The organism is Thermobacillus sp. ZCTH02-B1, from assembly GCF_002159085.1.
Taxonomy (GTDB): Bacteria; Bacillota; Bacilli; order Paenibacillales; family Paenibacillaceae; genus Thermobacillus.
This window is the reverse complement of sequence record NZ_LZRU01000038.1, coordinates 1-49734: the sequence shown is the minus strand read 5'-3', so window position 1 is coordinate 49734 and position 49734 is coordinate 1. Positions and strand designations below refer to the sequence as shown.

At 63.8% G+C, this 49734-nt stretch carries 48 protein-coding genes and 1 pseudogene; 27 read left to right on the top strand and 22 right to left on the bottom strand.

The window, feature by feature from the left end:
• Positions 1–515 precede the first annotated feature (515 nt).
• The 3 genes from A9Z00_RS14540 to A9Z00_RS14530 all read left to right on the top strand — a co-directional run bounded on the left by A9Z00_RS14540 (position 516) and on the right by A9Z00_RS14530 (position 2218).
• Positions 516–1085 (top strand): DUF4256 domain-containing protein, encoded by a 570-nt coding sequence (locus A9Z00_RS14540; protein ID WP_296978981.1) that lies wholly within the window; start codon positions 516–518, stop codon positions 1083–1085.
• Positions 1086–1196: 111 nt separating this feature from the next.
• Positions 1197–1898 (top strand): AzlC family ABC transporter permease, encoded by a 702-nt coding sequence (locus tag A9Z00_RS14535; protein ID WP_296978980.1) that lies wholly within the window; start codon positions 1197–1199, stop codon positions 1896–1898.
• The gene (locus A9Z00_RS14530) at positions 1895–2218 is read left to right on the top strand and encodes an AzlD domain-containing protein (protein WP_296978979.1); all 324 of its coding nucleotides are present in this window, start codon (positions 1895–1897) and stop codon (positions 2216–2218) included. Before A9Z00_RS14535 ends, A9Z00_RS14530 begins: the two co-directional genes overlap by 4 nt.
• A gap of 255 nt (positions 2219–2473) precedes the next feature.
• Here A9Z00_RS14530 and A9Z00_RS14525 read toward each other — a convergent pair whose 3' ends face one another.
• The 5 genes from A9Z00_RS14525 to A9Z00_RS14505 all read right to left on the bottom strand — a co-directional run bounded on the left by A9Z00_RS14525 (position 2474) and on the right by A9Z00_RS14505 (position 7283).
• Positions 2474–3256: an alpha/beta fold hydrolase gene (locus tag A9Z00_RS14525; protein WP_296978978.1), complete on the bottom strand. Its 783-nt coding sequence runs from the start codon at positions 3254–3256 to the stop codon at positions 2474–2476.
• Positions 3257–3533: 277 nt separating this feature from the next.
• Positions 3534–4442: a MetQ/NlpA family ABC transporter substrate-binding protein gene (locus tag A9Z00_RS14520; RefSeq protein WP_296978976.1), complete on the bottom strand. Its 909-nt coding sequence runs from the start codon at positions 4440–4442 to the stop codon at positions 3534–3536.
• Between the two features lie 36 nt (positions 4443–4478).
• Positions 4479–5141: a methionine ABC transporter permease gene (locus A9Z00_RS14515; RefSeq protein WP_296978975.1), complete on the bottom strand. Its 663-nt coding sequence runs from the start codon at positions 5139–5141 to the stop codon at positions 4479–4481.
• A complete protein-coding gene (locus tag A9Z00_RS14510) occupies positions 5131–6147 on the bottom strand; it encodes a methionine ABC transporter ATP-binding protein (RefSeq protein WP_483316327.1) in 1017 nt (338 codons plus the stop codon). The genes A9Z00_RS14515 and A9Z00_RS14510 overlap by 11 nt, the downstream gene beginning before the upstream one ends.
• Positions 6148–6374: 227 nt before the next feature.
• On the bottom strand, positions 6375–7283 hold the full coding sequence (locus A9Z00_RS14505) for an aldo/keto reductase (RefSeq protein ID WP_296978972.1): 909 nt from the start codon (positions 7281–7283) through the stop codon (positions 6375–6377).
• 280 nt (positions 7284–7563) lie between these two features.
• Between A9Z00_RS14505 and A9Z00_RS14500 the strand changes: the two genes are divergently transcribed.
• The 5 genes from A9Z00_RS14500 to A9Z00_RS14480 all read left to right on the top strand — a co-directional run bounded on the left by A9Z00_RS14500 (position 7564) and on the right by A9Z00_RS14480 (position 11202).
• On the top strand, positions 7564–7776 hold the full coding sequence (locus tag A9Z00_RS14500; RefSeq protein WP_296978970.1) for a hypothetical protein: 213 nt from the start codon (positions 7564–7566) through the stop codon (positions 7774–7776).
• Positions 7773–7904 carry a DUF5694 domain-containing protein gene (locus A9Z00_RS14495; protein WP_296978969.1) on the top strand — a complete coding sequence of 44 codons (132 nt, stop codon included), beginning with the start codon at positions 7773–7775 and terminating at the stop codon, positions 7902–7904. Before A9Z00_RS14500 ends, A9Z00_RS14495 begins: the two co-directional genes overlap by 4 nt.
• A gap of 37 nt (positions 7905–7941) precedes the next feature.
• Positions 7942–8319: a DUF5694 domain-containing protein gene (locus A9Z00_RS14490; protein ID WP_367189631.1), complete on the top strand. Its 378-nt coding sequence runs from the start codon at positions 7942–7944 to the stop codon at positions 8317–8319.
• A gap of 95 nt (positions 8320–8414) precedes the next feature.
• Positions 8415–9107: a response regulator transcription factor gene (locus A9Z00_RS14485; protein ID WP_296978968.1), complete on the top strand. Its 693-nt coding sequence runs from the start codon at positions 8415–8417 to the stop codon at positions 9105–9107.
• On the top strand, positions 9085–11202 hold the full coding sequence (locus A9Z00_RS14480; protein ID WP_296978967.1) for a sensor histidine kinase: 2118 nt from the start codon (positions 9085–9087) through the stop codon (positions 11200–11202). Before A9Z00_RS14485 ends, A9Z00_RS14480 begins: the two co-directional genes overlap by 23 nt.
• Positions 11203–11462: 260 nt before the next feature.
• Here A9Z00_RS14480 and A9Z00_RS14475 read toward each other — a convergent pair whose 3' ends face one another.
• Complete coding sequence (locus A9Z00_RS14475; RefSeq protein WP_296978965.1) at positions 11463–12443, bottom strand: glycoside hydrolase family 43 protein; 981 nt, start codon at positions 12441–12443, stop codon at positions 11463–11465.
• 553 nt (positions 12444–12996) lie between these two features.
• On the opposite strand from A9Z00_RS14475, the gene A9Z00_RS14470 reads away from it, so the two are divergent.
• Positions 12997–15534: a PEP/pyruvate-binding domain-containing protein gene (locus tag A9Z00_RS14470; RefSeq protein WP_296978987.1), complete on the top strand. Its 2538-nt coding sequence runs from the start codon at positions 12997–12999 to the stop codon at positions 15532–15534.
• 20 nt (positions 15535–15554) lie between these two features.
• On the opposite strand, the gene A9Z00_RS14465 is transcribed toward A9Z00_RS14470, so the two are convergent.
• Both A9Z00_RS14465 and A9Z00_RS14460 read right to left on the bottom strand, forming a co-directional pair.
• Positions 15555–16646 (bottom strand): acyltransferase family protein, encoded by a 1092-nt coding sequence (locus tag A9Z00_RS14465; protein WP_296978964.1) that lies wholly within the window; start codon positions 16644–16646, stop codon positions 15555–15557.
• Positions 16647–16766: 120 nt separating this feature from the next.
• Positions 16767–17174: a (deoxy)nucleoside triphosphate pyrophosphohydrolase gene (locus tag A9Z00_RS14460; RefSeq protein WP_296978962.1), complete on the bottom strand. Its 408-nt coding sequence runs from the start codon at positions 17172–17174 to the stop codon at positions 16767–16769.
• A 138-nt stretch (positions 17175–17312) separates the two neighbouring features.
• On the opposite strand from A9Z00_RS14460, the gene A9Z00_RS14455 reads away from it, so the two are divergent.
• A complete protein-coding gene (locus A9Z00_RS14455; RefSeq protein ID WP_296978960.1) occupies positions 17313–17468 on the top strand; it encodes a hypothetical protein in 156 nt (51 codons plus the stop codon).
• A gap of 40 nt (positions 17469–17508) precedes the next feature.
• Here the strand turns inward: A9Z00_RS14455 and A9Z00_RS14450 are convergent, their stop codons facing one another.
• Complete coding sequence (locus A9Z00_RS14450) at positions 17509–19215, bottom strand: NAD(P)H-hydrate dehydratase (protein ID WP_296978959.1); 1707 nt, start codon at positions 19213–19215, stop codon at positions 17509–17511.
• Between the two features lie 530 nt (positions 19216–19745).
• On the bottom strand, positions 19746–20462 hold the full coding sequence (locus tag A9Z00_RS14445; protein WP_296978957.1) for a type II toxin-antitoxin system prevent-host-death family antitoxin: 717 nt from the start codon (positions 20460–20462) through the stop codon (positions 19746–19748).
• 320 nt (positions 20463–20782) lie between these two features.
• Here A9Z00_RS14445 and htpG point away from each other — a divergent pair, with 320 nt between their 5' ends.
• The 5 genes and pseudogenes from htpG (at position 20783) to A9Z00_RS14420 (ending at position 26812) form a co-directional block, all read left to right on the top strand.
• A complete protein-coding gene (htpG, locus tag A9Z00_RS14440) occupies positions 20783–22666 on the top strand; it encodes a molecular chaperone HtpG (protein WP_296978956.1) in 1884 nt (627 codons plus the stop codon).
• Positions 22667–22926: 260 nt separating this feature from the next.
• The gene (locus A9Z00_RS14435) at positions 22927–23892 is read left to right on the top strand and encodes a glycoside hydrolase family 113 (RefSeq protein ID WP_296978955.1); all 966 of its coding nucleotides are present in this window, start codon (positions 22927–22929) and stop codon (positions 23890–23892) included.
• Positions 23893–24125: 233 nt separating this feature from the next.
• Positions 24126–25253, top strand: coding sequence for an MFS transporter (locus A9Z00_RS14430; protein WP_296978954.1), 1128 nt, complete (start codon positions 24126–24128; stop codon positions 25251–25253).
• 46 nt (positions 25254–25299) lie between these two features.
• Positions 25300–26457: pseudogene (locus tag A9Z00_RS14425) on the top strand (N-acetylmuramoyl-L-alanine amidase family protein); the annotation flags it as partial.
• Complete coding sequence (locus A9Z00_RS14420) at positions 26420–26812, top strand: N-acetylmuramoyl-L-alanine amidase family protein (protein ID WP_296978953.1); 393 nt, start codon at positions 26420–26422, stop codon at positions 26810–26812. The pseudogene A9Z00_RS14425 and the gene A9Z00_RS14420, both read left to right, overlap by 38 nt.
• Positions 26813–27127: 315 nt before the next feature.
• Here A9Z00_RS14420 and A9Z00_RS14415 read toward each other — a convergent pair whose 3' ends face one another.
• Complete coding sequence (locus A9Z00_RS14415) at positions 27128–29560, bottom strand: beta-propeller domain-containing protein (protein WP_296978952.1); 2433 nt, start codon at positions 29558–29560, stop codon at positions 27128–27130.
• Between the two features lie 520 nt (positions 29561–30080).
• Between A9Z00_RS14415 and A9Z00_RS14410 the strand changes: the two genes are divergently transcribed.
• Positions 30081–30650 carry a ribonuclease H-like YkuK family protein gene (locus A9Z00_RS14410; protein ID WP_296978951.1) on the top strand — a complete coding sequence of 190 codons (570 nt, stop codon included), beginning with the start codon at positions 30081–30083 and terminating at the stop codon, positions 30648–30650.
• Positions 30651–30719: 69 nt separating this feature from the next.
• On the opposite strand, the gene A9Z00_RS14405 is transcribed toward A9Z00_RS14410, so the two are convergent.
• From A9Z00_RS14405 to A9Z00_RS14395, 3 genes are all read right to left on the bottom strand, one after another.
• A complete protein-coding gene (locus A9Z00_RS14405) occupies positions 30720–31019 on the bottom strand; it encodes a hypothetical protein (RefSeq protein ID WP_296978950.1) in 300 nt (99 codons plus the stop codon).
• 237 nt (positions 31020–31256) lie between these two features.
• A complete protein-coding gene (locus A9Z00_RS14400) occupies positions 31257–31727 on the bottom strand; it encodes a bactofilin family protein (RefSeq protein ID WP_296978986.1) in 471 nt (156 codons plus the stop codon).
• Positions 31727–32743 (bottom strand): M23 family metallopeptidase, encoded by a 1017-nt coding sequence (locus A9Z00_RS14395; protein WP_296978948.1) that lies wholly within the window; start codon positions 32741–32743, stop codon positions 31727–31729. Before A9Z00_RS14395 ends, A9Z00_RS14400 begins: the two co-directional genes overlap by 1 nt.
• A 177-nt stretch (positions 32744–32920) precedes the next feature.
• Here A9Z00_RS14395 and A9Z00_RS14390 point away from each other — a divergent pair, with 177 nt between their 5' ends.
• Together A9Z00_RS14390 and A9Z00_RS14385 are read left to right on the top strand one after the other, a co-directional pair.
• Positions 32921–33817 (top strand): aldo/keto reductase, encoded by an 897-nt coding sequence (locus A9Z00_RS14390; RefSeq protein ID WP_296978947.1) that lies wholly within the window; start codon positions 32921–32923, stop codon positions 33815–33817.
• Positions 33818–34436: 619 nt separating this feature from the next.
• Positions 34437–35306 carry a LysM peptidoglycan-binding domain-containing protein gene (locus A9Z00_RS14385; protein WP_296978945.1) on the top strand — a complete coding sequence of 290 codons (870 nt, stop codon included), beginning with the start codon at positions 34437–34439 and terminating at the stop codon, positions 35304–35306.
• A 95-nt stretch (positions 35307–35401) separates the two neighbouring features.
• Here A9Z00_RS14385 and A9Z00_RS14380 read toward each other — a convergent pair whose 3' ends face one another.
• A complete protein-coding gene (locus A9Z00_RS14380) occupies positions 35402–36658 on the bottom strand; it encodes a methyl-accepting chemotaxis protein (RefSeq protein ID WP_296978943.1) in 1257 nt (418 codons plus the stop codon).
• A 220-nt stretch (positions 36659–36878) separates the two neighbouring features.
• Here A9Z00_RS14380 and A9Z00_RS14375 point away from each other — a divergent pair, with 220 nt between their 5' ends.
• A complete protein-coding gene (locus A9Z00_RS14375) occupies positions 36879–37283 on the top strand; it encodes an O-methyltransferase (RefSeq protein ID WP_296978942.1) in 405 nt (134 codons plus the stop codon).
• Between the two features lie 105 nt (positions 37284–37388).
• Here the strand turns inward: A9Z00_RS14375 and A9Z00_RS14370 are convergent, their stop codons facing one another.
• Positions 37389–37613 (bottom strand): alpha/beta-type small acid-soluble spore protein, encoded by a 225-nt coding sequence (locus A9Z00_RS14370; RefSeq protein ID WP_296978940.1) that lies wholly within the window; start codon positions 37611–37613, stop codon positions 37389–37391.
• A gap of 79 nt (positions 37614–37692) precedes the next feature.
• Entirely contained in the window at positions 37693–38103 is a 411-nt protein-coding gene (locus A9Z00_RS14365; RefSeq protein ID WP_296978939.1) for a hypothetical protein, read from the bottom strand.
• Positions 38104–38546: 443 nt separating this feature from the next.
• Between A9Z00_RS14365 and trpS the strand changes: the two genes are divergently transcribed.
• Positions 38547–39533: a tryptophan--tRNA ligase gene (gene trpS / locus A9Z00_RS14360; RefSeq protein ID WP_296978937.1), complete on the top strand. Its 987-nt coding sequence runs from the start codon at positions 38547–38549 to the stop codon at positions 39531–39533.
• Positions 39534–39587: 54 nt separating this feature from the next.
• Here the strand turns inward: trpS and A9Z00_RS14355 are convergent, their stop codons facing one another.
• Positions 39588–39761 (bottom strand): DUF5325 family protein, encoded by a 174-nt coding sequence (locus tag A9Z00_RS14355; protein ID WP_296978935.1) that lies wholly within the window; start codon positions 39759–39761, stop codon positions 39588–39590.
• 124 nt (positions 39762–39885) lie between these two features.
• On the opposite strand from A9Z00_RS14355, the gene A9Z00_RS14350 reads away from it, so the two are divergent.
• Positions 39886–40110, top strand: a complete 225-nt coding sequence (locus A9Z00_RS14350; RefSeq protein WP_296978934.1) for an alpha/beta-type small acid-soluble spore protein — start codon at positions 39886–39888, stop codon at positions 40108–40110.
• Between the two features lie 148 nt (positions 40111–40258).
• Positions 40259–40528: a hypothetical protein gene (locus A9Z00_RS14345; protein ID WP_296978933.1), complete on the top strand. Its 270-nt coding sequence runs from the start codon at positions 40259–40261 to the stop codon at positions 40526–40528.
• Here the strand turns inward: A9Z00_RS14345 and gerQ are convergent.
• Positions 40516–41040 carry a spore coat protein GerQ gene (gerQ, locus tag A9Z00_RS14340; protein ID WP_296978931.1) on the bottom strand — a complete coding sequence of 175 codons (525 nt, stop codon included), beginning with the start codon at positions 41038–41040 and terminating at the stop codon, positions 40516–40518. The two genes, A9Z00_RS14345 and gerQ, sit on opposite strands and share 13 nt — an antisense overlap.
• Positions 41041–41067: 27 nt before the next feature.
• Positions 41068–41493, bottom strand: a complete 426-nt coding sequence (locus A9Z00_RS14335) for a cell wall hydrolase (RefSeq protein ID WP_296978984.1) — start codon at positions 41491–41493, stop codon at positions 41068–41070.
• 249 nt (positions 41494–41742) lie between these two features.
• Between A9Z00_RS14335 and cyoE the strand changes: the two genes are divergently transcribed.
• The 3 genes from cyoE (at position 41743) to A9Z00_RS14320 (ending at position 44265) form a co-directional block, all read left to right on the top strand.
• Complete coding sequence (cyoE, locus tag A9Z00_RS14330) at positions 41743–42615, top strand: heme o synthase (protein WP_296978929.1); 873 nt, start codon at positions 41743–41745, stop codon at positions 42613–42615.
• A gap of 24 nt (positions 42616–42639) precedes the next feature.
• Positions 42640–43254: an SCO family protein gene (locus A9Z00_RS14325; protein WP_296978927.1), complete on the top strand. Its 615-nt coding sequence runs from the start codon at positions 42640–42642 to the stop codon at positions 43252–43254.
• A gap of 87 nt (positions 43255–43341) precedes the next feature.
• Entirely contained in the window at positions 43342–44265 is a 924-nt protein-coding gene (locus tag A9Z00_RS14320) for an AEC family transporter (protein WP_296978925.1), read from the top strand.
• Between the two features lie 78 nt (positions 44266–44343).
• On the opposite strand, the gene A9Z00_RS14315 is transcribed toward A9Z00_RS14320, so the two are convergent.
• Together A9Z00_RS14315 and A9Z00_RS14310 are read right to left on the bottom strand one after the other, a co-directional pair.
• Entirely contained in the window at positions 44344–44715 is a 372-nt protein-coding gene (locus A9Z00_RS14315; protein WP_296978922.1) for a ribonuclease M5, read from the bottom strand.
• A 69-nt stretch (positions 44716–44784) separates the two neighbouring features.
• Entirely contained in the window at positions 44785–46080 is a 1296-nt protein-coding gene (locus tag A9Z00_RS14310) for an MFS transporter (RefSeq protein WP_296978983.1), read from the bottom strand.
• A gap of 392 nt (positions 46081–46472) precedes the next feature.
• Here A9Z00_RS14310 and A9Z00_RS14305 point away from each other — a divergent pair, with 392 nt between their 5' ends.
• A complete protein-coding gene (locus A9Z00_RS14305; protein WP_296978919.1) occupies positions 46473–46946 on the top strand; it encodes a hypothetical protein in 474 nt (157 codons plus the stop codon).
• Positions 46947–47282: 336 nt separating this feature from the next.
• Positions 47283–49734 (top strand): peptidoglycan D,D-transpeptidase FtsI family protein (locus tag A9Z00_RS14300; protein ID WP_296978916.1); only part of this gene is annotated, 2452 nt, incomplete at its 3' end.

Sequence of the window (49734 nt, the reverse complement as noted above, 5' to 3'; positions counted from 1 at the left end):
GGACGTTATACGACCGACCAAAGGATACGTTAACGGGATGATCCGGTTGCTTAGGGGGCCGTGGCAGAGTAGCACAACGGGCATGGCATTGAAAGGGCTTAGAGGATACTAATACCAGAAAAATGAATCGCCAATCCCATAAGGAAGAAGATCAAAAGCGCTTACAAGGGAAAGGTTCTTTTCAAGTTCGCATCCAGAATCCAAAAAAGGTGCCCACACTAGCTTGACTCAGACCGGCCAGTCCGTTGCCTTGACGTTCCGGGGCAGTCGGGACATAATGAGACATAATGAATGGACAGGGTGCGGAACCGGACATGCCGGACCGCGGAGCCGGGCGAACGCCGCGCGTCGACTTTGCGGCCGGATTGCCGCGGAGGCCCGGCGGAGAAGAGCCGGGGTCGGTCCGCGTCCGTCCTGAAAGCAGCATGCATTCGCTTGTGGGACGACCGACATCCGGTTCAGGGAATCGGCGTCCCGTTTTCGCATCTTCAAAGGGGCGGAAAGGAGATCCGACGATGACCGAATCCGAAAGGAGACTTGCGCCCGAAGAGCGGGAAGCGCTGATCGCGGCGCTGAAGGAACGGTTCGTGAAGCATCCGGAGCGACACGAGGGCATTGCATGGGAAGAAGTGGCGGTTCGGCTGGACGCCGCGGATCCCGCGAAGCTCTGGTCGCTTCGCGAGATGGAACGGACGGGCGGCGAGCCGGATGTCGTCGGACGGGACCCGGAGACCGGAGAGATCCTGTTCGTCGACTGTTCGCCCGAGAGCCCGAAGGGACGGCGCAGCGTCTGCTATGACCCGGAGGCGCTCGAGTCGCGCAAGGCGCACAAGCCGGCGGACAGCGCGGTCGGCATGGCCGAGGCCATGGGCATCGAGCTGCTGACGGAGGAACAGTATCGGGAGCTGCAGCGGCTCGGAGCGTTCGACCGGAAGACATCGAGCTGGATCCGGACGCCGGAGAAGATCCGAAGGCTTGGCGGCGCGCTGTTCTGCGACCGCCGATACGACACGGTGTTCGTCTACCATAACGGCGCAGAATCCTACTACGCTTCGCGGGGATTCCGGGGCATGCTCCGGATTTAGGCGGTTTGTCAATCGCATCGGGGCGAAGACGGGGGCGTTCGCGGCTCCCTTTTTCGCGTGCCGCTGAAACGGGGCGCAGCAAGATTCACGGACAGATGGGGGGAAAACGTCATGGGCAACCGTACGGCGGAAACGCTTACGTTCCGGCAGGGGGTCGTCGACTGCGTGCCGACGCTGCTGGGCTATCTGACGATTGGATTCGCGGCCGGCGTGATCGAGGCGACGGCGGGCATGAGCCTGCTGGAGATCGGGCTGTTGTCGCTGTTTCTGTACGCGGGGTCGGCGCAGTTCATCACGGCGGGCATGATGATGGCGGGCGCGCCGGTTTTGTCCGTCGTGGGGACCGTGTTCATCGTCAACCTCCGGCATCTGCTGATGAGCGCGGCGCTTGCGCCGAAGTTCAAGGGATATTCGCCGCTGAAGAATTTCCTGATCGGCGCGCAGTTGACCGACGAGACGTTCGGAGTGGCCGCGGGAAGGCTGACCGGCGGCGAGCGCGGCGCGGACCGGTGGATGTTCGGGCTGAACGTGACGGCGCAGGCGAACTGGATCGTCGCGAACCTGCTCGGCGCGCTGCTCGGCGGGTGGATCGCCGATCCGGAGCGGTTCGGGCTGCACTATGCGCTGCCGGCCATGTTCATCGGGCTCGCGGCGATCATCGTCATGCAGAACAGACAATACGGGCGCGACCTGCTCGTGATCGGATGCGCCGCCGGCGGGTTCGCGCTTGCCTTCCTCTGGCTGCCCGGGCATCTCGCCGTCATGGCCGCGGCGGTGCTGGCCGCGATCGCGGGGGCGGTGACCGAGCGATGAGCATAAGCCGCGAGTTTCTGTGGATCCTGATCGGCTCGGCGATCGTGACGCTGATTCCGCGGACGCTTCCGCTCGTGCTGATCAGCCGGATGAGGCTGCCGGATCCGGTGATGAAATTTCTGAAGCACGTGCCGCTGGCCGTCATGACGGCGCTCGTGGCGCAATCGGTGCTGACGGACGGCGAGGCCTGGCGTTCGCCCGCCGATCCGGATTGGCTCGCGTTCTTCCCGACGCTGGCCGTCGCGCTGCTCACCCGCAGCCTGCTGCTGACGGTGCTCGCCGGCGTCGGCTTCGCGGCGCTGCTGGGGTGGCTGATGTAGTTCGGTGCGGGTGTCCGGCGGGCTGCGGCCGTTCCACGGATTCGGGTTGAACCAGCCAGCGGCCGCGGTCGAAAGCGCAACGTCCTGCAACATTGGCACATCGGGGCGCAGACCGCGGAGGTTCCGGATCCGCATTGTTGCTGCAAAAATGCAGCCCGTTGGGCCGGCTTTGGCCCGGGCTGCCCCCATGTAGTCCAAATTTGCATGATGCAGGATGCAGGGCTAATGGCGCGGGCGCTTGCGGCAGACACACCGTCATCCCGCGAATTCCGCGATCAGCCGGTTGAATTCCTCCCGCTCTTCCCAGAACAGACCGTGGCCGCTGTAGTGGAACGGCACGAGCCGGGACTGCGGAATGCGGGCGTGCTGCTCCAGCGCCTGCGTGAATGGCACCACCCGGTCGTGGACGCCGTGCGTGATCAGCGTCGGAACGCGGATTGCGGCAAGATCGGCATACAGATTCGTGTCCCGCAGCAGGCGGATCATCGCCGCGGTGGACCAGCCGGCCGCCTGCAGCCCGAGTCCGATGAACCACTCCCTGAACGGTTCGGTCGCGTAGCGGAAGAAGAAACTGTCCGCCACATGCCGCATCAGGTTCGGCCTGTCGCCGGCGTTCACCGCCAGAAACCGTTCCGCCGTCTCCGGCGTGAAAGCGGTCGGCGCCGCCGCGGCGATCAGCACGAGCTTCGATACGCCATGTCCCCCGTGCCGGGACATGTAGCGGATCGAGATGGCGCCGCCCGCGGAATGGCCGGCCAGGACGACGTTCCGGAGCTGCTTCCGGTCGAACACCGCGCGGATGTCGTCCGCCAGCCGGTCAAAATCGTATCCGTGATACGGTTTGTCCGAGTTGCCGAAGCCGCGCCAGTCGATGCCGATGACGCGGAACCCCCGGGCGGGCAGCTCGTCGAACTGATATTCGAACTGCCTGTGGTTCAGCGGCCAGCCGTGGATGAACACGATCGTCTTCGAGCCTGACGGATTCAGATCCTCGACGTACAACCGGACGCCCGGCTCCACTTCGATATATTCTCCCAATCTCCATTCCCCCCGGCAAAGAACAGACTTCCTCCACTTCCACCATACTCGTCGCAAGCGGGGAAAATGTCCGCCGAACGAAGCGCAAGCGGGGAAAATATCCGAACGAGGCGCGAGCGGGGAACATGTCCGCCGGACGGGGGAAAGGGTCCGCCGCATGCGGGGGCCGCATCCGCGCGGACGGGACGGCCGGCGGGCGCGCCGGACAACGAAAAGCCCCGGACGTCCGGAGTGTGATCTTCCGGAATGTCCGGGGCTTGTCCGCGGCTCGCGCCTGTCAGAACGCGGGCACGACCGCGCCTTCGTAGTTCTCCTCGATGAACTGTTTCACTTCGGGCGAGTTGAGCGCGTCCGCCAGTTTCCGGATCGCCTCGTCATTTTGGTTGTCCGGACGCGCGACCAGAATGTTGACGTACGGCGAATCGCTGTCCTCGATGAACAACGCGTCCCGGGTCGGCACCAGACCGGCCTCGAGGGCGTAGTTGGTGTTGATGACGGCGATGTCGACGTCCGGCAGCACGCGGGGAAGCGTGGCCGCTTCCAGCTCGACGATTTCGAGGTTCTTCGGATTGTCCGCGATGTCCTGAACGGTCGCCAGAATGCCGACGCCTTCCTTCAGCGTGATCAGGTTGTGCTTCGCGAGCAGCGCCAGCGCCCGTCCGCCGTTGGTCGCGTCGTTCGGGATGGCGATCTTCGCGCCGTCCTTCAGTTGGTCGATGGAATCGATCTTTTTGGAGTAGGCGCCCATCGGTTCGATGTGCACCCCCGTAACCTTCACGAGGTCATAGCCCTTCTCCGCGTTGAACTCCTCGAGATAGGGCACATGCTGGAAGAAGTTCGCGTCCAGCTGCTTTTCGTAGAGCTGCACGTTCGGCTGCACGTAGTCGTTGAACACGACGATCTCCAGATTGACGCCTTCCGCCGCCAGCTTGTCCTTCACGAATTCCAGAATGGTCGCGTGCGGTTCGGGGGTGGCGCCCACCTTGATCGTCACCGGCTCGGCGGCCGGTTCTCCGGCGGCGCTGTCCTCCGATGCGGACGAATCGCCGGCATCCCCGATGCTGCCGGCATTCGCGCCGGCGTTTGCCGCGTCATTGTCTCCGGCATTGCCTCCGGAATTGTTGCCGCAGGCGGACAGCAGCACCAATGCGAAAACCATCAACAAAAGACCCAAGGTTTTCTTCATCTTCTCTCCACTCCTGTCCTTCTTGTGAATTGTTATCTATTGGTTCCTGGACAGCCGTCTGACCAGCCGGTCGCCGAACGACTGCAGCAGCTGCACCAGGATGACCAGCAACAGGACGGTGACCGCCATGACATCGGGCCGGAACCGCTGATAGCCGTAGCGGATCGCCAGATCTCCGAGCCCGCCGCCGCCGACGACGCCGGACATGGCCGTGTAGGAGACCAGGTTGACGGCGGTGACCGTGATGCCCGCGATCAGGCCGGTCCGCGCTTCCCGGAGCAACACGCGCCGGATGATGGTCAGGCGCGGCGTTCCCATCGCCTCGGCGGCTTCGATCACCCCGCGGTCCACTTCCCGGAGCGCGATCTCGGTCAGTCTGGCGAAGAACGGAGCGGCCGCGATGACCAGCGGAGGGATGGCCCCCTTGACGCCGATCGAGGTGCCGACCAGCCAGCGGGTGAGCGGCATGACGTAGATCAGCATGATGATGAACGGCACCGACCGGGTGACGTTGACGATCAGCGACAGCAGCCGGTGCACCCAAATCTGCTGCCAGAACTGCCCGGGGGAGGTCAGGAAGACCAGCACCCCGACCACGAGTCCGATCGGCACGGACAGCGCGAGCGAGGCGCCGAGCATGATGAGCGTCTCGCGCGTCGCCTGCCAGATGAGCGGCCACGGAATATTTTCATATCCCATCGACGGATTCCACCTCCCAGCCCATGTCCCGGAGCCGTCCGATCACGGCGGATGTCTCGCCGGGAGGTCCGTCGAAACGGATCGTCAACCTTCCGTAGGGCACGTCGCGGATGCGGGAGACGGTGCCGTGCAGGATGACGAACCGGACGGAGGTGCCGCGGACCGCTTCGGACAGCGCCGGCCGGCCCGCGCTTTCGCCGGACAGAAGCACCCGGACGATCGTCCCGCCGTCTTCGCCGCCATTTCCGCCGATCCATGCCCGGACGTCGACGTCTTCCGCCTGCACCAGTTCGCGCGTTGCCGGGTGCCGCGGTTTGAGCAGCAGATCGGCCGTCCTGCCCATTTCCACGATCTCTCCGCGGTGCATGACCGCGACCCGGTCGCAAATGGAGCGGACCACTTCAATCTCGTGGGTGACGAGCAGGATCGTGACGCCCAGCTTGCGGTTGATGTCGCCCAGCAGGGCCAGCACGGAGCGCGTCGTCTCCTGATCGAGCGCCGACGTCGCTTCATCGCAGAGCAGCACGTCGGGCTGCGCGGCCAGCGCCCGGGCGATGGCGACGCGCTGCTTCTGCCCGCCCGAGAGCTGGGCCGGATATTTGTCCGCATGTCCGCTCATGCCGACCAGCTCGAGCAGCTCGTCCGCCCTTCGCCGGATTTCCTGCCGGGACATCTTCTCCAGCCGGAGAGGGAACGCGACGTTGTCGCGCGCCGTCAGCGTCGAAAGAAGGTTGAAATGCTGAAAAATCATGCCAATCTTCCGCCGACGGGCCTGCAGCTCGCGCGTGTTCAGACGGGTGAGCTCGACGCCGCCGACGGTGACGGTGCCCGAATCCGGCCGCGCGAGCAGGTTGACGCAGCGGAGCAGCGTGCTCTTGCCGGCGCCGGAGCGCCCGATGATGCCGAAGATTTCCCCCTTCTCCACCTTCAGGGAGACATGATTGATGACGGTGAAGGTTTCTTTCCCGGCCCCGTAGGTTTTGACCAGGTTGTCCAGGATGATCAGGCCGATCCCTCCCACCGAATAAGCGCAACAGGCAAAATTTAGAAAACATATTGGATTTATCGGAGATTATGATCAGAGATAAGTATCAGTATATAAACCATTCACGGCTTGTCAATCACCCGGATCAACAAGAAAACCCCGGTTCGCCCGGGATTTCTCGTCCAATCTTCGATTTGCGGCCGCTGAAGGCGTCAGCCGCGTCCATTCCGCGCCGGTTCCGCCCGTCTTCACCGGTGCAGCCCGTACCGGTTCGCCCGCGTGACGGCGCGGATCGCGGCGATTTCCTCTTCGGTCAGCGGCGGCGCGGCCGCGGCCGACAGATTCTGCCTGAGCTGTTCCAGGCTGCTCGCGCCGGGGATGACCGTCGCCACCGCCGGATCGGCGAGCGCGTAGCGCAGGGCCGTTTGCACGAGCGTGCGCCCGCCCGAGCACAGCTCCATGAGCCGCTTCCGCACTTCCCGCAATTCATCCTTGCCGTAATCGAGATAGTCCTTCTCGGCCTTCGCCGCGCCGTTCTCCGTCAGGATGCCGCCGGCGAGCGGGCCGCGCGCGATCAGGCTGATGCCCCGCGATTCGATGAGCCGCAGCGTCTCCTCCTCGGGCCTGCGGTCCAGCATGCTGTACTGGCTCATCAGGCTGACGATGTTCGAACGGCGCACGTACTCGCGGATCACGTTCGGCCGGATCGAGGATATGCCGTAATACCGGATCAGCCCTTCCTGCTTCAGCTCCTCGAACGCCTCGATCGTCTCGTCGATCGGATCGTCGATCGTGCCGCCGTGAAGCTGGTACAGGTCGATGTAGTCCGTTCCGAGCCGGCGCAGGCTCTCGTGGACCGCCTGCTTGATGTACGCCTTCGACGGGTCCCAGACCCAGCCTTCCTGCCCGGGAATGCGGCGGTTTCCGACCTTCGTCGCCACGATCACCTCGCTGCGCCGGCCCTTGATCGCTTTGCCGACGATCTCCTCGTTCCGCCCGTGGTCGTACAGATCGGCGGTATCGAGAAAATTGACTCCCGCATCCAGCGCCTCGTGGATGATCCGGACCGCCGGCCCCTCCTCCGTTCCGAGCGACATGCAGCCGAGTCCGATCTCGCTCACGTAAAGATCCGATTGTCCCAGCCGGTTCCTTTTCATGCGGCCGGCCACCTCCCGACAATGGAATGAAGGGTGAAAAATCGCTCCTTCCCCCATCATACACGCCTTGTCCGCGAACATGAAGACCGGCCCGTCTCCATTCCCGACGGATGCCGCCGCATGCCCGGGACCGCGGTGCCGGGTGCGCGCGGGAGAAACCCCGAGGGAGTCGCGATCAGCGGACACCCGGTCGTGTTTTTCCATATTTGGAGGAGCCGGAGGCGAAAAGGTCGAATCGTATTTGTAACCGTTTGCAATCGGAAAAGGAGGCGCCCTGCCGTTGAAACCGACGATCATGGTGCTGGGAGTCTATCACATGACCGACGCGGATCACGAACCGGACCGGCAGGCGGAGATTCTGGAGGCCGTCGGGAAGCTGGCCCGTTTCCAGCCGACGAAGATCGCCGTCGAGGTGCCCGTGAAGAGAGGGGATCTGCTCGACCGCGACTATCGGGACTATCTCGCGGGCCCGGCGAGCTCGCGTCGGGCTTGAAAACGTCCGGCGAAATCTGCCAGCTGGCGTTCCGCCTTGCAGAGCGATGCGGCCATGCGAAGGTGCACGCGATCGACTGGATGGAGAACACCGGCCAGCGCGGCGTGGGTGACGTGTTCGAATGGTGAATGGGCGGAGAAGCACCAGCCCGCGCTGCACGCGGAAATGATGGAGCACATCCGGCGCATGGATCTTCACGGCCGCATGAACCGAACGTTTTCCGAAATCCTGACGGCTCTGAACGATCCGGCGTTCAACCTGCACGACCATCAGATTTACATCCGCTATTTCGCCCGGATCGGCACGCGGACGGATTACGTCGGGATCGGCTGGATGCGGTGGTGGTACCAGCGGAATCTGATCATGTACACGAACATCGCGAACCTGGCGGAAGGCCCGGAAGACCGGATTCTCGCGATGCACGGCTGCTCGCACCACCATCTGATCCTGCAGTTCCTGCGGGAGAGCGGGCTGGTCGATACGGCGTCGCCCCTGGAATATCTGAAACAGGAAAGACCCGGCCGGATGAACCCCGCATCTTAAGAAATTCTTCATCTTTCCCCATCCCGTTTCGCAAGAATCGCCCATTATAATGGAGGCGTAATCGGCCGATTGCGAAAGAGAAAGAGGGGACGGACATGGGCGGACAGACCGTGCTCGTCGTCGATGACGACAAGGAGATCCGCGAAGCGATCGCAATCTATCTGCGCAACGAGGGACTGAACGTGCTGGAGGCGGAGGACGGCGCCGCCGCGCTGGACATGCTCGAGCGGCACGAAGTCCATCTCATCCTCCTCGACGTGATGATGCCCCGTCTCGACGGGCTGGCCGCGACGCTCCGCATCCGTGAGAAGCGGAACATTCCGATCCTGATGCTGAGCGCGAAGAACGAGGACGCGGACAAGGTGCTCGGCCTGCAGGTCGGCGCCGACGACTACGTAACGAAGCCGTTCAATCCGCTCGAGCTGATCGCGCGGGTGAAGTCGCAGCTTCGGCGCTACATGACGCTCGGCATGTACGAGGGAGGCGGCCGCGTCATCCGGCTGAACGGCCTCACCCTCGACACGGAGGCGAAGGAACTTCGCCTGAACGGCGAGCCGGTGAGCCTCACGCCGATCGAGTACGGCATCGTGGAGCTGCTCATGACGCACCCGGGGCGCGTCTTCTCGATCGATGAAATCTACGAGCGCGTCTGGAAGGAACCCGGATTCCGGCCGGAGAACACGGTGGCCGTCCACATCCGGAAAATCCGGGAGAAGATCGAGATCGATCCGAAGCATCCGCGCTATCTGAAGGTGGTATGGGGACTTGGGTACAAGATGGAGAAATAGGCTGGCAGCCTTCACGGCGCTGATCCTGCTGACGATCGGCGTGAACGGGGTGGCGGCCGGCCTCACGGACGTCGCCAGGCATGCCGGCAAAAGCTTCATCGAGGCAAGCGGGATCGTCGGGGAACTGGGAGAATTTCTCCAGTATCTCATGTTTTTCGAACTGGCGCCGGTCACGTTCGAGGAGGCAAGCCGGCAAATCGCGGTCACGCGGGATGACATCGAGTGGTACCGCCGCCTGAACGATGGAGCGAAGGAATGGAGCGACGAGGAGATCCGAAACCGGATTGCGGAGGAACGGAAGGCAAATCTGAAGCAGCATTTCGAATATCTGGAGAGCTTTCGGGCCGCCTATTACCAATACCGGAACCGGTTCGCGTTCCATCTCGCCGAATCGGGAACGGGAACGGTGTACACCAATCTGGAGTCGGAGCTGGCCGCGTACGCCGGCGATGCGGAGAGAGCCAAGGAAGACATGTTGTTCGTGCTGGAGTATCCCGACCGGGTGAACGGCAGGCTGATGGTTTTCGAGCCGCCGAAATTTTTCCCCGTCCGGGAAGAAGTGTCCCGGGTGATGGAGGCCCGCCCGGCGAAATATTTTTCGGGCTGGATCGGCGTGCCGAAGTCGCCCGGCTTCCTGGCGCAGTATGCGGACTATCGGAGGCATCAATGGTATGCGTACGGCATGACCGGCGCAGGGCTGGCCATCCTGACGGCGCTCGCGGCGGTCTGGAGGAAGCGGGCCGCCCTCGGGATGGCCGCGCCGGATCCCGCCGCCCTTCCGTCCGGCGCGCGGACCCTGTGGCGGAAGATACCCGTCGACGTCCGGACGGCGCTGCTCGCCGCCGCCGGCATCGCCGCGTTCCGGCTGCAACGGGAGGCGATCCTGCCCTATGAGCGCCTGTCCGCAGGCGACGTCCTGTGGCTTGCCGGCACCACCGTCCGGCTGTTGGCGCTCGAGACGGCCGTGACCGGGGTGCTCGCCGCGCTGATCCTGCTCGCGTACCGGTCGTGGAAGGACGGGGAACGGTTCGGCGGGGCGTGGCGGCTTTCGCTGGTGATGCGGCTGTACCGGACGGTCCGGGAAGCGTTCCTCTCCTTACGGGTCGGCGCACAGGCGGTGCTGCTGTTCGCCGTGGTGTTCGGGCTGGGATTTGCGATGTGCGGGACCCTGACCGTCGGCCCCTACGAATCTGCGGTTCCGTATATGCTTGCGGTCGCGGCGGTCGTCGCCGTGGTCCTGCTGTACGTCCTGCGGCAGGCCGGTTATCTGAACCGGCTGCTCGAGGCGGCGCGGGCCCACGCGGCGGGACGATCCACCGGCGATGTACCGGTCAAAGGGCGGTCGGTCATCGCGGAGCTGGCGGGCCACTGGAACCGGCTGCGTCAGATTGCCGAGACGTCGCGCGCGAGCGAAATGAGAAGCGAGCGTCTCAAGACGGAGCTGATCACGAACGTCAGCCACGATCTCCGCACGCCGCTCACGTCGATCATCACGTATGTGGATCTGCTGAAGAAGCCCGATCTCACGGAGGAGGAGCGGGCGAACTACATCGACATCATCGATCGGAAAAGCAAGCGGCTCAAGGCGCTGATCGACGACCTGTTCGAGGCGACCAAGATGGCGAGCGGCAGCGTGGAGCTGAACCGGGAGCGGATCGATCTCGTCCAGCTCCTCGAGCAGGCGCTGGCCGAGTCGGGCGCGAGGGACGGCGCGGCGGGCGTCGAATTCCGGGTCCGGCTGCCGGAGAAGCCGATTTACGCCTTCGTCGACGGCCCGAAAATGTGGCGCGTCTTCGACAACCTCATCTCGAACATGATCCGCTACTCGCTGGAGGGGACCCGGGCCTACATTACGCTCGGAAGCGCGGACGGCAAGGCGGAGATCGCGTTCAAGAACGTCTCGAAGTACGAGCTCGGCGACGACGTCGACGAGCTGCTCGAGCGGTTCAAGCGGGGCGATGCGTCGCGGCACACCGAAGGCTCGGGGCTGGGCCTCGCGATCGCGAAGTCGATCGTCGATTTGCACGGAGGCACGCTGGAGCTCGAGGTCGACGGCGATCTGTTCAAGGTGACGGTGCGGCTGCCGGAGGCGTGAGCAGGGCGTCCGGTCCGCGACGAGGCGGTCGACATCGGGCGGCCGGCATGGGAAGGTCGGGTTGAAAAGGCGGGCGGGATGCGGACGGGGCTTTTTTCACGGGCGGATCAGCAGGTGGCGGTTGGAGCGTAAAAAGGACGGACGGTACGCGGACGAAGAGCTTATTTCACGGGCGGAAGGCCGCAAGGGGGCGGAACGAAAAGAGGGACAGGCGCGGATGCCGGATGGATCCGCGGGCCTGTCCCTTTTCTTGCGCCTGGTCACGCGTACGGATCGATCGTCACGATCGTGCCGTCCGGGTTGTAGTGCAGCTCCGTGTACTTGACGCAGCGCAGATGGTCGACGCCGCCGGAGAGCGAGGCGTCGTGGTAGAACAGGTACCATTTGCCCCGGAATTCGACGATCGAATGGTGCGTCGTCCAGCCGATGACCGGCGTCAGGATGACGCCCTTGTACGTGAACGGGCCGTACGGGCTGTCGCTGATCGCGTAGACGAGCTTGTGGGTCGTGCCCGTCGAGTACGACAGGTAGTACTTGCCGTTGTATTTGTGCATCCACGGCCCCTCGAAGTAGCGCCGGTCCTCGTCGCCCGCCTTGATCGGATCGCCGTTCTCGTCGAGGATCCGGATCTCGCGCGGCGTCTCCGCGAAGGTCAGCATGTCGGGATTCAGGCGCGCGACGCGCGGTCCGAGCGCGGGCTGATCCGGCGCGGGCTCCTTCCCGTCGGGGTTGAACGTGCCCGTCTGCCATTTCTCGAGCTGGCCGCCCCACAGGCCGCCGAAGTACAGGTACGCTTCGCCGTCGTCGTCGACGAAGGCGCACGGGTCGATGCTGAAGCTGCCGGGGATGTAGTTCGGCTCGGGCTTGAACGGCCCCTCCGGCCGGTCGCTCACCGCGACGCCGATCCGGAAGTTTCCTTCATGGTCGCGCGCGGGGAAGTAGAAGTAATATTTCCCGTTCTTGTACGCGCAGTCCGGCGCCCACATCTGCTTGCTCGCCCAGGGCACGTCGCGCACGTGCAGCGCGACGCCGTGGTCGACGACCGGCGAGTTCAGGTCGTCCATTGACAGCACGTGGTAGTCTTCCATCTGGTACTGGTCGCCGTTGTCGTTCGACGGTCCGTCGTGCTCGATGTCATGGGACGGGTAGATGTACAATTTGCCTTCGAAGACGTGCGCCGAAGGGTCCGCCGTGTAGATGTGCCGGACGAGCGGCTCTTTCGGTTGCGGAATGTTCGACATCGTGATCCCCTTTCGATCCAGTCTTTGGCTGTTCGTGTCCCATTATAGCAAGGTGCAGCGCTTTCACAAGGGTGCAAAATCAAGGTTTTTCCCGCCAAATTAAAGATTGTCGGATGCACTCCCATGACATCGCCCGTCGAATTCCGGTTTTTGACCTCATTTCCTTCGCGCTCACCCGATATCCGGCGGGGAAATGCGGGGATGTGGAGCGAAGGGGACAGGATGCAAAAAGAGGCGGGAGAGCGGTTTGCCGAACGAGGGGATAGGTTCGAGAAGGCGCGGAAGACGATCGTGCCGCTATCCCGCCTTGCGGACGAATGCGCCGGACCGGACCGCCGACGGCGGGCGATCCGCCCGAACCCGATCCTGTCCGCATGCGGGGAACCTGGTGCCGTGTGGGCGGGCCGACATGGTGCAAAGCATCATGCTGACATATTACACATATTACATGGTAACCGAATGATTCCGTCTCATTGACAGCGCATTGACAGCGGAAATCCGGTTCTGGTTGAATCGGGATAAGCGATGGTCCATGCGGAGGTGGGCGGCGGTGATGCACGACCGGGTCAGCACCGGCATCCGGGGCATCGACGGCGTCGTCGACGGGCTCCGGCTCGGCGACAACGTCGTCTGGCAGGTGGACGAGACGGCGCAATACGCGAGGCTGGCCGCGCGGTTCGCGGCGCAGGCGGAGCGGGACGGACGGAAGCTCATCTACGTCCGCTTCGGCCGCCACGAGCCGCTGTTCGCGCCGGATTCGGGCGTGCAGGTCGTGGTTCTCAAAGCCGAACGGGGCTTCGAGCGGTTCGCCGCCTTCGTCCACCGGCTGATCGGGCGGGAAGGCCGGCGGGCGTTCTATGTGTTCGACTGCCTGACCGACCTGCTCGCCGACTGGCATTCCGACCTCATGATCGGCAACTTCTTCCGCGTCACCTGTCCGTATCTGTTCGAGCTCGAGACGGTGGCGTATTTCGCGATCATCCGCAACGCCCACACGTTTGCGACGATCGCGGGCATCCGCGAGACGACGCAGCTCCTGATCGACGTGTACCGGATCGGCGGCAGGGATTACATCCACCCGCTGAAGGCGTGGAACCGCTACACCCCCGTGATGTTCTTCCCGCACCGGCTCGACGGCGACGAGGCCGTCAGCATCACGTCGAGCGCCGAAGCGGCCGAACTGTTCGCCGCGGTCGCGCGCGGCGAGGACCGGCTCGACTATTGGAACGTCATGTTCGCGAAGGCGCGGGAGGCGCTCGGGGCGCCGCCCGCGCGGCAGGAGCGGGTCAAGATGCGGCTGCTCCGGATGCTCGCCGGTCGGGATGCGCGGCTGCTCAGGTTGTGCGGGCGCTATTTTGCCCTTGCGGACGTGCTGCGGATCGCCGAGCGCCAGATCGGCAGCGGCCATATCGGAGGCAAGAGTGTCGGCATGCTGCTCGCGCGCCGCATCCTCGAGGCGGAGGGCGGAGAACGGTTCACGGCCCGGCTCGAGCCGCACGATTCCTGGTACATCGGCTCGGACGTGTTTTATACGTACATCGTCCATAACGGCTGGTGGAAGCTGTTCATGCGCCAGAAGACGAAGGAGGGCTATTTCAGCTGCGCGGCCGAGCTGCGGGAGAAACTGCGCACGGGCCGGTTTCCCGGGAACATCCGCGAACGGTTCATGCGGATGCTCGAACATTACGGCCAGTCTCCGATCATCGTCCGCTCGAGCTCGCTGCTGGAGGACCAATACGGGAACGCGTTCGCCGGCAAATACGAGAGCGTCTTCTGCATCAACCGCGGCACGCCGGAGGAGCGGTACGAGGCGTTCGAGCAGGCGGTGCGGATCGTCTACGCCAGCGCGATGAACGAGGACGCGCTGGTGTACCGGCAGATGAGGGGACTTGCGGGCGAGGACGAGCAGATGGCGCTGCTCGTGCAGCGGGTGTCCGGCGACGAGCACGGGGACGGCTACTTCCCGCATGCGGCGGGCGTCGGGCATTCGACGACTCTTTACGTGTGGGATCCGGACATCGACACGAACGCCGGCATGCTGCGGCTCGTGTTCGGGCTCGGGACGCGGGCGGTCGAACGGACGGAGGGCGATTACGCGCGGATCGTCTGTCTGGACGATCCGAAGCGTCTGCCGCCGATGCACGCCGCCGACCGGCGGAAATACGCGCAGCACGAGGCCGATCTGCTGTCGTTCCGGGAGGGCGGGCTCGTCTCGCGCGATGTGAATCGGGTGCTGGCGGGCGGCATCAAGGCCGACCGGACGCTGATCGCCGAACCGGATGGGGAGGCGGCCGCGCGCATGCGGGAGCTGGGCTTTGCGGACCGGCCGGCGCCCTGGATCGTCGATTTCCGCGGGCTGCTCGAGCGGACCGATTTTCCGGCGTTCATGCGGGAGATGTTGGCGCGTCTCGCCGCCGTGTACGAGGATCCGGTCGACATCGAGTTCACGGTCAACTTCCGTCCGGACGGCGGGTACCGCGTCAACCTGCTGCAATGCCGGCCGCTTGCGGCGCGCGGGCCCGGCCGGCCGGTCGAGCTGCCGGAGACGTCGGACGGCTGCTTCTTCGCGTCGCGCGGCGGCTTCATGGGCGGCAACGTCCGGCTGCCCGTGGAATACGTCGTCTACGTCCGTCCGGACGCCTATGTTGCGCTGCCCGAGCAGGGGAAGCATGCGGTCGCCCGGCTGATCGGCCGGATCAACCGGGCATTGAAGGGCCGGCGGACGATGCTGGTCGGTCCGGGACGGTGGGGGACGACGACACCGTCGCTCGGGGTGCCGGTCCATTTTGCGGAGATTTGCCATGCGGCGGTGCTGTGCGAGGTGGCGGCGGCGGAGTCCGGGATCGCGCCCGAGCTGTCGTACGGCAGCCATTTCTTCCTCGATCTCGTGGAGACGGGCATCTTCTATGTCGCGCTCGTGCCCGGCGAGCCGGACGTCGTCTGGCACCCGGAGCGCGTGCTCAAGCTGCCCAACGCGCTGACCGAACTGGTGCCGGAGGCGGCGCCGCTCGCCGGAGTCGTGCACGCGGCGCGGACGGACGGGATGGAGATTTTCGCGGACATCCGGTCGCAGCGGGTGATGTGCACGTAACGTTCCGGCTCCAAAGGGCTTCAAGTGGACTTCATCAACGGATGTTCCGCGATGGCGCGCCGGGAGAAGAAGGATGACCGCTCGATCATCCGGTGCAAAGGATGGGTGATGAACTTGACGACGTAGGACACGGCGATGCACATCAGAAGAAGCCAGAGAAAGATGAGAACGGGATACTTCGGCGCAAACGTAATGTCCGGAAAGATCGTGAGATAGAAGAACATGTGCATGAGCCAGATGTTCGTGGAATGCTTGCTGAAGTAATGCAGGACGTTCGTGACGACTTTGTGCTTGGTCATCAAGGTATAAGCCACGATCATCACCGTGGAATTGAAAGGCGCGACGATCGACGATTGGACCATCCCGTGGAATACGACCAGGGCGGCAAGAACGGAGATGCAGAGGAAGTTCTTGTACCGCACGTTTGCAAAGGCGTTGCCGATCCGGGTAAGGAGCTTCTCCTTCGCAAAAACCGCGCCGATGACAAACGAAAACTGCGACGTGGCGAGCAGCCAGCACAGATTGGCGAGATCCGCCACCACGACGTGATCCCCGACATCCAGGAAAGGCCGGTATCGCTGGAAATGCCCGAACACGAAGAGGACACAAGAGCAGGCGAGCAGCAGGATTGACGGTTGTCTTTTGATGAATCGGATCAGCACCGGGGATAGCAGGACCAGAATGACATAGACGCGGAGAAACCACCACGCGCCGTTGTAGGCATTGGAAATGCCCAGGAAGCCCATGACAAAACGGCCGATGTCCGGCGTGAACACGCGCTCGTCCCCGATCATCATGCCGATTGGCACGAAAATCAGAAACACGACCCAGAAATTGACGTACAGTTTCGCGATGCGTTTGAGGTTTTTTCCGAGCAGCGATCCGTTCGCGTTGGTCACCATGAGATAAAAGGCATAGCCCGTTACGAACAAATAAATTTGCCGGCATGCGTCGCCCATGATGGCAAGGTAATACACCCAGGGCGCGCCGCCGATAAGCGGTTCCGCATAGTACAGATCGCCCACATTTTTTCTCGCGAACAGATGGAGCATCACCATCATGAGAATGGCCGCGCCCTTCAATACGTTGGAATCGGACTTCGAGAGTTCCACGGAACCCCTCACTTCTGTATAAAGATCGACAATGTTCACCAATGTTCACTATAAAGAACGACCGGACAAGTTTATCTTACACCGGCTTCCGTGAAAGATCAACCGGAATCAACCGGCGCCTCAGGTCCGCCCCGTGCCGGAAGAACGCGCCAGTGAACGCACGGTCGGCATGTCGGCCGGGGCCCATTCCAGCTTTTCGATTTCGGATGGCGGCAGCCAGACGAGTTGCGCATGTTCCTTCGGTCTGGGCGTTCCCTCCAGGATGCGGGCTTTGAGGGTGATCAGTCTCACCGTAAAATCCGGATATTGGTGCGTGATGTCGGCGATCCGTTCGCCGACTTCGATCAGGCAGTCGAGCTCTTCCCGGATTTCCCGGACGAGGCAGCTTTCGGGCGTTTCGCCCGGCTCGATCTTGCCGCCCGGGAATTCCCACAATCCGGGCAGCGGCATCGACGGCGACCGCTGCGCGCAGAGGATTTCGTTTCGGTCGTTGAAGATGACGGCACCGGCAACATGAAGGGTTTTCATCGTCGGATCTCCCATCTGCAAAAATGAACCCGCCATCCGCCATCGTACCACAAAACGGAGTCATGCGGCATCCTTGACCCTTTGTCGCGCCATGATCTTGCTGCTCCCGGTGGATCTTGCGGCAGGGGAAGGCCGCTTTTGTTCCTGCTGCCGCCGGTCGCGCCGCTGGCCGGGTGGATGACGGCAGCGGACGGATCGACGGGTTTGGGCGCCGCCTTCGTCTGGCGGTGGCCCCTCGCGTACGGCGGGGCGCTGTTCGGGCTGTATGTGCGGCTTGCGGAGAGAAACATGTGACCCGCCGGCCCGGGCCGATCCGGGGAGGCGGGTCATGGCGTCATAAATGCTCGATGATATCGCCGGCGATGAGCGACGCCTGGTTCGGACGGGCCGCGGCAGCCCGGTCTCCGGCAAGGCCGTGCAGCCAGACGCCGAAGGCGGCGGCGGTGCCCGGCGGCATGCCCTGGGCGAGGAGGCTGCCGATGACGCCCGCGAGCACGTCGCCGCTGCCGCCGGTCGCCATGCCCGGGTTGCCGGTCGTGTTCACGTACACGGTGCCGTCCGGGAGCGCGGTGACGGTGGCGGCGCCCTTCAGCACGAGGACGACGCCGTGCCGCGCCGCGTAATCGCGGGCGACGCCGATCCGGTCGCGCTGGACCTCGGCGGTGCTCGTGCGGGTAAGCCGCGCCATCTCGCCCGGGTGCGGCGTGAGGATGGCCGGGCTGTCCGCCGGGCGCTTCGGCCAGGCGACGAAGTCGTCCGCCTCCGCCAGCATGTTCAGCGCGTCGGCGTCGAGCACGAACGGCACGGCGCGCCCGGCGCCTCCGGATCCGGCGGCGATGTCCCAGACGCGCCGGAGCCAGGCGGCGTCGCCGGCGAAGCGGCCGAGCCCCGGGCCGAGCACGAGCGCGTCCGCGCCGGCCAGCTCGGCCGCGAGCGCCTCCGGGTCGACGGCGGACCAGTCGCCCCGGCCGCCGTCCGCGAGCGGCGCCAGCATCGCCTCGGGCACGCGGCCGGTGACGGCGGCCGCCAGACCCGCGGGCAGCGCCCACGTCGCGAGTCCGCAGCCCGCGCGCAGCGCGGCCCGCACGCACAGGAGGCCGGCTCCGGCCATGCGCGGCGAACCCGCCGCGACAAGGACGCGGCCGTAGGTGCCCTTGTGCGTGTCCGGGCGGCGCGGCCGCGCGGGATCGACGCCGAGCCGTCCGCGCACGGCGGCTTCGTCGAGGCGGAACACGCGGACGCCGTGCGCGTCCGCCAGCCGGGCGGGGATGCCGATCGGCGCCACCGTGACGGCGCCGGCGTATTCCGCGCCCGGATAAAGCGCAAGCCCGCGCTTCATGAACGCGAGCGCGACCGTGCGGGCGGCGCGGATGCAGGGCTCGTGCACGGCGCCGGTGTCGGCGTCGAGCCCGCTCGGAATGTCCGCCGCCACGATCGGCAGCCCGCTCGCGTTCGCCTCGCGGATCAGCGACGCGTAAGGTTCGCGCGGCGCGCCGCGCGAACCCGTGCCGAGCAGCGCGTCGATGATGCCGTCGAAGCTCCGCCAGTCGACGGCGCCCGGCTCATAGACCATCGCCGGAATGCCGAGCCTCGCGGCCGCGTCGCGCTGCAGGGCGGCGTCGCCGGACAGCCGCTCGGGCGGCTCGGCGTACAGGATCGACGCCTCCGCGCCCATCTCGAGCAGATGGCGCGCCGCGGCGATGCCGTCGCCGCCGTTGTTGCCCTTGCCCGCGAGCACGAGCCATCGCAGCGGGCGGCCGCGCGCCGCTTCGCAGGCCCGTGCGGACGCGCTGCCCGGGGGCGCGCCGACGCCGCCGGATGGCATGCCGTAACGTTCGCCCGACGGCGCACCACCGCCCGAAGGTGCCCGGACGACACCGCTTCCGCTGCCGGTTGCGCCGTACCATTCGGCGCCCAGCGCCATCGCCGCCTCCGCCACCGCACGGGCGGCGTTCTCCATCAGCACCGCGCCGGGCAGGCCGATCCGTTCGATCACGTATCGGTCGAGCGCGCGCATTTCTTCCGCTGTAACGAGATGCATCGGGATGCCCCTTTCCGATCCTGCGGAAATACTCCCGTCATCAGCTTGACTGTAGCGCAGAATGGCACCGATTGGCAAGGTTAACGGTCCGCGGGACCGTTAACGGTGCCCCGGTCGGCCGCCGACCGAACGATAACGGTCCGCGGGACCGTAAAACGCCATCTTTCGGCGGCGCGGCCCGCCTCCAGGAGCCGGTTAACGGTTCACGGGACCGTTAACGTGGCCTCGGGCGACTGCCAACCGGACGATAACGGTCCGCGGGACCGTAAAACGCCATCTTTCGGCGGTGCAGCCCGCCTCCAGGAGCCGGTTAACGGTTCGCGGGACCGTTAACGTAGCCCCGGGCGGCCGCCAACCGGACGATAACGGTCCGCGGGACCGTAAAACGCCATCTTTCGGCGGCGCGGCCCGCCTCCCGGAGCCGGTTAACGGTTCACGGGACCGTTAACGGGGCCCCGGGCGGCTGCCAACCGGACGATAACGGTCCGCGGGACCGTTAACGGACCGCCGGGCGGGCACCTCATCGCCCGTCACTCCCCGAACAACTCCCCGAGCGGTACGCTCAGGCCGTCGAAGGCCGCCGACCGCACCGTGTCGTTCCCGCGGAACACCGCATAATCCGCGATTTCGCCCTGCGCGAACGCGTAGACCGTGACCGTCCGCCGCCCGGGGTCGACGATCCAATATTCTTTCACGCCGCACGTCATGTACAGCTCCGTCTTCTTCGTCAAATCCTTGCCGGCGGTGGAGGGGGCCAGCACCTCGACCACAAGCGCCGGCACGCCGTGGTATTTGCCGTCCGCGTCGATGTTTTCCCGGTCACAGATGACGAGGAGGTCCGGCTGCACGACGCAGATGTTGTCCTCCGCCTTCTTCAGGGTGACGTCGAAAGGTGCGGTGAGCGGCACGCAGGATGTGCCCTTGAACCATTGGCGGAGACGGGCAAGCAATTCGCTGACCGCTTCCTGATGCGCATATGACGGCGACGCCAGGTTGTACAGCACGCCGTCGATCAGCTCGTACCGATGCTCCGATTGCTCCACCAGACTCCGATATTCCCCATAGGTCACCCATTCGCTCTTCGGGCGGTAAGGGGATGCCGCCCCGCGGGATTCGGATGCCTCCGCCTTCACCAGGCGGGCCACGTCCCGGCCGTTCTTCGTCACGATGATCTCTTCGCCCGCCTCGGCGTATTTCAGATAACGGCCGAAGTTGTTCTGCAATTCCGTGGAAGGCACCCGCAACACCGACACCTCCGATCGATCAAGTTTATCCAATTATAACTTTTGAATTAGCTAATATCAACATTTTAAATAGCTAATTCTGCCGTTCCCGCCGCGTTGACACGCCAAAAACGGATATGCTATATAGATATTGGCACTCTCGGGTCGAGAGTGCTAACACGCTGCAACGAACGGCAATCCCGCACGGCGTCAAGGATTTCGGCATCACGGATCTCATGAATTCCCGGCTTTCGGACCGCAGCCGCCCGAAATCCGTACGCGGCGCCGCCGGCGGGAGGCTGTTTCCTTTTTTCACGACTTCATTCCGGAAAGGGGCGGAACGCATGGCGGTCAAGCAGGAATTCCAGGCCGAATCGAAAAGGCTTCTCGAATTGATGATCAACTCGATTTACACGCAAAAGGAGATCTTCCTCCGGGAGCTGATCTCCAACGCCAGCGACGCGATCGACAAAATCTACTACAAGGCGCTCACGGACGAGAACCTCACGTTCAACAAGGACGACTACTATATCAAAATCATTCCGGACAAGGCGAACCGGACGCTGACCATTTCCGACACCGGCATCGGCATGACCGAGCAGGAGCTCATCGAAAACCTCGGCGTCATCGCGAAGAGCGGCTCGCTCGCGTTCAAGCGCGAGATCGAGGCGAAGGAAGACCATCACATCATCGGCCAGTTCGGCGTCGGCTTCTACTCGGCGTTCATGGTCGCGGAGACGGTGACCGTCATCAGCCGCGCGCTCGGCAGCGACCGCGCCTTCAAGTGGGAGTCGTCCGGCGCGGACGGCTTTACGGTCGAGCCGTGGGAGAAGGAGACGGTCGGGACCGACGTCATCCTGAAGCTCAAGCCCAACACCGCCGACGAGAACTATGACCAATACCTCGAGGAATACCGGCTCCGGCAGATCATCAAGAAGTACTCCGATTTCATCCGTTACCCGATCAAGATGGAGATCACCCGCACGCGGAAGAAGGAAGGGTCGGAGACCGAGTTCGAGGAGTACAGGAGCGAAGAGACGATCAACAGCATGGTGCCGATCTGGCGCCGCAACAAGAACGAGCTGAAGCCCGAGGATTACGAGAATTTCTACTATGAGAAAAAGTACGGCTACGACAAACCGCTCTCCTGGCTCCACATCCATGCAGACGGCGCCGTCGTCTACAACGCGATCCTGTTCATTCCGGAGCAGGCGCCCTTCGACTATTACACGAGGGATTTCGAGAAAGGGCTCGAGCTCTATTCCAGCGGCGTGCTGATCATGAACAAATGCCCGGATCTCCTGCCCGATCACTTCAGCTTCGTGAGGGGCATGGTCGAATCCGAGGACCTGTCGCTGAATATTTCCAGGGAAATGCTCCAGCACGACCGTCAACTGAAGCAGATCGCGAAAAACATCCGGAACCGGATCAAAAATCATCTCCTGCAAATGCTGAAGGACGAGCGGGAGAAATACGAGAAGTTCTTCAAGGCGTTCGGCCGGCAGCTCAAGTTCAGCCTCTACACCGACATGGGCGTGAACCGGGACGAGCTGCAGGATCTCCTGCTCTTCCTCTCGTCGAAAGAGAAGAAGATGGTTACGCTGGAAGAGTATGTATCCCGCATGCCCGAGGATCAGAAGTACATCTACTATGCGACAGGCGAATCGGTCGAGCGGATCGACAAGCTTCCCCAGGCCGAGCTCGTGCTGAGCAAGGGGTACGAACTCCTGTACCTGACGGAAGATGTCGACGAGTTCGCGATCAAGGTGCTGACGCAGTACAAGGGCAAGGAATTCCGCTCCATCTCGGGCGGCGATCTCGGCATCGAGCCGGATGAACAGGAGAAGCCGTCCGACGAGGAGGCGAAGGAGCAGGAAGAGCTGTTCAAGGCGATGAAGGAAGTGCTCGGCGACAAGGTGAAGGACGTCCGGGCATCGAAGCGGCTCAAGTCCCATCCGGTCTGCCTGACCGCGGAGGGCGAGCTGTCGATCGAGATGGAGAAGGTGCTGCGCCAGACGCCGCACGGGAAGAACATCCGGGCGGAGAAGGTCCTCGAGATCAACACGGGTCACAGTGTATACGAAGCGCTGAAGCGCGCCCGCGCCTCGGGCGACGACAAACTGCGGCGCTACACGAACCTGCTGTACAACCAGGCGCTGCTGATCGAGGGATTGCCGATCGACGACCCGGTCGCGTTCGCGAACGACATTTGCGAACTCATGGTGTGACGTTCGCGGAGGCCGCATGTCCCGGATGCGGACCGGGACGAACCTCCGGGTTTCGCCCGTCATTTCGCCGCGCGTCGTGCATACGGCGGCGGTCGGTTGACGACGCCGGATAGGGAGCGGGACTTTCGGCGGATACGCCGAAAGTCCATTTGTTTTTTGGGAATGACGGCCCCGGACGGTTCCCGATCGCCCGCGCGCGTGATATATTGGGTTTAATGCCAACGTGCATGCATCATCACGGCACGACGGGGTGCGGATCGATGGAACGGTTGTTCATGAAGGGGATGACCTGGGGATGGGGCGGAAGGCGCGGCGATTACCGGACGCCGGAGGCCGCCGAGTCGCTGCGCAAACTCCGGGAACACGGCTGCGAGTGGGTGGCGTTGTCGTTCTGGACCTGGCAGGAGAGCATCCACGCGACGAGCATCACGTTTGACTACGGCTATACGGTGACCGACCGCGACATTGCGCATGCGGTGGACTTGGCGAAGAAGCTCGGCCTCAAGGTGATGCTGAAGCCGGTCGTCAATTCGAAGGACCGGATCTGGCGCGCGCACATCGGATTTCCGCACACGCCCGAGGCGGCTCCGTACTGGGACAGGTGGTTCGAGTCCTATACGAACTTTCTGGTCCACTATGCGGAGCTCGCGCAGGAGCTTGGCTGCGACCTGTTCTGCGTCGGCTGCGAGATGATCGGCACCGAGCCGCAGACGGAGCGGTGGACGAAGACGATTGCCCGCGTGCGCGAGGTGTTCGGCGGTCCCCTCCTCTATAACGCGAACCACGGGAAAGAAGAGGGCGTCGAATGGTTCGACCAGGTGGACCTGATCGGCACGAGCGCCTACTACCCGGTCGGCGGGCCGGGGGCCACGGAAGCGGACATGATCGCGAACTGGCTGCCGGTGCGCGACCGGATGGAGCGGCTGCACCGGAAGTTCGGGAAGCCGGTCGTGTTCGCCGAGATCGGCTGCCGCAGCGCGCGCGGCTGCTCGGCGATGCCGTGGGATTTCATGCACCGCGGGTTGCCGTTCGACGAGGATGAACAGGCGAATTTCTACCGTTCGGCGCTCAAGGTGTTCAGCGGCGAACCCTGGTTTGCCGGATTTTTCTGGTGGGACTGGAGCGTCCGCCTGTACCCGATCGGGGAAGCGAAGCAAGACGTCGGTTTCGACATCTACGGCAAGCGGGCCGGACAGGTGCTTGCGGAGTGGTACCATTCGCGCTGACGGCGGGAAACGTCGGGGGCGGCATTGACCCGGGACGCGGATCGGGATCCGGAGAGACGGTACGGAAGGAGATTCCCCGAAGGAGCGGGGAGATGCGTCCTTCCGTTTTGTTTTTGCAAAGGGGTGTCGAATGCCGGGGAAATGCCAAAACCATGCCTGTTTCGTGCAAACCGTCTGTGATAGTATTGAGATTATGCATCGGGGTTCGACATTTTTCGGGAGGCCATACCGGCATGTTTCGCGTTTCGCTGTTCATGTTCTTGTTGTTCAGCGTGTTCGGCGTCGTCAGCTTCTATCTGGCGCCCTATTTGATGAACAGGGGGTTCGACGCGGGGCAGATCGGCTCGATCGTCGCGACCGGCGCGCTCGTCTCGATCGTCGCGCAGCCGCTCTGGGGCTATATCAGCGACAGAAGAAAAACGGTCCGGCGCATCATGCTTCTGCTGATCGTCTGCACGCTCCTTTCCGGAGCCGGCCTGTTCGCGGCGGAGCACCTCGGGCTCATCCTCGCGATGTACGTCCTCTACATGTTCTTCGGCAGTCCGATGGGACCGCTCTCGGAGGCGTTCTGCATCTCGTACGCGCAGGAGCATCGCCGGGAATTCGGGCGGATGCGCGTCTGGGGCGAGATCGGGGTCGGCGTGTCGGCGCTCGCGGTCGGCTACCTCATAAAAGCGTTCGGCATCGGCAGGCTGGGGATCCTTTTCCTGGCGATCGGCGTTCTGGCCATCCTGGCGGCGCTTCAGCTCCGCGAATCGAAGGTGACGCCGAAGCCGGTCGACCTGAAGGCGCTCGGCAGGCTGTTCTCGCGTCCCCGTCTGCTCTGGCTGCTGTTCATCGTGCTGATCATCGGCATCCCGCATCGGATGAATGATTCGATGCTGTCGCTTCATCTGAAGGAACTCGGGTCCCCCGAATCGGTGATCGGGATCGCCTGGTTCGCCGGCACGATGAGCACCGTGCCGGCCATGATGTTCGGGGGAAGGCTCCTTGGCAAGATGAATGCGATCGGCGTGATGACGATCGCCGCGGTCGTCTACGCGGTCCGCTGGTTCATCTACGGGTCGACGGACAGCGCGGCCGTCCTGGTCGCCGCCCAGTTGCTGCACGGCGCCACGTTCCCGCTGTTCTTCCTCGCGGCGATCCATCACATGACGTCGATCGTGCCCTCCGAGCTCCGGGCGACGGGGCAATCGGTGTTCGCGGTGACCTTTGCCGGCATCGGGGGGCTCGTCGGCAACGCCGCGGGCGGCTACGCGATCCAGATGCTCGGCGCAGGCACCGTGTACGCCATCGGAGGCATGCTGGCGCTGGCCGGGGCCGGCGCGCTCGTCGGAACCTATTTCTTCAATCGCCGTTAACCGACTGCTATAATAGATTTATCATTTTTTGTCGACGGGTGGCGGGATGACGATGGGGAACATTCGGTTCGCTTCGCCGCGGTTGGTGTCGACGCGGTTTGCGTGGGTGCGGTTCACTGCGGCCGGTTGGTGCCTTGCGGCCGCGCTTGCGCTTCCCTGGACCGCGGCGGCTGCCGGTTCGCCGACGCCGCAGACCTCCGCGCCCGCGGAGATCACCGCGGAAGCGGAGGTCATCGTGAACGCGGGCGAAGCCCGCTTCAAGGTAACGGCCGACATCCTCAACGTGCGCGCCGCCCCTTCGCTGGAAGCGCCGGTGATCGGCCGGCTGAAGCAGGGCGCGGTTGTGGAAAAGCTGGGAGAGGAGGACGTCTGGTACCGGATCCGTCTGGGCCGTTTGACCGGATGGGTGCATTCGGACTATCTGGCGCCGGTGCACGGCGGCTCCGGCGCATCGGTGGATGAAAGCGCCTCCGGTTCAGGCGACGCCGGCGGTGCGGCGGAGGAGGGCGCGGAGGCGGACACGGACGGCGGCGAGAAGCCGGATGCAAACGCCGGCACACGGCCTGCGGGAGCCGGACGAACGGACGCGGGCGGACCGGCGGATGACGCCGGATCGGCGGGCCGCGGAGCGAAGGAGGACGGAGCAGCGGGCGGCGGGTCGACGGATGCCGCGCAGCCGGCGGATTCCGCACAGCCGAAGCCGAGGGTGATCGGCCGGGGCATCCGCGTCGCTCCCGGGCCGCGGGAAGCGGACGCCGGGGAGGCGGAAGACGCCGCCCGCACCGGTCATGTGCTGGGCGATGCGGTGCGCATCCGTTCGGGCCCCGGGCTCGATTATTCGATCGAAGGCCGCCTGAACCGGGGAGACCGGGTGACGGTCACCGGGAGCACGGGCGAATGGTACAGCATCGTGACGGAGGACGGCCGGGCCGGCTGGGTTGCGGCAGCCTACATCGTATTGCGCAAGGCGGGGGAGGAAGGCACCGCCGAAAGTCCGCTGCTCGGCAAGACCATCGTCGTCGACCCCGGACACGGCGGGAACGATTCCGGCGCGATCGGCACCACGCACGGCACCTGGGAGAAGACGCTGAACCTGTCCACGGCGGTTCACCTGAAACGGGAGCTCGAGCTCCGCGGCGCCATCGTCGTCATGACGCGGGTGACGGATGAGGAGAAGCCGTCTCTCAAGGACCGGGTCGCAATCGCGGAGCGTTCCGGCGGGGGACGCGTTCGTCAGCCTTCACCACAATTCGGCCGCCGGTCCGGCGTCGGGCATCCTGACCTTCTACTACAGCGGCGCGAAGGACAAGCCGCTGGCCGCCGCGATCGAGCGCCGGCTCGCCGAAGCCGATCTCGGCCTCGAAAGCCAGGGCCTCTCGTTCGGCAATTTTCACGTCCTCCGCGAAAACAGCCTGCCGGCCGTGCTGCTTGAACTCGGTTTCCTGACGAATCCGCATGACGAGGAGCTGGCGCGGACGGAAGCTTACCAGTCGGCTGCGGCGCGGGCGATCGTGCTCGGACTCGAAGATTATTTCGCCTCGTCGGGAGATGGAGCTTGAAGCCGCGCTGCGAAATGCTGCGTTATCTGGAGCGGTTCCGGCGCATCGGGCCGCCATGGGAGGACATCCTGCTGCTCATCGCGAACGGAAGTCTTTAGGGACCGAAGAAAAACGGGCTGCCGTCCGGCGCCGCGGTTCGTCCGCGCTCCGGATGCGCAGCCCGTTTGGTTGTGTCTGTCCGCGCCTTCGTCGCCGGTCGTTCGCCGCCGGTCATTTCGGCGAGAAGATCACGATCATGGCGGCGCAAGTCCATTTGCGCCGCGAAGCGGAGATGGAAGATCGTTCCGGGGCGATTGCCGGCGCGAAGAGCGTTCGTCACTCCGCGAAGATCACCGGTCCGCTTGGCCGGACGAAGCCCTTGTATCCGTTCTCCGGCTCGGGATAGCGGAGCGATCCGCGTTCGGCCAGCGTATCGAGCGCGTTCGCCTTCAGCATCGAGTCGGACAGCGTGTACAGCGTGTCGCCCGCGTACAGGATCCGGCGCACCGCCCGCATCGGATCGTACCCGTACGTGCCGGATTTCGCCAGATCCTCTTCCGTAAGATGCGTGATCCTTCCCTTGAGCGTAAATCCGCGCTCCAGATCGATCTGATAGACATAGGCCCCCTGATATTTGAATTCGCCGTACGGCGGCGGGCCGTAGCCGTCCCATTGCGCCCGGGCTTCCGGGGTCACTTCCGCAAGCTCGACCGGGAACGCCAGGAGCCCCCTGGAGCGGTCGAAGAGCAGCGCCTTGTGGTTGTTCAGCAGCTCCGAATGGGTGCCGCGGTCGCCGATCACTTCCTTGAACATCTCCTTCGGCTGCGTCACGTCGGTTACGTCGAACAGCGAGATCTTCATGCCGAGATAGTACGCCATCGGATCGTTCGGCCCGTCCGGGGACGAGGTCACGATCGTCTCCTTGCCGAAGCCGATCAGATGGTGCTCGTCGTACGGATGGAGATAGTCGCTGTAACCCGGTATCTTGAGCTGGCCGAGCACGGAGGGCCGCTTCGGATCGGACAGGTCGATCGCGAACAGCGGGTCGACGTTGCGGAACGTGACCATGTAGGCCCGGCTGCCCATGAAGCGAACGGAATAGATGCGCTCGCCCGGAGCGAGCCCCTCGAGGCTGCCGACCGGCCGCAGCCACTTGTCGAGGATGTACAGGTTGTTCTTCGAAATCGCGTCGCCTGCCGCCCACATGTTGCCCGACGTCGTCGCGATCCGGAAATGCCCGTCGTATTCGTCCATCGAGAACTGGTTCAGCACGTGTCCGGGCACGCTGCCTTGAGCCGCGTAGACGGCGGAGCCGCCGTCCAGCCGGAATTTGTACACGTCCGTCCGCAGTTCCGGTTCGACGTACCGGTCCCGCCTGGAGCCGTTCTCCGGCCACAAGTATTTCGGCACCGCGATATACAGGCTCTCCGCCGACGCGTAGACCGTGCCGGCGGAACCGAGGTAGGCCTCGACCTTGAAGGGGGCATTGGCGTCGTCCAGGTCGACCGCGCCGATGAGCAGCGTGCCTTCCTCCGGCGAATCCGGGAAGTAGCGGATCCGGGCCAGCGGGACCCGCTGCACCTCGTCCGAGACGGCGGTATCGCGCCAGGACGGCTCGAAATCCTGCAGGTGAATCTCCGGTTCGTCGCCTTCCATCGGATAGAATACGTAATGATATTTGCTTGCCACCATGTACAGTGCGCCACCGACCATTCGCGACGTGACGTACTGTCCCTCCATCTCAAGCTCCCGGACGAGGCTGGCCGCGCCGTCCTCGTTCAACGCATACACTTTGGCCGCGGTGAGCGACAGATCCCGGATCGGCGGCCAGATCAGGATGTCGCGCGCGCCGAAGGCGCCGTTCCGCGGAGTTTCGCTTTCTTCGGCCGACTGCGGGTCCGCCGGACGGTAAGCCGTGCCGATGACGACCAGACGGCCGTTCGACACGTACAGTTCCTTCGGCACGAACCGGTCTCCGTCATCCGCGTAATCGAGCACGGCGGCCAGCCGGGGCGATTCGGGCTGCCGGATGTCGGTCACCAGCACGCGGCGGCCGCTGATCTGGTAAATGAATCGGCCGTCCGTCTTCGCCCAGTCCGCCTCGTCGACGCCCTCGACCTGCACGTTCGTCCGCGAATAATCGGTGTCACTCCGGGACGCGGCGGAACCGGCGGCCAGTTCCTCCGGTGCGGCCGCTCCGGACGTCGCCGTTGCGGTGAACAGCATGCCGGTGCGCTTGTCGCTTTCCCGGACGCTTTTCAGAATTTCGCGCAGTTTCTCCACCGTGCCGATGACCGGCAGCTCGGGAGCGCTTCCGATATATGCGGTGGATGCCCCGGGCTCCCACACGACGGTCTCCCCGAACGCCGCGGCGACGGCACGCAGCGGCACCATCGCGGAACCGTTCCGGAGCACCGGGGCCGCGGGCAGCATCCGCGCATTTCCGTCCACGATCATCGTCTTCGATCGGATGGCCAGTTCCGCTACCCTGCCGTCCTTCGCGAGGATGATCGCGCGCTTTCCTTCCAGATCCGTCCGGAACGTGACGGAGGCGCCGAGCCATTCCGCGAGCGGCCGGACCGGCACCAGGAGCGCCCCGTCCGAGACGATCGGCGCGGGATCCAGCCTGAGCGGCGCGCCGCCCGCCATGACGCGCGGCGGTTCCTTATCCTGCCCGCCGGCGGAGCGGCCGATGGCCCGCGGCGCCGTGACCAGGCTCAAGACCAGCGCTGCCGCGGCCATCAGCGTGAGACTCCGTCTCCATCGCATGTGCAATCCGTCCTTTCCGCCAAAAAATGATTCCCCCGACCATCATGCGCCGTTCGTCCCTACTGACGGAACGAAAACCGGAAATGTTGCGGAATTCTGGCATTTTCGCATGTACAAAAAGTCTTGTTCCACCAGCGTTTCTGGAGGATAATAAAAATGACAGAGCGAGTTCAGGAGCGCAGGATCGAAGGAGGTGCTGAGCTTGAACGCGAGCCCGACACTTGCCGCGAAGCCGCAGGATCGGCCCTATACGTCGTCCCGTTCCAGCAGACGCAGGCGGTTGCTTCGCTCCCTCAAGCGATTGATCCGGCATCCCCTTCCGGCCTTTGCCGAACGCAAGCTGCCGGGCCGATCCTGATGCCGTCACGCCGCCCGGACGGCCGTTCATGCAAGGCAGCATGCGCCGAAATGGGGTATACTGGTACCATGACGGGGCCATCCTGATCCCGCCAGGATCCGCAGCAATCACCGCAGCTTCTCCGCACCAGCGTTTTCGAGACTCGCAAGGCGGTGGAGACTGATGAAAAAAGCCATGCACAAGCCGCTGCCAGAAAAGCAGGAGCTTGTTTTCCAGAACGTATCCGAGCGCGGCTTGTCCCTCGACGATGTGCAGGCGCGCATTCTGTCCTTCATGGCGCAGGATCCGAAGGCGGTGTACCATTTCATCGTCGGCACGGACAGCCAGGTCTACCGCGGCTGCACGAAATTCGTGACCGGCATCATCATTCGCCGGGTCGGCCGCGGAGCGTGGGCGTGTTATCGCCAGACGGTCGTGCCGCGCGAACTTCGTTCGCTGAAGGAGAAGCTTTCTTACGAGACGGCGTTGTCGCAGGAAGTGGCGAGCTATTTCATGGGGGATGCGCTGAGGAAGATGGAAGAAATCGTGCTCCCCTACATTTACAAGGGAGCCGCGCTGGAGCATTTCATCGACATCGATGCGGGGACGCATCCGACGATCAACAAAACGTCGCGCTACGTGAAGGAAATGATCGAGCGCATCGAGGCGATGGGAGTCTACGCGGCGCGGGTGAAGCCCGAATCCTATGCGGCATCGTCGTATGCGAACCGATTCACGAAGAAGAGCGTGTGAATATGACGCGGGACCGGCAGGCGCGGAGGCGCAGGCCGGTCCCGTTCGATTTTCGTTCTCTGTATTGTATTATCCGGCTCCGTTCAGCAGATCGGTGCCGTGGCATCCGTCGGCCGGCGCGGCCGGATCGACGGGGCTTCCGGACGCCAGCTTATCGGCGTCGGGCACGTCGGGGAACGGACCGTCGTTCGTCGGGGCCCGTTCAACTGCGGCCGATCCGTTCCGGGATGCGCTTGCGCCCGGTTCTTCCGCGAATTCTCCGTCCGGATCGCCGAACATGTCGAGAAGATCGGCGATCCCGGCGTCCTCGAACATGTCGCGCCATTCGCGTTCGGGATCGGACGGGCGCCGTTCTTCCGCCTGCCGCATGCATCATCGCCTCCGGCTGAACGATCGGTTTGCCGCCGTTCTTGCGCAAAACCGCTACCCGAAATAGTATCGGCCCGAAGCGCGGACGATATACGGCTTCAGGAGCGGCTTCTTCCTGCGGCTTCCGATCGGCCGCGGCATGCGGATGCCCAAGCGGGATGGCCGGCGCGGTTGCCGATGCGGCCGCCGTTTCGGCCGGCCCCAAGCCTTCGCATTGCAGCCGGGCGAACGGCCGGATCAGCCGGTGCGCTTGTCCTGGCGCTGCTGCTCCTCCCGACGGGGGGGCTCTTCCCGTTTTTCTCCTTCCTTCTTCCGATCCGCAGGCTTGTCTCCGTCCCTTGCCTGTGATGCTCCGGATGCGGGTATCATCCGGCTGGTGCCTTCATACCGGGCGCCCTCGTTGATCTCGAGCAGCGCGGTCAGAATGTCACCGGTCAGGGACCCCTTCGGCTTGATCGTCAGCTTGCCGGTGGCATGCACGTTCCCGGACACGGTGCCGGCGATGATGACGTTGTGCGCTTTGATGTCCGCTTCGACGACGCCCTGCTCGCCGATCGTGACATCCCCCTTGCTGTGGACGCTGCCGGACACGCGTCCCTCGATGCGGATGCTGCCGTTCGATGCGAGGCGGCCTTCGAATGCGCTGCCCGGCCCGATATAAGTGTCCGTCGAAGGGGAATCGGACCTGGATTTGCCGGATTTGAACATCACGAATTCTCCTCCTTGAACAAATGCAGATATGGCAGCGGATCGACGGCCTGGTCATTTTTCCATATTTCGAAATGCAGGTGCGGGCCGGTGCTTCGTCCCGAGGATCCGAGCAATCCGATCCGATCGCCCTGCGCGACCTTCTGGCCCTCGTTCACGAGCCGTGTGCGCAAATGCATGTATACGCTTTTGTATCCGGAGTCATGCTCGATGACGATGTAATGGCCGCGCGAACGGTTGTACGCCGATTCGATCACGGTGCCGCCGCCGGCGGCGTAGACCGGATCGCCGTAGTCGCCCCCGATGTCGATGCCGCTGTGCCTTGCCAACTTCCGCGTGAACGGATCGGAGCGGAGGCCGAACTTGGAGGTGATGCGGACCGAATCCGTCGGCCACGCGATCGGCAGCATCCGCAGCTTCTCGAGCACGCGGGCCGCTTCCTCCTTCTTCGCGGCGAGCCGGGTGCGCATCGATTCCGCTTCATGCCGGAGCGATATCATCAGTTGGACGCTGTCTTGGCTGGCCGCCTCCGTCGTTTCGGCTTCCTCGACGGGATGATTCTCGCCCCCCACTCCCCCGTATGACAGCGGTTTGACGCCGGATTTCGCATCGGAGATCAGTCCGTTCTTTTCGCCCGGGAGCGTAAGCTCCACGATGGCTTCGATCTCGGCCTCCAGCCGGTCGAGCTCTTCGAGCTTCCGCTTTACGGCGCCGGCTTCCTCGGTCAGCCGACGGACCTCGGACTGGAGCAGCGCGATCGACTGCTCGCGATCCGCGAGCGATGCCTCGTACTCGTCGGCGGCCGCCGCCAGTTCCTCGTGCAGCGTCCGGATGCGGAGCGCATCCTCGGAGCGGAGCACCAGCAGGATGACGGCGCTGGCCACGGACAGGCCGAATAAGGCGCCCGCGAGCAGGAACGGCACGATCGTCAGGCTCAGCCTGCTGCTTGTGCCGGAATGTTCGGGAATGATGAGCAGCGTATACCGTCTGCGAAGCCAACCTGGAAGACGTATCATGTTGCACCTCCGGGAATGGCTCAAACCCCGATTTACATTCGACACCGACGCGGCGAATCCTTCTTCGGCAGGAAAATTGCACTATCGCGGGAAGCACAGGCCTGTCGTCTTCGCGTCCGTTCGCGGTATAATTGGCGAATGAAGAGCGAATCGGATCGAAAGGAAGGATGAGACGGAATGGAAATGCGGCGTTACGGCAAGACCGACATGACGGTGAGCGTGCTGGGGTTCGGCGGTGCGGAGATCGGCTTTCGGGGCGCTTCGACGGCCGAAGTCGAGCGGCTGCTCGGAACCGCCCTGGACGCCGGCCTCAATGTCATCGACACGGCCGAGTGCTACCGGACGAGCGAGGAGCTGATCGGACAGGCCGTCTCGCACCGTCGGAGCGAGTACTATCTGTTCACTAAATGCGGCCATGCCGCCGGACTGCCCGGAACGGACTGGCAGCCGGAGGTGCTCGAGGCGAGCATCGACCGCAGCCTGAAACGGCTTCGGACCGATTACGTCGATGTGATCCATCTGCACAGCTGCAGCCTTGACGTGCTGAAGCGGGGCGATGTGATCGAAGTGCTCCTCAAGGCGAAGGAAAAAGGGAAGACCCGCTACATCGGATACAGCGGCGATTCCGAGGCGGCACTGTATGCCGTGCGGACCGGCGTGTTCGACTCGCTCATGACCTCGGTCAACATCGCGGACCAGGAGGCGATCGACCTGACGCTTCCCGAGGCGATGGCACGCGGAATGGGCGTGACCGTGAAGCGGCCGGTGGCGAACGTCGCGTGGCGGACGGGCCGGCGGCCCGAGGATCCGTACGCGGTTCCGTACTGGGAGCGGCTTCAGGTGCTGGACTACGATTTCCTGAAGGGAGATTTCGAGACGTCGGTCGGCATCGCGCTCCGGTTCGCCTTGTCGATCCCCGGCGTGCATACCGCGATCGTGGGAACGTCGAATCCGGGCCGGTGGGAGCAGAACGCGAAACTGCTCGAAGCGGGACCGCTGCCCGCCGGGCAAATCGAGGCAATACGCCGCGTGTGGCGCGAACGCGCGGGCAAGGACTGGATCGGTTTGGAATGACGGATCCGGAAGCGGCGGAATTCGGTTTACTGTCGAAAGGGATCTGCCCGGCGGAGAAGTGCTAACGGTCCGAGGGACCGTTAACGTCCGTTTGGACACGGTGCGGAGGCGGGATAACGGTCCGCGGGACCGAAAAATCGGCATACATTGCGGCCCGATCCATTCGGCAAGGGCGAATAGCGGTCTGCGGGACCGTTAACAACCGGTCGGACGGGGCGCGAAGGCGGCATAACGGTCTGTGGAACCGTTAAGCGGGCGCACATTGGGGTTTGATTCTACCGGATCGACCGGAAGCGGTCTGCGGGACCGTTAACAACCGGTCGGACGGGGCGCGAAGGCGGCATAACGGTCTGTGGAACCGTTAAACGGGCATACATTGCGGTTTGATTCCACCGGATCGGCCGGATAGCGGTCCACGGGCCCGTTATCGTCCGGTTTCACATGACGCAGGGGCGCGATAACGGTCCGCGGGACCGCTCAACGCCTGGTTCGAGCGGGGTGCGGATGAAAAAATTCTCATAATCGCTTCCCGACGCGGGTTTGCGGACATGCGGCAACATTTGCCGGTACAACGGTTCCTTGCCGTCGTGCTAACCTCCTGATGGAAGGAGGTTTTTCGATGAACAGGAAATTCAGGGCCGCATTGCTCACGGCGGGATTGCTGTTGGCCGGGATGCCGGGCGCCGCTGATGCCGCGTCCGTCCATGTGGCGGCCGAAGGCGACACGTTCTGGAAGCTGTCGAAGGCATACGGCGTACCGCTGGACAAGCTGATGGCGGCGAATCCGAACGTCGATCCGCTGAACATCTACAAGGGGTTGAAACTGGTCATTCCGGACCCGGATCGTTCCGTCGCCGCCATCCATGTCGCGCGCGATGGCGACACGTTCTGGAAGCTGTCGAAGGCATACGGCGTACCGCTGGACAAGCTGATGGCGGCGAATCCGAACGTCGATCCGCTGAACATCTACAAGGGATTGAAGCTGGTCATTCCGGACGCGGGCGCGGCAGAGGCCGCGAACGGCGCAGGCAGCGGCGCGAAGGCGACGGACTCGTCCGGCGCGGTGACCGCGTCCTCCGGATCGTCCGGGACCGCGGCCGCAGCTTCCGGATCCGCCGGATCGACGGCGACGGCCTTCGCCGCCGGACAGGGCGGAGCAGCGCCGAAGTCGTACAAGGCGGTCATCCGGATGACGGCGACGGCCTACACGGCGGCTGCGGAGGAGAACGGCCAATGGGGTCCCGTGGACTACTTCGGCAATCCGTTGACCCTTGGCACCGTCGCCGTCGACCCCGGCGTCATCCCCCTCGGCTCGAAGCTGTTCATCACCGGATATCATTACGACGGGCTGCCGCAGGGCGGCATGTACGCGGTCGCTTCGGATATCGGCGGAGCGATCAAGGGTGAGCGCATCGACATCTTCGTGCCGGACAGCCGGACGAAGGCGCTTCAGTTCGGCATGCAGCAAGTCACGGTTTATATCCTGTAGAGCAAATCGCGTTTCCGTCGACAGACCCGCGTGCAAAACGAAATCCCTCCGGCTTGTTCCGGGGGGATTCGTTGTTGTGCGTCAGATTTTGTGCGTCAGATTTTGAAGATCTGGATCGTGCGCTGAAGCTTGAGCACCGTCTGCTGCATTTGCTCCGCTTCTTCGACGACCTGCTGGACCGCGGCCATCTGCTCGTTCATCGACGCGGACACCTGCTCGGTGCCGGCCGCCGATTCCTCCGTGATGGCGGAGATGTTCTGGATGGACGCCACGATCCGGCGGGCGCTCTCCAGCATCGCGTCGCTTTCGCGGCTGAAGGCCTCCATCTGCTCGGAAATGAATTCGACGCTCTTCACGATTTCGTTGAAGATTTCGTTGGACTGGCGGATCAGTTCGTTCTGGTCGCGGACGACGCTCTCGTTCACCTTCATGTTGGCAATCGCGTTCTTGATGCCCTGCTCGATGCCGCGAACGAGGGCGAACACTTCCTTCGTCGAAGCGCCGGCTTCTTCGGCCAGCTTGCGCACTTCCTGCGCGACGACCGCGAAGCCCCGGCCGTGCTCACCGGCGCGCGCCGCCTCGATCGAGGCGTTCAGGGAGAGCAGGTTCGTCTGATCGGCGATTTCCGAAATGGAGCGGGTGATTTTCGAGATGCCCTCGGCATGCTTCGCCAGTTCTTCGATCGTGCGGGATACGGCCTCGGTCGCTTCCACGTTGCGGCGCATGCCCTCGGTCTGGTTCTCGACGGCCTGACGGCCCTGACGGACCAGTTCCAGCGTGTGTGCAGCCCGTTCATTCATCTGTTTCGTCGAGTCGGCGTACGCGGCGACCTTGCTCTCGATCTCGCTGATCGACTCGCTCATCTGCGAGACATCCTCGGAAATCTGGTTCGCACCCGTGGCAAGCTCGCCCGCCGAGATCGTCACCTGTTCCATGACGGTCTTGAGCTGCTGGTTGCGCTCGTAGATGTTCCGGGATGCATCGGAGACCATCCGCGTAATCTGCGACGTCTCGCGCAGAATGTCGCGCAGCCTTTCGATCATGCTGTTGAACGCCTGCGCGATGCCGGAAGCTCCTTCCTCGGAGGATTCGAGCTTCACGGTAAAGTCGCCCTTCGCGATCTGGTAGGCGGCGTTGCGCATCTCTTCCATCGAGCCTGACAGCGTTCTCTCAAACATCATTGCAAGCGGATACACGCCGCCGCACAACACGACGATGAGCACCAGCGGCAGCAGGATGCCCTGTCCGCCGACCAGCGCCGATATGAGCATGGCAAGCGAGAAGACGGCCGCAACCGCATAGAATGCTACAAGGCATTTCGTGCGAATGGACTGCTTGACCAACCAGCTCATGTTGCTATGCTCCCTTACACGTAGAATTATGCCATATTATAACACCGATGTCGCGACAGGTCTATCATTGTCGAACGGATCAACGCCCGACCGGGACTTCCGTCCCGAAAAGAATATGGAATATACAATATTGTCGCACAATGTCAATTGATGTATAATCTAGGCTGTAATCCCCATCAAAGGATGATCCATTAAATTTTGGGAAGAAAGGAGGTGCATCATGATGCGTTTGGAGGATATGCCCCTCGCCCGGCAGATCGATCAGGTGTTTCGCCATCTGGAGCCGGAGCTGACGGATGCGGTGGCGGGAACGGTCACGATCCAGATTCGCAACAACATGGTCGGGAAATACGGCGTGCGTCATCACCCGATTGAAATCGTCAACGGCCGGTTCGTACCGAGGGAGCGAGGCATGACGGCGCAGCAGGTGAACGAATTCCGGCGCATGGCGGTCGAATCGCTCCGGATGAAGAAGAACTGGACGCACGGCGAGATCCTGTTCGATTTCGCCGTCAAGCGGAACCGGGAGTGGACGGCGAGCGTACAGTACGAGTCGAACTACAACACGTCGACCTGGATGTTCCGTTACCCGAGGAAGCCGGAATCCTCGGACCAACTTGCATAGGGGAACGGGGGTGTAATGAAGCATTCGACCGGAACGGGGTTTCCCGGCGGATGGTCCGTCCGCGGGAAACCCCGTTCTTGTCCGGCTTGAGGAACCGATCTGGTCTTATCGTGCGAATCGGCCCGCAAGCTGTTCCTCCGCGATTTGAATCAGCCGGCGGGTGATGTATCCGCCGATCGCCCCGGCATCGCGCGTCGCCATGTAGCCGTAATATCCGTCCTGCGGGAGCTGGATGCCGAGCTCCTGGGCGACCTCGAATTTGAGCTGCTCCAGCGCGGCGCTGGCTTGCGGTACGACGAGCGTGTTGCTGTTGCGTTTGCTGGAAGGCATGTTGTTCACCTCCTTGGGCGGTTTTAGTATGGCTGCCCGCAGAGGAAAACATGCACTGTTCGGGAAAAAGTAACAGCCGTCAGTCCTTCACTTCGCCCCGCATCTTGAAGGTGTGTTCGCGTTTCCGCGCGCGCTCCCGCTCTTCCTCGGCAAGCATTTTCTCGATATCATGCTTGAGCCGGTCGGAGCAACGCGCGCACAGATGGCCGTTGCGGGTGGGACTTCCGCACAGGTCGCAGATGTCCGTGAGGTTCGGGTAGGCCGAAAGGCTGATTTTTTTGTTCCGGATCCATTCCCGAATCTGCCTGATCGGCACGCCGGTCGCCTCTGCCGCCTGTTCGACGGTCGCATGGCGGTTCCTGAACAGATAGCGGTCCAGCGCCTCGAACTGGCGGTCATGGATTTCCGCGCATTCCGGGCACAAATTCCGGAGCGTAACCTGAAACACCTTGCCGCACATCCTGCAATGCGCCACTTTGAGTTCGGCCAACGGGATCCCGCCCTTCGACAACGTTCAATCGTTCCATGGTCCTTATGCTAACACAGTTGGTCATGGTGGGAAGGCCGGGTCCGGAAGCGTGACCATGCCCGTGCTTCCGGAACGCTTGACATTCGCGTGCGAACGGGTATAATGTTCTTCCAACGGCAATGACGGGAAAGAGTACGCCAACTCCCGCGATTCCAGAGAGCCGGTGGGCGCTGCGAACCGGCATCGCGGCTGGCGGAATGGGTCCCCGAGCCGGAGGCAGGAAAGCGGCCCCGTCCGCCCATGGTCTCCCGGCTGCTCCCCGTTACGGAGCTTCGAGGCTTCGTCGTCCGTCTTTTCGGTCGCGGCGCCGGAGCGAAGAAGGGTGGCACCACGGTCCCTCGTCCCTTGCGGGCGGGGGATTTTTTGCTGATGGGAGAGAAATCAGGAAGGAGGATGGTGTTCAAATGGCAAGGGTGCTGTCCGGCATCCAGCCGAGCGGGCAGCTCACGCTCGGGAACTACATCGGCGCGATCCAGAACTTCGTGAAGCTGCAGGATGAGCACGAATGCTTCTATATGGTGGTCGACCTGCACGCCGTCACCGTGCCGCAGGATCCGGCCGCGCTGCGCGAACAGACGGAGTCGGTCGCGGCGCTGTACCTTGCGGCGGGCGTTGATCCGAAGAAATCGGCCATTTTCATCCAGTCGCACGTGCCGGCGCACGCCGAGCTCGGGTGGATCATGACGACGCTGGCCTACATGGGCGAGCTGGAGCGGATGACCCAGTACAAGGAGAAAACGGCCGGCAAAACGTCGATTCCCGCGGGCCTGTTCGTCTATCCGACGCTGATGGCCGCCGACATCCTCATCTACAATGCGGATCTGGTGCCGGTCGGCGACGACCAGAAGCAGCACCTCGAGCTCACCCGGGACCTCGCGGAGCGGTTCAACAAGCGCTACGGCGAGACGTTCCGGCTGCCCGAGCCGTACATGCCGAAGGTCGGCGCGCGCATCATGTCGCTCGACGATCCGACGAAGAAGATGAGCAAGAGCAATCCGAACCCGAACAGCTACATCGCGCTGCTCGACGAGCCGGATGTGATCCGCAGGAAAATCGCCCGCGCGGTCACCGACTCCGGCCGGGAAGTGAAGTACGATCCCGAGGCGAAGGCCGCGGTGAGCAACCTCATCAGCATTTACGCGCATTGCGCGGGAGTGACGGTGGAAGAGGTCGAGCGCCGTTACGAGGGACAGGGCTACGGCCAGTTCAAGAAGGATCTCGCGGAGCACGTCGTGGCGGTGCTGGAGCCGCTGCAGAAGCGTTACCGGGAGATCCGCGGCTCGGGGGAGCTCGTCCGCGTGCTGAAGGAAGGCGCGGAGCGCGCTTCGGCCGTCGCGGAACGGACGGTCGCGCTCGTCAAGGAACGGATGGGCTTCCTGCCGCCCGCCTGACGCGGAAGGAAACAAAAGGGAAGCGGCCGGTTTTCGGGTACCGGCCGCTTCTTGTCATGATTTGCGTTTGAGCGCCTTCGCCCGGAAGATGAAGCCGGCGCCGATGACGGCGAACGTCAGAACGAAGAGCAGCGCGGCCAGCCAGCCGTTGTGGCTGATCGCGACTCCCGTCGCCAGCATCAGGGTGACGGCCGTAACGGCGAACAGCAGGGAAGCGGTTTTGGACATGTTCGTCTCTCCTCGGCACAATGTCGGTCTTTTCGGTCAGGCATAAGAAAACGGATGAGGCACATAATAAGCTTGCAAGCTTGCATCAACACTACAGCTCAAGGAACGAAAGGAGACGACTGACATGGCAGGCCAAAACCGCAGCAGCAACACGCTGGTCGTTCCGCAGGCCAGAGCGGCGCTGGAGCAGTTGAAATATGAAGCGGCTCAAGAGCTGGGGGTGCAAATTCCCCAGGACGGCTACTACGGCAACATGGCGACGCGTGATGCGGGCTCGCTCGGAGGCTACATCACGAAGCGCCTTGTCCAGATCGCCGAACAACAATTGGCGGGTTCCCGTCAATTCTGACAATCGCAAGGCCGCTTAAAGCCCGGACCCATCCGGGAGAAGCCCGGATGGGTCCGGGCTTCTTGCCGTCTCCTCCGCCTGTTGCTATGCTTATCATTGTACCGGTTTCGTCCCGCGGATTCAATGCGACGGGACGGGGAGGGGCGCCATGTTCATCTGTTTCGCGGAATACCGGATCGCGGAGGAGAACCGGGAGCGCTATCTGGAACTGATGGCGCGCCTGAGGCCGTCGTATCCGATGGTATATTTATATGAAGGAACGGATCAGCCCGGCCTGTTCGTGGAAGTTTGGGAAGCCGGGACGAGGGAGGAGGCGGAGCGCCTCCGGGCGATGAGACTTGCGCCCGATTCGCCCTGGAACCCCGTCAACCGTCTGGCTTCCGGCACCGTCCGCATGTGGATGTTTCACTCGGTGTAGCCGTCGTCGCGCGCGGATGTCGGAAACGGCGTCTGCTGCGTGACGATCCCGCCCTGGAACGGATATTCGTAATTGATCGGTTCGTCGAACGTGACGTAATCGACGTTGACCATCAGCAGCAGGTACCGGATCCCCGTTGACGGATCGCTCAGGATGAGATGGTCGCGTCCGGCCGCCTCGATGACGCCGCGGAACACCTTCGCGTTCCATTGACTGTTGTTCTCGTACGTCGCGTAGACGGTCGCCATTTTGCCGCGATTGAGCCGGAGAATGTTCTCCACATAGGATTCTTCCTGCGGAATCGTGACGATATTGCCGCCCGTCGGCGTGATGGCGGCGCCGCTCGGAACGCCCGGCAGGCCGCTCGGCATGAACGGCACGCCGCCGGCCGTACCCGCCGGGGCGGGCGCGGTCCCTGCGCCGGCGCCGGACGGCCAGCCCGACGTCCAGCCGGACGAGCCGGGCATGTACGGGATGACGTTGCCGTAGGCATCATACGTGATCATGGACATGTCGATCCGGATTCCTCCTTCGTGTATTCAGCGATAGACGCCGGGGCAGTCGTCGCCCGACGGCGCATAGAAACAGTGGTTTTTGAACCGTCCGCTGTGCGTCTGGTTCCACCAGGTGGGAGGGCACTGACCCGTCGGACGGAAAAACCAGAGCGCGTACGTCGCGGGATGCTGCCGTTCGCCGTTCACGACGCGCTGGGCGAGCCGGATTTCGCTCTCGCGCGCCCTCTGGTAGAAATAGCCCTTTGTCGTCGCCTCGAAACCGCCCGGGCGCTGGAACACCATCTGCGGGATCGTGCGGATGTTTTTGAAATCGAGACAATTGCCCCGGACGCGGTTCACCCCGACGTTGCCGACCATCAGCATGCCGAGTTCGCCCTCGCCTTCGGCTTCCGCGCGCATCAGGCGAGCGAGCAGCTTGATGTCCTCGGAGTTGGCTTTGATGACGGCCATCCGGTTCATCATCACTTCCTTCCACCGTTCAGATTACCTTCGCATGGGCGAATGCTGCAATATCCTATGAGGGCGAAAGCCCAAGTGTTCCGGCCGCTTCCGCGAAAGCGCCGAGAAAGTGTCAAATTGTTGAACCCGCGGGTGCGATGATTGTCAACGGACGAATATTTACGGTATGATAGGTTACGATTCCATGGGCCGGGTACGTTCAGGACTTCGACACCGGCAACGGAATTCGGGAGGCCCGCCGTGCTGAAAGATCTGATCAATTTGACAAAGCCCGGAATCATAAGGCTCAACCTGATTGCCACGTTCGGTGGTTTCTGGGTGGCGTCGAAATGGGTGATCGACTGGCCGCTCCTGTTCTGGACGCTGCTCGGCACGACGCTGACGATCGCGTCGTCCTGCGTCCTCAACAACTATCTCGACCGCGACCTGGACGCCCGGATGGAGCGCACGCGGAACCGGCCGCTGCCGGCGGGACGCGTATCGCCGCGGCTCGTGCTCGCTTGCGGCATCATCCTCGGCGTGCTCGGCCTGTCGATCCTGTTCCTGCTGGTCAATCCGCTGTGCGGCTGGCTCGGCCTGCTTGGCGTATTCGTGTACATCGTCGTCTACACGCTCTGGCTCAAACGCCACTCGACCTGGAGCACGTCGATCGGCGGCATATCGGGCGCGATGCCGCCCGTCATCGGCTATTGCGCCGTGACCGAAGAAATCGATGCGGGAGCCTGGCTTCTGTTCGCGCTGCTCTTCCTGTGGCAGCCGCCCCATTTCTGGTCGCTCGGCATCCGCCGCGTCGAGGAATACCGGGCCGCCGGCTTTCCGCTGCTGCCCGTCGTGAAGGGCGTGAAGCGGACGAAATGGCAGATGATCCCGTATGTCGTGCTGCTCGTGCCGGCCTGCATCCTGCTGTACGCGATGGGTTACGCGGGCCTCGTATTCCTCGTCGTGTCCGTCGCGTTCGGGCTCGTCTGGAGCTGGCACACGATTGCGGGGGTTCGGGCGAAGGACGATGTCAGGTGGGCGAAGCAGAATTTCATGCTCTCGGTCAATTATCTCATGGTCGTCTTCCTCGTCATGGTCGTCAACACGCAGGGGGACGGCGCCTGGCTGCCCTGAAGCAACCGGAAGGAGGCGTAAATCGTGGCCTTCGTCAAACGCTATCGGTTCGCGATCGCCGTCGGCGCGCTCGTGCTGCTGATGGCCGGCTATCTGCTGTACACCCGACTGGACCTGGGCGGCGGAAAGCTGCCGGTCCTCAAGGAGTCGATACCGGACTTCACCCTGACGGATCTGGACGGCGAGCCGCACGCCTTCTCCGATTCCGACGGCAAGGTCAGGCTCGTGTACTTCTTCTTTGCGACCTGTCCCGACGTCTGTCCGATCACGACGCGCGACATGGTGGACGTGCAGAATGAGTTGAAAAAGAGGGGCGTCTTCGGAAGCAAGGTGGAGTTCTTCTGGATCTCGGTCGACCCGTACCGCGACACGCCGGAAGTGCTGGAGCGCTTTGCCGACGGATACAAGGCCGACCGGTCCGGCTGGCATTTCCTGCGGGGCGAAGCGGAAAAAGTCGCCGCGATCGGGAAAAGCTTCGGCCTCATGGTCATCAATCCCGATCCCGACCACATCGTGCATGCGAACATCATTGCGCTCGTGGATCAGGCGGGGCGGCTGCGCAAGTACATCGACGGCGGCAGGGAAGACCGGCCCCTGGATCCCGAAGCGGTCGTCAAGGATATTCTCAAGTTGCTCTGATTGCGCCGGACCGGCGCAGGCGGCCTTGGGCCGGTCCTTGGGCCGGTCCGCCGTACGGACGCCCGCAGCACGGGAGACGATGACGCGATGACCATCCTGCTCCAGATTCTGACGAACAACGTGATCCCGCTGTCCGCGATGATCGCCGCCGGCGTCATCATGCAGCGGGTTTTTTCCTTGGATATCCGCACGCTGTCGAAGCTGAACTTCTATGTCTTCTCGCCCGCGATCATGTTCCGGATGCTGTACGAGACGGAGATTTCGGCGGCCATGTTCGGCAGGATCGTGTTGTTCGGGCTTCTGTTCATGGCGATGCAATACTGGATTTCCGACCTCGTGTGCCGCGTCCGCAAGGCGTCTCCCGCCAGGAGGGCGGCGCTGCGCAACAGCGTCATGTTCTACAACAGCGCGAACTACGGCATCCCGCTCAACCAGCTCGTGTTCGCCGGCAATCCGTACACGCTGTCCGTCCAGGTGCTGATCTCGATGATCCAGAGCCTCGTGCCCAATACCTACGGCGTGTACGCGGTCAACGCGCACAAGGCGGACCTGCGCCGGATCGGAAGGGTCGTCCTCTCGCTGCCTGTCATTTACGTCATCCCGCTCGCGCTGCTATTGCGCGCCTTCGGGGTGCCGATTCCGCAGGCGCTGGAGGTACCGATCGGTTATCTTGCGAACGCATTCATCGGCACGGCGCTGCTCACGCTCGGCGTGCAGCTCGGCAGCATGTCGTGGCGCATCGAACGCGAGACGGCCGTTGACGTGGGGCTGTCCGCGCTGCTCCGTCTCGCCGTCGGACCGGTGCTGGCATGGGGGCTCACGCTGCTCATGGGCTTCGACGGACTGACCGCCGCGGCGCTGATCGTCTCTTCCGCCGTGCCGTCCTCGCTCAGCAGCGTGCTGCTCGCGGTCGAGTTCGACAACGAGAAGGAATTCTCTTCCCAGGCCGTCTTTTTCTCGACGCTGCTCAGCGTCTTCACCGTCACGATCGTCATCGCGCTCGTCACGTGACGGGCGGTTGGACGGAACAGGGCATCAGGGCCGTACCGGCCGGCCCGCAGGCTCGTTCGCCGCGGGGAACCGGGAGCCTCATGGGGAATTTCGCAAGATCCGGGTGAGCTCGTCGTCCTCCGGGCGGATGATGTAGTCCTCGAGCCCGGCTTTTTCGAGTTGCTGGATCAGATATTCGTCCGGCGTGTTTTCGACGCCGGGGTAGCCCTTGCGCGTGTAAATGTGCCCGGCGTCGGGAAAAGCGTCCCGCAGGATGCCGCGGATGCGCCTGCCGGAAGCATCGTTGTCCGTGAAAATGTACAGCTCCCGATTGCCGACCTGCCGGATCAGCTGGTCGATCTGCTCCGGACCCGGCGTTCCGAAGGTGCACAGGATGTCAACCTCGCCGGAGAGCAGCCGCCGGAGCCTCGCGCGGTCGTTTTTGCCTTCCACGATGATGACGATGTCCACTCGGCATCCCCCGCAAGATTCTGTTGACTCCCATTGTACCGATTTCCCCGGAAAAGTCGAATTCCGGATTCAGCCAATGCGGGGGGAGGCGGCGTTCGGCCGGTGCGATCCGGCGAACGGAAGCAGCATCGCGCCGGTCATGAGCACCAGGAACGCGACGAAATAGGGGGAAACCGTATCGCGGATGTAACCGGCCGTCAGCGGACCCAGAAATGCGCCGACGGAGTAGGCGATCGACAGCACGGAGAAGGTGCGGCCGTATTTCGCGTTTCCCGTAAGCTCGATGAGCAGCGTGTTGAGCGCCGGATAGATGACGCCCTTCGCCATGCCGATGATGAACAGCAGCGCGGGCAGCGGCACCAGCCCGCCGAGGGCGGCGGCGAAATAGGCCATGGCCAGCGCGAGCGACCCCGACATCGTCCGCCGGAGCGGGGAATACCGATTCAGGAACAACATGCCGAGCGTCACGAGGGAGCCGAGGCTGAGAACGGAAAACAGCAGGCCGGTCTGCATGATGCCGTGGCCGTGCAGCGAGAGCATCGGCAGTTCGAACGACAGGATGCCCTGCGCGCAGGACATCGCGACCGGCAGCACATAGGCCGGCCAGGGAAGCGGCGGATGGTCGTCCGCCGGGCCGGTGATCCGGGAGGGTGCCGCTCCGGCGTGCGCCTCCGGGATCGCGGCGGCGGAAACCGGCATCGCCATGCCGGACGCCGGCGTTGGTCCCGTTCCGGCCGGCGGCATGCCGGAGGGGGGCTCCCCGGCCCTGGCCGGCGGTTCGCCGGACGGACGGGCTTTCGGAAACGGCGGCGCGGGCGGCGGGATGTCGCGGATGAACAGGAGGGCGCAAATCGACGTGCCGATCAGCAGCCAGCCGAGCGCGAGAAAGGACATCTCAAAGCCGAGCCGCGCGACAAGCAGCGCGCCGGCGGCCGGGGAGGCGACGGAGGCGAGCGTATGCACGAGCCCGTTGCCGGCCATGAGCTTGCCCAGCACGAAGCGGTCCACGGTGATCCGGGCCAGCAGCGCCATGCACGCCGGGGACAGGAAGGCGAGGACGAAGCCGCTGATCGAGCGAAGGACCAGGAGCTGCCAGGGATCGTCGACCCGGGACTGGAGCAGCAGGATGAAACCGGCCGACATCAGGCTCAGGACGATGAAGATCCGGCTGCCGAACCGGTCGACGCTCCAGCCCGCGATCATGTTGCCGGGCAGGTGGGTGATCGAATACAGCCCCATCATCAGGCCGATGAAGGACGGAGCGGCGCCGAGCGACACGGCGAACGGGGTCAGGATCGGATACTGCGCGTGCAGATCGAAGATGGCGATGAAGGAAAACAGATAAAGCCAGAAGGCGGTTTTCAATGCGTTCACGCTCCGTTTCCTTGGGGCTCCGGGGTTCCTTCAGATCATACGCCCGGCGCGGACGGGTTATGTCTGGTTGTCCCCGCTCCCGGCGCGGCGGCGGGCTCGGCTTCACCGCGGCAGGAGGCCCGCGGCGGCGGCCGGAACGGCCGGGGATCGCCCGCTTGGACGCCCGCCGGCGCCTGCGCTATAATGGAAAAAGCGTGATAGGCAGCGGAATGCGCGTTCCGATCGCATGAACGCCGGCCGGACGTGGCGGGGGTTGTCCGTGCCGGCGGGGTGACCGGGATTCACGGGACAATCCGTCGGCACGCATGCGGGTGCGCGAAGAGGCCCGCTTGATTGAACCTTCCGTCGTTTTTCGTCGTCAGCCCGATAAAGGGGGTGCTGCGATGCTGGACGAACTGTTCCGGGCGGACCTGGAGACATGGAAACAATTCCTGACCGAGCGCTGGTACGTGCTGGCCATTGCGCTGGTCGTGGTGCTGCTCGTCGTCAAGGTTGTCAAGACCGTCGTGAAGTGGCTGCTCGTCGCCGTCATCGTGATCGGCATGCTGCTCTACAGCGGCTATTCGCTGGAAGATCTGCGCGTCGACAGGCTGAAGGAGCTCGGCGGGCAGATCCGGGAGAAGGCCGTGGCGACGCTGACGCGCGAAGTGCTGGAAGCGATGGCCGGGGAAGCGTCGGAAGCGGTCTATACGGCCGGCGAGGACGGCTCGTTCACGGTGAAGAGCGCGAGCCTCGTCATCACGGGCAGAATCGGAGAGGCGGAGGTGCACGTCTCCTATCTCGGCGCGCCGCTCGGCCGCGTCAAGGTGGACGAGACGATCGGGTCGTTCATCGACCGGGCGAAATCCGGGAGCTGATCCGATTCGGAAGCGGAAAGCATGACGCGGCCGGGCGGATCCGTCTGCGGAGCGGCAGCGGCTTGCGCTCCGCTCGTTTCCCGTGCCGCCCGGGGCAAAGCTTGCAACGAGGTGCGCCGAATCCGGCATGGCACCTCTTGTTGTTTCCGCCGAAGCGAAGCCGCCGGCTCCGCCGCCCGTTCGGTTCCGGTTCCCGAAGCGGCGCCGGTTCCCGACGCCGGCATCATCCGCAGGCCTTACAACGCCCCTTCATCCGGGAGTCTCGGCGGACGGCGGGAGTGCGGTCGCGTGCGGCGGCGGAATTTTTGACTGGGATGCGGAAAGGGGGATGCGGTCGTGGCAAACGAACAGCGAACGGAGGAAGAACAACGGCGCCTGATTGCGAATCGACGGCATTTCTCGTTCCGGCTCAACCTCTTCTTCTTCTGCACGTTTCTCCTGTTCAGCGTGCTGATCGTGCAGCTTGCGATCCTGCAGTTCGTGCGCGGACCGGAGCTGCAGGCCGAGCGGACGAAAAGCGGCAGCCGGACCGTGCAGATCCCGCCGATCCGCGGCAACATCTACGACGCCACCGGCAAGCCGATCGCGTATTCGGTGTCGACGCAGTCGCTCTACTTCACGATGGAGCGCTCGATCAAGGAAGCGGAGGCGCGTCGGATCGCGGAGCAGCTCCATGAGGTGTTCCGAACGTACGGCGATCCGAACGAGCTGATCTCGGTCGAGCAGATCATCGAGCGGATGGACATCCACTTCCGGCAGAACACCATTTACACGCCGCGGCTGATCAAATACAACCTGACGAAGCAGGAAATCGCGTACTTCTCGGAAAACCGGGAAAAGTTCCCGAACATCAGCATCGTGGAGGATACGATCCGCCATTACGACAAGGATACGGTGGCGGTGCAGCTCGTCGGCTATCTGAAAAATTTCGACTCGGCCGTCACGTCCGCCGCGACGAAGGATTTCTACGAGAAGAAGAAGCAGTCGAACGACCCGACGCTGCATTATCTGAACGACGAGGACGTCGGGATGGACGGCATCGAGCTGATGTACCAGGACGTGCTCCGGGGCCGGAACGGGGTCAAGATTTACCCGGTGAACAGCCTGGACGAGATCATCGGCGAACCGGTCATCACGAAGCCGCAGAAGGGCAGCGACCTGTATCTGACGATCCATCGCGACGTGCAGCTCGCGACGGAGCAGGCGATTCTCGATCATCTCGAGTATCTGCGCAACGCGCCTCCGTCGAGCGGCGACCGGGCGGAATACGCCCGCGCCGGCTATGCGGTCGCAATGGAGGTCGACACCGGCAAGGTGGTCGCGATGGCGAGCATGCCCGATTACGACCCGAACGTATGGATGGGCGGGCAGATCAGCCCGTCCAATTACGAGGCGACGAAGGCCTATCACAAGAACGGCGCCATCTCGCAGGCCTATATGGATTGGGGTTCGCAGGAGGAAGCGAACAAGCACCCGTCCTCGCTCGTGCCGCTCGGCTCGACGCAGAAGCCGCTCACGGTGCTGATCGGGCTGGCGGAGGGGCTGATCACGCCGCGGACGGTCTATTACGACACCGGCGTGTTCCAGTTCGGCCGGGAAGGTCACCGCGTCTCGGTCCGCAACGCCGAGCGGAACGCGTACGGGCGGCTGACGCCGTCGCTCGCGATCCAGAAGTCGTCGAACACGTTCATGGCGGAGATGATCGGCAACGCGCTGTACCTCAGGGACGGCAAGAAGGGCGTCGAAATCTGGGACAACTGGGTCAAGCAGTTCGGCCTCGGCGTATTGACCGGGAGCGGGCTGCCGGGCGAATCGAAGGGCGTCATCGACTATTTCCACGAGGCGGAAAAGGGCAGCCCGCAATCGGCGTTGATTTACGCCTCGTTCGGCCAGCAGGGCCGCTATACGGCGCTCCAGCTCGCCCAGTACGCGGCGACGCTGGCGAACCGCGGCAAGCGGATGAAGCCGCAGTTCGTGGAGCGGATCGTCGACGCCGACGGCCGGACGGTCGCGACGTTCGAGCCGGAAGTGCTGAACACGATCGACCTGCCGGATGAATACTGGGACGTCGTGATCGACGGCATGCGCTCGAACGTGCGGGGGTTCGACGGGTTTCCGTACGATTTCCGGCGCAAGACCGGGACGAGCGAGCAGCAGACGAGCGCCGGCATCGTCGAGAATGCGGTGTTCATCGCGTTCGCGCCCGCCGACAAGCCGAAGCTGGCCGTTGCCGTCGTCGTGCCGGAAGGCGGATACGGCGCCCGGGGAGCGGCGCCGATCGCGCGGAAGATTTTCGACGCGTATGATTACTACATCGGGCTGACGGGCACGCCGAAGCGGAACGTCCATGTGCCGCAGAAGCCGGCGGCGGACGAGGGGCGTCCGGGCGGCGGCACGGCGCAGGATGTGACGCCGCCGAAACCGGCCGCCGGGCGGACGGACGGCGCGCGGACCGACGGGCGGAACGGGACGCCGGCCGGCGGGAACGGCAGCGCTGCGCGGGACGCGGGCACCGAAGCGGGCGGCGCGCAGAATGGCGCGGTCGAAGGCGGAACCGGAGATGCTGCCGGTCTCGGCGGAGGCGCCGAGCCGGCCGGGACCGAGACCGGCGGCGGCGCCGGGAATGCGGATGAATCGGACGCGCCCGGCGGCACGGGCGGAGGCGGCGCAGGCGGCCCGAACGCGGACGAAGGCGCAAGAAGCGGCGATGCCGGCAATTCCGGGGGCAATTCCGGCGGCGGGGCCGGAAGACCCGGCGGCGCGCCCGCCGAACCGCCGCAGGCGACGC

Excerpts from the sequence above, each read along its gene's own strand:
- A9Z00_RS14435 (WP_296978955.1), top strand. The coding sequence starts at position 22,927 with ATGGAACGGTTGTTCATGAAGGGGATGACCTGGGGATGGGGCGGAAGG.
- A9Z00_RS14475 (WP_296978965.1), bottom strand. The coding sequence starts at position 12,443 with ATGTCGAACATTCCGCAACCGAAAGAGCCGCTCGTCCGGCACATCTAC.
- A9Z00_RS14470 (WP_296978987.1), top strand. The coding sequence starts at position 12,997 with ATGCACGACCGGGTCAGCACCGGCATCCGGGGCATCGACGGCGTCGTC.
- A9Z00_RS14535 (WP_296978980.1), top strand. The coding sequence starts at position 1,197 with ATGGGCAACCGTACGGCGGAAACGCTTACGTTCCGGCAGGGGGTCGTC.
- A9Z00_RS14460 (WP_296978962.1), bottom strand. The coding sequence starts at position 17,174 with ATGAAAACCCTTCATGTTGCCGGTGCCGTCATCTTCAACGACCGAAAC.
- A9Z00_RS14505 (WP_296978972.1), bottom strand. The coding sequence starts at position 7,283 with ATGAAAAGGAACCGGCTGGGACAATCGGATCTTTACGTGAGCGAGATC.
- A9Z00_RS14385 (WP_296978945.1), top strand. The coding sequence starts at position 34,437 with ATGAACAGGAAATTCAGGGCCGCATTGCTCACGGCGGGATTGCTGTTG.
- A9Z00_RS14450 (WP_296978959.1), bottom strand. The coding sequence starts at position 19,215 with ATGCATCTCGTTACAGCGGAAGAAATGCGCGCGCTCGACCGATACGTG.
- A9Z00_RS14405 (WP_296978950.1), bottom strand. The coding sequence starts at position 31,019 with ATGCGGCAGGCGGAAGAACGGCGCCCGTCCGATCCCGAACGCGAATGG.
- A9Z00_RS14395 (WP_296978948.1), bottom strand. The coding sequence starts at position 32,743 with ATGATACGTCTTCCAGGTTGGCTTCGCAGACGGTATACGCTGCTCATC.
- A9Z00_RS14430 (WP_296978954.1), top strand. The coding sequence starts at position 24,126 with ATGTTTCGCGTTTCGCTGTTCATGTTCTTGTTGTTCAGCGTGTTCGGC.
- A9Z00_RS14490 (WP_367189631.1), top strand. The coding sequence starts at position 7,942 with ATGATGGAGCACATCCGGCGCATGGATCTTCACGGCCGCATGAACCGA.
- A9Z00_RS14485 (WP_296978968.1), top strand. The coding sequence starts at position 8,415 with ATGGGCGGACAGACCGTGCTCGTCGTCGATGACGACAAGGAGATCCGC.
- A9Z00_RS14390 (WP_296978947.1), top strand. The coding sequence starts at position 32,921 with ATGGAAATGCGGCGTTACGGCAAGACCGACATGACGGTGAGCGTGCTG.
- A9Z00_RS14515 (WP_296978975.1), bottom strand. The coding sequence starts at position 5,141 with ATGGGATATGAAAATATTCCGTGGCCGCTCATCTGGCAGGCGACGCGC.
- A9Z00_RS14415 (WP_296978952.1), bottom strand. The coding sequence starts at position 29,560 with ATGCGATGGAGACGGAGTCTCACGCTGATGGCCGCGGCAGCGCTGGTC.
- A9Z00_RS14305 (WP_296978919.1), top strand. The coding sequence starts at position 46,473 with ATGCTGGACGAACTGTTCCGGGCGGACCTGGAGACATGGAAACAATTC.
- A9Z00_RS14370 (WP_296978940.1), bottom strand. The coding sequence starts at position 37,613 with ATGCCTTCCAGCAAACGCAACAGCAACACGCTCGTCGTACCGCAAGCC.
- A9Z00_RS14530 (WP_296978979.1), top strand. The coding sequence starts at position 1,895 with ATGAGCATAAGCCGCGAGTTTCTGTGGATCCTGATCGGCTCGGCGATC.
- A9Z00_RS14375 (WP_296978942.1), top strand. The coding sequence starts at position 36,879 with ATGATGCGTTTGGAGGATATGCCCCTCGCCCGGCAGATCGATCAGGTG.
- gerQ (WP_296978931.1), bottom strand. The coding sequence starts at position 41,040 with ATGTCCATGATCACGTATGATGCCTACGGCAACGTCATCCCGTACATG.
- A9Z00_RS14420 (WP_296978953.1), top strand. The coding sequence starts at position 26,420 with ATGAGGAGAAGCCGTCTCTCAAGGACCGGGTCGCAATCGCGGAGCGTT.
- A9Z00_RS14320 (WP_296978925.1), top strand. The coding sequence starts at position 43,342 with ATGACCATCCTGCTCCAGATTCTGACGAACAACGTGATCCCGCTGTCC.
- A9Z00_RS14355 (WP_296978935.1), bottom strand. The coding sequence starts at position 39,761 with ATGTCCAAAACCGCTTCCCTGCTGTTCGCCGTTACGGCCGTCACCCTG.
- A9Z00_RS14380 (WP_296978943.1), bottom strand. The coding sequence starts at position 36,658 with ATGAGCTGGTTGGTCAAGCAGTCCATTCGCACGAAATGCCTTGTAGCA.
- A9Z00_RS14345 (WP_296978933.1), top strand. The coding sequence starts at position 40,259 with ATGTTCATCTGTTTCGCGGAATACCGGATCGCGGAGGAGAACCGGGAG.
- htpG (WP_296978956.1), top strand. The coding sequence starts at position 20,783 with ATGGCGGTCAAGCAGGAATTCCAGGCCGAATCGAAAAGGCTTCTCGAA.
- trpS (WP_296978937.1), top strand. The coding sequence starts at position 38,547 with ATGGCAAGGGTGCTGTCCGGCATCCAGCCGAGCGGGCAGCTCACGCTC.
- A9Z00_RS14410 (WP_296978951.1), top strand. The coding sequence starts at position 30,081 with ATGAAAAAAGCCATGCACAAGCCGCTGCCAGAAAAGCAGGAGCTTGTT.
- A9Z00_RS14520 (WP_296978976.1), bottom strand. The coding sequence starts at position 4,442 with ATGAAGAAAACCTTGGGTCTTTTGTTGATGGTTTTCGCATTGGTGCTG.
- A9Z00_RS14350 (WP_296978934.1), top strand. The coding sequence starts at position 39,886 with ATGGCAGGCCAAAACCGCAGCAGCAACACGCTGGTCGTTCCGCAGGCC.
- A9Z00_RS14400 (WP_296978986.1), bottom strand. The coding sequence starts at position 31,727 with ATGTTCAAATCCGGCAAATCCAGGTCCGATTCCCCTTCGACGGACACT.
- A9Z00_RS14540 (WP_296978981.1), top strand. The coding sequence starts at position 516 with ATGACCGAATCCGAAAGGAGACTTGCGCCCGAAGAGCGGGAAGCGCTG.
- A9Z00_RS14335 (WP_296978984.1), bottom strand. The coding sequence starts at position 41,493 with ATGGCCGTCATCAAAGCCAACTCCGAGGACATCAAGCTGCTCGCTCGC.